The organism is Novosphingobium sp. 1529 (assembly GCF_040544855.1).
Classification (GTDB): Bacteria; Pseudomonadota; Alphaproteobacteria; order Sphingomonadales; family Sphingomonadaceae; genus Novosphingobium; species Novosphingobium capsulatum.
This window is the reverse complement of record NZ_JBEPKW010000007.1, coordinates 113948-170985: the sequence shown is the minus strand read 5'-3', so window position 1 is coordinate 170985 and position 57038 is coordinate 113948. Positions and strand designations below refer to the sequence as shown.

Sequence of the window (57038 nt, the reverse complement as noted above, 5' to 3'; positions counted from 1 at the left end):
TTCCGACCGGGCCGAGAGGTCTGACGAGGCGGCGGCGATCTCGTCGATGCCCAGCTTGATCGTGCGACAGCCGGCCACGATGCGGCCCAGCACCTGGCTCATTTCACCCAGCGCGGCGTTGTAATCCAGGTGCAGCTTGCCCATCGCGCCATGGCCGTTTTCCGCCACGCGGTGGGTCAAATCGCCCTGCGCCAGGGCAGCAAGGCCGCCGCCGATCGCGCCAATGGTGACGTTGGCTTCTTCGGCGCGGGCCTGTTCCTCGCGCGCGCGCTGCACGTCGCGGGCGAACAGCGCCTTGAACCCGTCGAGCGCGCGGGCCAACTGGCCGAGTTCGTCTGCGCGGGCCAGCCCCGGCACGTCGATCGTGATATCGCCGGCTGCCAGGCGATCCACCGCCGCGCTCATCCTTTTGACCGGCCGCGCCACTGTGGCCATCAGCACCACCAGCATGAACACCGCCACCACCAGCGCGGCGACGGCTGCCCCCACCATGAAGCGCTGGGCCGAGGTGTAGATCGTTGCGCTCTGTTCCGAAATCGCCCCGGCGCCCTTGGCGTTGAGATCGATCAGCTGCAGCACCAGGTCTTCCAGCGCGTAATAGTGGTCGAGCGATTCGGCATTGAGCGCGGCATGGGCGGCGGCAGGATCGCTTAGCGCCACGGTGATCAGGCGATCGGTATCGGCGGTAAAATCGCGCCAGCCTTTCTCGAACTGGTCGAGCAGCGCCTTTTGCTGCGGCGTGGCGATCTCGCTACGGTAATCGGCAATGGTCTTGTCGATCACCACTTGCGCGTTGCGCGCCAGCTTGGCCGAACGCGGCCCGGGGGTATAGACCACTTCGGCCTGCTTGATGCGGTATTGCGAGAGATAGCTGTGCAGATCACCCAGCGATTGCGAGGCCGGCAGCCAGCGCTCGCGCATTTCGGTGGCGATCGCGTTCACCTCGCCAATGCGGTTGACGCCCACGACGCTGATCGCGGCCATCACCGCCAGCAGCACGGCAAAGGCTGACATCAGCTTGGCAGAGATATTGAAACGAAGCATGGCGGCTGGCTCCGGCGGTTTGCGGCAATCGCCGGAAAACTAGAGCGCGGGCCTTCACGGATCGGTAACCATACCCCTGTGGATCGTTGCTATCGCGGCGTTAACCATGCCGTGCATCGGGCCATTTACCGGCCCGGCCCTGATCGGGCAGGATGCCGGGATGAAGATTCGATTCGCCGTGATGGCGCTTGCCGCCGCAAATTTCGCCTGTGCCTCTGCTGCCCTCGCCGCCCCCGCACGCAAGGCCGCCCCGGCCAGGGTTGCCCCCGCGCCGGCGCCCGTGCCCGATGTCGCGACTGTGGCCCTGGTGACCGATCAAGGCACCATCGTGGTGGAACTCGATGGCAAGCATGCCCCGATCAGCGTGGGCAACTTCCTGCATTACGTCGATGCCAAGCGCTATGACGGGATGACGTTCTATCGCGCCATGCACCTTGCCTGGGGGCAGCAGCCCAATGGCCTGCTGCAGGGCGGCATCCGCGATGCGGCCAAGCTGTTCAAGCCGGTGGCCCATGAACCGACCAGCCAGACCGGCATCCTGCACAAGGTCGGCACGCTGTCGCTGGCGCGGCTGGCGCCGGGCACGGCCACGTCGGATTTTTCCATCCTGTTGTCAGACATGCCCGGCCTGGATGCCGATCCGGCCAATGCCGATCCCGATCGGCAACTGGGCTATGCCGCGTTCGGCCATGTGGTTTCGGGCATGGATGTGGTGCGCAAGATCTGGGACATGCCGATTTCGCCGACGATGGGCGAAGGCGCCATGCGCGGGCAGATGCTGGCCCAGCCGGTGAAAGTGATCACCGCGCGGCGCGTGGCGAACCAGACGCCCGCGCCTGTACCCGCGCCAGCGCCAGCAACGACACCCTGATCAGTTGGGACAGGCCACCGCCGCGCTCTGCCCCCGGCGGAACAGCACCACGCGATAGAAGAACGCGTCGCTGCCAAAAGCCTGGTTCGGCCCGGCAACGATGTCGAGCCGATCCCCCTTCGCCAGGTCCACTGGCAGCGGGCCGGGTTGCAGACCAGTGGTCAGCACGCCCTGCCACAGCGCCTTGCCATTGCGCAGCACGGCGAGGTCCACCCCGTCGCCGCCCGGCGCCTTGGCAAAGCAGCCGCGCAGGTCCAGCGCCTGGGCTGCCGGCGCGGTATAGCGCCACACTGCACGCAATGGCGCAGCGGCATCGCCGGCCGGCGCGGCGCTGGTGGCGTTGATGCGCAGCGGCTTGCTGAACTTGTTGCCGAAATAGCCGGTCCAGGTATCGTCCAGCCAATCGAGCGCGGTATCGCTGCCCGCCCGGTTGCGCACGAAATAGCGCCAGGCCGGCGTGCCCCATCCCAGCAGGGTATCGGCCACCACGGCCGAGGCGCCCAGGGTATAGCCCGTGCCGACCAGCACGATGGGCTGATCGCCGATCATCGGCGTGGCCAGCGCCTGGCCGGTGGGGCCATAGGCGCGCATGCCACTGCCCAGCACCAGCCCGCGCGGGGCGCCCCAGATCACCGTGGTATCGCTGCCCAGGCGATAGGCAAACAGCAGCGGATCGCCCAGATCCAGCCGCACCGGGCGCCCCTTGGGCAGCACGCTGGCCTGGATGAAGCGGAACGCGCGGCCCTGGTCCTTGATCGCGGTGCTGGCAAACAGCCCCATGGTGGGAAACCCGCCCTGGTCGATCAGGGCATACCAGCTTGCCTGACCCACGCCACCGGCGGCCAGCATCGTGGCCTGCTTGACCAGTTCGCCTGCCGCCGTGGCCTGGTCGCTGGTGGCGAGGCCAAATTCGGTGGCCCAGACCGGCACGCGCTGCCCGGCGCCGTCCATGGCGGTGGTCAGCTGCGCGAGTTCCACGTCCAGCCCTTCGGCGCGGTTGCGATAGGGATGCACAGCAAGGCCATCCACCTGGGTCAGCAGCCCGGCGGCGAACAGCGGGCGTAGGAAACCCGTGCCGATCATGTTGGTCGATCCACCCAGCAGCGCCGGATTGCCGCCCAGCCGCGTATGGGCTGCTGCGGCAATCCGCACATAGGCAGCCACGCTGTCGATCCCAGCGGCAAAGACCATGGCGCGGCTGCCGTTGATCTCGTTGCCCAGCTCGATCGCGGCCAGGCAGTTGCCGAACTTGTCTTTCAGCGCGCCCAGATAGGCGGCAAACGCCGTGCGGCCCTGCTCGGAAGAAACCCACAGGCCGTTGTCATACAGCGGGTTGGCGGGAATTTCCGTTAGGATCAGGTGTCGCCCGGCCTGGCACGCCGCCATCAGGTTCTGCGCCGCCGCGCCGCCCAGGGCGTAGTGCCCCTTGGCCGTCTCCCCCGCCGCCCAGGGCAGCGAATCGCGCAAGAGCGGCGCCTGTGCCTGTGCGGCCAGATCGCTCACCCCGGCCGGCCAACCCTGGCTGAAATGGGTTTGCGCACCCAGCAGCAGCGGCGCGCTCACGGCAGGCGCTGCCGCCTTGGCCGCGCTTGTCGTGGCGGTCGCCGGGGCCACGCCGCCGGCGCTGCTTGCCAGCGTTACCGGCGCAGCGCCTGGCGTGGCGCTGGCCGAAGAGGTGGCCTTGCCCGTGGTGATGATCACCGTCGCCGCCAGGGCGGGGGCCGCCACAATACCGGCCGTGACCAGCAGCGACTGGCGAAACCGGGTGTTCTTAATAAGCGCCATCAGCGGCCGTCCTGCACGTTGCCAGCAACAGGCGGCAGGGATTCGCCGCCCGAGAGGCACAGTCTTGCCGCAATCGTTTAACATAGCCGCTCCAGACGCGGTTGACGCCGGCGCAGTCTTCTTTGCCAGGAACATATTGGCTATTAAGGGGAAATGCGTAGCGGAGCCGTGCTCCGAAACCCCCGTGCCGCGGTTGGCAGCGCCAGCCGCCCATGCCACAACCGGGCAGGTCTCTGCTGTCGAGGGAAGCGCTACCGATGAAAGCTCTCGTCCCGCTGGCTCTGCTCATCGCCGCGCCGGCCATGGCGCAATCGTCCGGGCCACCGCCCCAGGTCGACGCGGCCATGTCCCTGCTCGACCAGGGGCATTACCTTACGGCGCGCGACAAACTGGCCAAGCTGGCGTTCGATCCGCAGGGGCGGGTGAAAGACGAATATGCCTATCAGATGTGGCAGCAAGAAAGCGTCATGGTGACTGGCGAACTCGACTTGGCAACGCTGGATCGGGCGCATTCAGCCCCATTGATCCAGCGCGACTGGATCGCGCGCGTTCAGCAGGCGGTTGCCCACGATGCGATTGCCGAAATCGTCAAGCGGGCGAAAGATACTCGCATCGTCATCCTGAACGAAGCGCACAGCAGCCCGCGCGATCGCATGTTCGCCTTGCAGGTGGCCCGCGCCCTGCGTCCTTTGGGCTACGGCGTCCTGGCGGCGGAGGCGTTCTACAACGACCCGGCTGGAAAGATCATGGCGCGGCTCAGGCACGATGGCTTTGTCCGCCGTGGAACCGGCTTTTACACCCTTGACCCAGTCTATGCGCGGTTCGTCCGCACCGCGCTCGCCATGGGTTATACTCCCGCCGCCTATGAGCAGACCGAGGAACAATCTGCCGCCGCCCATCCTGCGGATCGGCAGGCCAACATCGTGGCGCGTGAACAGGCTCAGGCCGAAAATCTGGCGGCATTGATGGCACGCTTTCCGAGCCAGAAGGTGTTGATCTATGTCGGGCATAGCCATGTCGCCGAAGCCGCCATCGACGAGACCGGCGAAGGCAATCCCAAGATTGACTGGATGGCGGCGCGGCTCAAACGCATGACCGGTATCGATCCCTTGACGATCGATCAGGCTACGGTGACCGACCTTGATGCCGGCGCGCGCCCGGCGCAGGTGGCGGCAGCGCGCCTGTTGGGTGGGCGGCCTGGCATCTTGTTCGAACAGGGCAAGCCACTGGTGCTGGGCCAATATGCCGGCGCGGTGGACCTTCAGGTGATCCATCCTGCCCGGCGCTACCGCTTTGGCCGCCCGGCATGGCTTGCGGCCTCGGGCGCGAGACCGGTTCCGGTTCCTGCCGCGTTCAGGCCCCGGCATGGCCGCTGCCTTGTCCAGGCTTTCCCCGCTGGCGCGTCCGCTGATGCGGTGCCGCTGGATCAGGTGATGATCACGGCGGGGGAACGGGCACCGGCTTTGCTGTTGCCGGCAAGGCCGATGCGGTTTTTTAGGCAGTGCGTGCAGTTGGGAGGAAAGTAAAATCTGCCATCGCGAATAAATTACCACTGAATATTATCTGTAATAGGTATTTATAATTCTGAAATGGCGAGGGAGTGAATGATATTATGCAAATTGACTTTGAATTATATCATTGCTGAATTTTGAAATTTTCACTTGATTTTTTTGTAGAAATTCTGCATAGGCTGCGCATCGCCCCCCGTCATGATGCAAAATCTTGGATGCAATCGGCGCCTGAGAGACCATCGTGCTCCCGCATCTGGCAGGAGAACGGCCGTGGACCTCAATCATCTTCTTTTTCAGCATCAGGTTGCGGTGATGGATGCCCAGACGCGGCAGGACCATCGCGCCGGCAGCCGCTATGATCTCGTGCGGCATTATGAAACCCGCATTGCGCGGCTGCGCCAGAAGCTGGGCGTGGCAGCCTATCCGGAATGGTGCACGCTGCCTGCGGCCGGGTCAGCCGCTGCCGCCTGAGGCAGGCTGACGGGACAGCACGTCACCCATTTTTCGGCCCCGCTTCCTTCCGCCTGTGCACCACGCACGGGCGAGTGATCAACCGGCGCCCCCCGCCTCCCCCCTGCACGAGGTTTTCCCATGACAACCATCACCACCACGCGCGCGCTCAACCTGTCGATCGACGAGGGCGATGCCGCCAAGCGGTGCAAGGCCAATGCCCTGCGCATCAGTTCGATCGAGCCGCTCAAGTCTGGCGGCACGCATCTGGTGTTCGTGACGATCGAGGATGCCGACAAGGCCCGCATCCTGTTCAAGTCATCGCTGGCCACCGGCCGCGTCGTGCGTTTCCCGTTCATGGGTGCATCGACGCGCCACCTCTATTGATTTCAACGCCTGGCTAGATGGGGCGCTCGGGGCGCGGCAGGGCGGCCAGCCCTTCCTCCACCACATCGCCCACGCGCGCCAGGTCTGCCGCGCTGATGCAATAGGGCGGCAGGACATAGACGGTATTGCCCAGAGGGCGCAGCAGCACGCCGTGATCGCGGGCAAAGGCCATCAGGTGTGGCGCCAGGGCGGAAAGATAGCCGCCATCGGGCGTGGCGAAATCCACGGCGATGATCGTGCCGCAGCGGCGGGGATGTTGCGCGCCGGGCAGCGCGGCCAGGCGATCGAGCAGGGCCTGCTGGTTCTGCCCCAGGGCATCGATGCGCGCCTGCACCGGCTCTTCACGCCACATCGCCAGGTTTTCCACCGCCGCTGCGCAGGCGATCGGGTTCGCGGTGTAGCTGGACGAGTGGTAGAACAGCTTGGCCCGGTCGGTTGACCAGTGCGCGGCAAAGATCGGCTCTTGCGCCACGGTGACCGCCAGCGGCATCGATCCGCCGGTCAGGCCCTTGGCCAGGCACAGGATATCGGGCACCACGCCGGCCTGGTTGCACGCCAGCATCGTGCCAGTGCGGCCAAACCCGGTCATCACCTCGTCGGCAATGAACAGCACGCCATGGCGGCGGCACACCTCGGCCATCGCGGCCAGCACGGCGGGCGGATAGAACAGCATGCCGCCCGCGCCGAGCACCAGCGGCTCCACGATCAGCGCAGCCGGGTTTTCGCGGCAGGCGGCCTCCAGGGCTTCGATCGTGTTGGCGCCATCGCCGATTGGAAAGGGGATCGTGCCCACATCGAACAGCAGCGGCGCATAGGCCGCGTTATAGACCCCGCGTTCCCCCACCGACATCGTGCCGATGGTATCGCCGTGATAGGAATGCTCCATCACGAGGATGCGGTGGCGCGCCTCGCCACGGTTGGCCCAAAAGCCCAGCGCCATTTTCAGCGCCACTTCCACGCAAGTGCTGCCGCTGTCGGAAAAGAACACGCGGGTCAGCGCTTCGGGCAGCATGGCCACCAGGCAGCGCGCCACGTCTTCGGCGGGCTGGTGCGTCCAACCGGCAAAGATCACCTGGTCCAGCCGCTCGGTCTGGGCGCGGATTGCGGCCATGATGCGCGGGTTGTTGTGGCCATGCGTGGTCACCCACCACGACGAGATCGCATCGATCACGCGGCTGCCGTCTTCCAGGATCAGCGCCGCCCCTTCGCCGCGCGCCACCTTGGGAATGGGCAGGCCCAGCCCGTGCTGCCAGAACGGATGCCAGACGGGCGAGCCGGTCATGCGAAATCCTCCAGCGCAAAGCCGCGGGCAAAGGCGGCGGCCAGGGTTTCCGGGGTCAGCGGATCGAGCGGGTCGAGCCGGCCCAGGCGGCGCACCTTGCCCATCGCGGCGATGGTCTGTTCGTTGTCTGCGTTCTCGGCGCCGACGAAGGCGATACCGTGGATCGGCACGCCGCGCGCGCGCAGGGCTTCGAGCGTCAGCAGGCTGTGGTTGATCGTGCCCAGCGCCGTGCGCGCCACCACGATCACCGGCAGGTTCCACCAGGCAAACAGATCGGCATAGAGCGTGCCGCGCGTGATCGGCACCAGCGCGCCGCCGGCGCCCTCTACCACCAGGCGTTCATGATCGGGCGGGGAAAGCCGCGCCGGATCGATCTGCAGTCCGTCCAGCTCTGCCGCGCGGTGGGGCGAAAGCGGCTGCGTCAGCCGATAGGCTTCGGGCAGGATCAGTTCGGGCGGCAACTGTGCCAGCGCGGCCACGGCATCGCGGTCTGCCCCGTCATCCAGGCCGGATTGCACCGGCTTCCAGTAATGCGCGCGCAGCGCACCGGCGAGGGCGGCACTGAACACGGTCTTGCCGATGCCGGTATCGGTTCCGGTCACGACATAGCGGGTCATCACAGGATCTCCTCAAGGGTGGCGGCCAGCGCATCGACATCGGCGGGGGCGGCGTTGAGCGTCAGGGATATGCGCAGGCGGCTGGTGCCGGCCGGCACGGTGGGTGGGCGAATGCCGCGCACATCGAACCCGGCGACCTGCAGCCGTGCGGCCACGGCCATGGTGCGCGCGTCATCGCCCAGGATGAGTGGCATGACCTGGCTGCCGCTGACGCTGGCGCCCAGCGGGCCCAGCCGGCGTGCGGCATGGTCGATCAGCGCGGACAGTGCGGCGCGGCGCTCTGGCTCGTCGGCGCAGATGCACAAGGCCTCGCGCACGGCGCTGGCCATCAGCGGGCTGGGCGCGGTGGAAAAGATGAACGGGCGGCCGCGGTTGACCAGGAAATCGCGCACCACGCGCGGGCCGCAGACCAGCGCCCCTTCGCAGCCCAGCGCCTTGCCGCAGGTGCGCAGCACGATCACGTCTTCGCGCCCATCGAGATGCGTGGCAAGGCCGCGCCCATCGGGGCCGAACACGCCGGTGGCGTGCGCCTCGTCGATCACCAGGATCGCGCCATGGCGCTGCGCCACAGCGGCAAGATCATCCAGCGGGGCGCGGTCACCATCCATCGAATAGAGGCTTTCCACGCAAAGCCACAGGCGCCCGGTATGGCCCTGCGCGCGCCATTGCGCCGCCAGCGTGGCAAAGGCATCGGCATCGTTGTGCGCGGCCATGGCGGTGCGCGCGCGGGTCAGCCGCAGGCCTTCGTGGACCGAGGCGTGGATCAGTTCGTCATAGATCACCAGGTCTTCGCGCTGGGGCAGGGTGGCAATCAACGCCACGTTGCCGGCATAGCCGGCGCTGAACCACAGCGTGCTTTCGCAGCCGAAGAAGGCGGCGGCTTCCGCCTCCAGCGCCTCGTGCTCGGGATCGTTGCCGCGCAGCAGGCGCGATCCGCCCGACCCCACCGCCACGCCGCGCGCCAGGGCATCGGCCACGGCAGCGCGCAAGCGCGGGGCTTGGGCCAGGCCGAGATAATCGTTGCTGGCAAAATCCACCCCGGCGCGCGGGGCCAGCGCGCGCAGGCGGGCGCGCGCCTGCAACCCCGCCAGATCGGCGGACTGGGCCTGCCACAAATCCGTGGCGTTCACGCTGTCCATGCGATCAGGCCGCGCAGCCGCCCGAGCAGCCGCCAACGGCTTTCATCGCGCGCAGCGGCTCTTCGCCTTCCATGGGCCTCAGGCCCAGGCGCACAAACATCGCCGCGTCGCTGTCGTCGCCGGCATTGGGCGCGGTCAGCAGCTTGTCGCCGGTGAAGATCGAGTTGGCTCCCGCGAGGAAGCACAGCGCCTGGGTGGCCTCGCTCATGCTTTCGCGGCCGGCCGACAGGCGCACCATCGACAGCGGCATGGTGATGCGGGCCACTGCCACGGTGCGCACGAACTCGATATCGTCGATCTTGGCCATGGGCGTATCGGCCAGCATGTCGCCCAGCACGGTGCCCTTGACCGGCACCAGCGCGTTGACCGGCACGCTTTCGGGGTGCTGTTCCAGCGTGGCCAGCGCGTGGACAAAGCCGACGCGATCGGCGCGGGTTTCACCCATGCCGACAATGCCGCCCGAGCAGACGTTGATCCCGGCCTCGCGCACCACGCTCAAGGTATCGAGGCGGTCCTGGAACGTGCGGGTGGTGATCACCTCGTTATAGCGTTCGGGCGAAGTGTCGATATTGTGGTTGTAATAGTCGAGGCCCGCCTCGGCCAGCTTGCCGGCCTGATCGGGGGTCAGCATGCCCAGCGTCATGCAGGTTTCGAGCCCCATCTCGCGCACGCCCTTCACCATCTGCACGATGGCGTCCATGTCGCGATCCTTGGGGTTGCGCCAGGCTGCGCCCATGCAGAACCGCTTGGAACCGGCATCGCGCGCCTGGGCCGCCGACTGCAACACGGCCTGCACATCCATCAGCTTGCTCGCGGCGACGCCGCTGTCGGCCTTGACGCTTTGCGAGCAATAGCCGCAATCTTCCGGGCAGCCGCCGGTCTTGATCGACAGCAGCGTGCACAGCTGCACTTCACCCGCGCGGTGATGGTCGCGGTGCACGGCCGCCGCACGGAACACCAGCTCGGTAAACGGCAGGTCGAACAATGCGGCGATTTCCTCGCGGCTCCAGTCGGTGCGCACCGTCGGATTGGTGACGGGGGCTTCGAGCGTGGCAAGGTCGGACATCGGGCGACTCCGTTGTGGCGGGACGGGATGAAAGCGGTTTAATCGTGCCCTTAGTCAAAGAGCGCGGACAGGGGAAGGCCCACCGTTGCACGGGGTGAACGCGCGCTTTGCTGTCCTTTGGGCAGGGCAGGGGCCATTTGCGGATTGGTAACGCCATGGGATTATGGCCAAAGGCAATTGGCATCAGCAGGAATGGAACAGGCGTGCAGGGCAACGGGGTGTTTTCGCAAACGGGCGGTCCCAGGATCGGTGTGGTCGGGCTGGGTTATGTGGGCCTGCCCCTGGCGATTGCCTTTGCCCGCAAGTTTGCCGTGGTGGGCTTTGACGTCAGCGCCCATCGTATCACCACCTTGCGCGCCCAGCATGACTATACCGGCGAGGTTTCGGCCGAGGATCTGGCTGCATCCACCCTTGTGGTGACCGACGATGCCACTGCCCTGGCGGATTGCCCGGTGATCATCGTGACCGTGCCCACGCCGGTGGACGAAAGCCGCCGCCCCGATTTCACCCCGGTGCGCATGGCCTGCGAAACGCTGGGCAAGGTGATCCGTCCGGGCACCGTGATCGTGTTCGAATCGACCGTCTATCCCGGCGCCACCGAGGAAGTCTGCGCCCCCACGATCGAGCGGGTTTCGGGCCTGAAGGCCGGCGTCGATTTCAAGCTGGGGTACAGCCCCGAGCGGATCAATCCGGGTGACAAGGAGCATCCGTTCGAAAAGATCGTCAAGGTCGTGGCCGGCGAAGACGCCGAAACGCTGGACCTGCTCGCCGATCTCTATGGCGCGGTGGTGGAAGCGGGCATTCACAAGGCCAGCTCGATCAAGGTGGCCGAAGCCGCCAAGGTAATCGAGAACACCCAGCGCGATATCAACATCGCCCTGATGAACGAGATTTCCAAGATTTGCGATCTGGTCGGCATCCGCACCAGCGAGGTGTTGGCCGCCGCTGGCACCAAGTGGAATTTCCTCCGCTTCTATCCCGGCCTGGTCGGCGGCCACTGCATCGGCGTCGATCCCTATTACCTCACGGCCAAGGCCGAACAGCTGGGCTATCACCCGCAGGTGATCCTGGCGGGGCGGCGCATCAACGATGGCATGGGCGCCTATATCGCGCAGCGCACGGTCAAGATGCTGGCCGGGGCGGGATGCGCGCTCAAGTCGGCGCGGGTTGGCATCCTCGGGCTGACGTTCAAGGAGAACGTGCCCGATATCCGCAATTCCAAGGTCGAGGATATCTGGCGCGAGCTGGCCGATTTCGGCATCGCCCCGCTGGTGCACGATCCCCTGGCAGAGCCGGCCGCAGCGGCGCACGAATTTGGCATCACGCTCAGTTCGCTCCATGATTTTGCCGATCTCGATGCCGTTATCTACGCCGTGTCGCACCGTGAATATGCGGCGCTGGGCGGCGCGGCGATTGCCGCGATGCTGCGCCCCGGCGGGGTGTTGATCGACGTGAAATCCGCGCTTACGCCACAAGCGCTGCCGGCTGAGGTGCAGTACTGGAGTCTGTAAGCGGCACGGGCGCCCAAGCCGCCGGGCTGCCTGGCATATGCGGGGGAATCGGTGGGGGCGCCATGGCGAGGCCAGTGGCGCTGCCGCGCACCACGCGGCGGTAAAAGCTGCCGTTGAGCAGCGCCCTCGCCATGATCGTGCGTTCCAGCGCCAGCCACAAGGCGCGGCTCGGCGTCGCCTGCGGTGCTTCGTGCCAGAACCGGTGCAGCGGCCCCTGATAGGTCAGCCCCGGCATGTCGTAAAACGCACGGCCCACGGTCTTGGTGGCGCGGCCGGCGCCCAGCGCGCTCAAGCCAACGGTGCTGTTGATGGTGATCACCCCCCGGCAATGCTGTAACAGCAGCAGGGTAGGCTGATCGTGCAGGCACAGCACCCGCTCGGCGCAACCGTGTCGCCCGGCCTCGCTCGCCACCAGGGCGCGATGGTCGCGATACCCGCGATCCATCGGGTGATGCTTGATCACCAGCAGGCAATCGGGCGGCGCATGGCGTGCAAACGAGGCGATGGTGGATGCGATGAACCCGGCCACGCCGCCGGTATCGGCATGGTGCAGCACCTGCGAATCGTTGTGCACCTGCAAGGGCACCAGGAACCACCGTCCGCTCTCCGCCCCGGTCAGCCGTGGCAGTAGTGCCCGCTGCGCCCGCGCGCGCAGCGGCTTGCGCCAGGCAGAGCGCAGCCAGGGCAGGGCCTGCGCCAGTTCGAGCGGGCGATGATGGACATAATGGGGAAAGCGCCAGGCAAACAGCGCCCCGGCCGCGAAATAGAGCATTGCCCACAGCGCCATGCGCCAGAACGTGGGCGGGACCGGCACGGCCGGCGCAGCGTCTTCCGGCCGTGGCCAGGACGGCCCGTCTGGCGCCGCGCCAACCAGCGCCTGAGCATCACGGGGCAGGGTGCTGTTGGCGTTGACCCCACCCCATTCGAACGTGACATGGTTGGGCCGCAGATAACCTTCCTCGAACACGCCCACGGGCACGCCGTGGCGCTGGCACACCGCGCGCGCGGCTTGGTGCACCGGGCGGCAATCGCCGAACAGCATCACGCAATCGATCTGCCAGGCGGCCAGGTGCCGCTCCAGCCAGGCTGGCCATTCCGCCGTCGGTCCGCGCCAGGTATGGCCGCGCGGAAAGAACACCTGGTCCCCGGCATGGAAGTTCACTTTCCGCACATGGGCGCCGGCGCGGCGCAGATCGCGCGCGAGACGGGAAAAGAACGGCCCCACCGGCCCTTGCAACAGCAAGATGCGCTTGCCGGCAAAGCTGGCCCATCCCCCGTCTGCCGCATGGCCATGCCCGCCAGCGCTTGTGGCAATCCGGGCATCGCGGCTTTCGCTGCCTTCGTGCACCGTGCGTCTCCGCTCCATCATGGTCGTGCCAATCCAATGATGGGTGATCGCGATCGCGCCTTGTCACCAGCGCGGAAACAACCGTTTCGCAGGCAGTAAACGCGCAATGTCCGACGGTGCGAGGCGTGTGGTGGTAGGGGTGGATCGCACCGGGCGGCAAGGCGCCGGTGCCCGCCGTCCAGCGTTGAAGCTAGGCGGCGCAAAGCCTGTTCGATATGGAGCCATCCACCGCCAGTGGCGTGCCGGCCGTGGGGATCAGACCCCGGCCACCGCCGCCACTTCGGCCAGGCGGCGGTCCCAGGTGTGGTGCGCGGCGACATGCGCCGCGCCGGCGCGGGCGCGTTCCAGGTCATCCCGCTGCGGGCCGTGGCACAACCGGGCAAACAGGTCTTGCGCCTGCGCGCCATCGCGCACCACGTGGCAGTACCGGGCAAACAGCGTATCCACCGATCGCGCGGCAGAGGTGACGGCAATGCCGCCACAGGCCAGGATCTCCACCAGCCGGCGGGAAAACATCGTGGCCGAATCCGTCACCGTGTTGACGTTGAGCGAGACCAGGTTTTCCTTGTAGATGCGCGCGGTTTCGGCATGGGCCACGGCCGGATGGACGGTCAACCCGGCGCTGGCGGGATAGCGATAGATCGGCGATGGCCGCGCCGAATTGCGGTCATAGACCGTCAGCCCCAGGCCACTGTTTACCGCGGCGGCAAAGACCATGTCCTGCCAGGCGCGCCGCGCCGGGTGCACATGGGTGGAATAGCTGCCGACGAAATTGGCCTGGCGGCGCGCAAAGGCAAACCCGGTAAAGCGGTGATAGGCCGGCTGCACCGGAAACGGCAGCACATGGACCGAAGCATCCGCGCCCATCACCGAACGATAGCGCGCCAGGCAATTGGCATCGACGGTAAAGACATGATCGAACAGCCGCGCACTGGCGATGAAACGGTCGAAATGAACCCCGTCTTCCTTGTTCCAGAACACCGTGGGAATGCCCATGTCGCGGGCGATTCGCACCAGCACGCGCAGCCGCCGGTTGGAACGCAGCCAATGGTCGGGATAGCTTGCCACGCGATATTGCCAGGTCTGCGCCCATCCGGCCCAGGTGCTTTCCACCAGCAGCATGTCGGGCCGCGCGGCGGCCAGCAGGCGGTGAAAGCCATAGGCCGTGGCCAGTGCCGGCACATCGATCACCTGGCATTCCGGCGCCAGGCAGGCGCGTGTCAACTCATCGGCCACCAGCGCGATCTTGAGCCGGGCAAAGGGCGCGAGGATCACGGCAGCGTCTGCCCGCCATCGAGCAGAAAGCGCGGCGCCGTGGCGCTGCCCGGCGGACACCACGATAGCGCCACGCGCGATCCGCGCACGATCACGCGGCGGTCTTCCGGCAGATTGTCGAAATCGTTGCCGGTTACGCGGATGCCGGTGGAGGGACATTCCCCGCCCGCCTTGGTGCAGGCATCGGTGCGCGCCATGTCGCAGAACCACTCCTCGATGGCCGGTGCGCCATCGGCATCGCGGAAATGGTTGGCGCGGATCGTGGCCCCGCCCGAGGCATCGCGCAGCTTGATCGCGCTGCCGCAGAAATCCTGAAAGGTGTTGCCCTCTATCTGTGCGCCGGTGGAATGGCTGGCCAGATAGATCGCGTGGAGGCCGCCGCATTTATCGCGCGGGGCATTGCGGATGGTGTGGAAGAACACCCCGCGCACCACGGTATCGCGCGCATTGACCAGGCGGATCGCGGCGGTCGACAGGGCCAGGCCTGGCGCGGAGCCCGTGTCCGTGCCGATCTGCGCCAGCACCAGGTTTTCCAGCACGGTGCCCCGGTTGAACGCGGCCGGATCGTTGCGATTGCCGTTGAGGCTGATCGCCGTGGCATAGTGCGCGATACGCAAGGCGCGCACCGTCAACCCGCTGTCGCGCCCCTCCGCGCCGCGAAAGTGCAGCCACGTGCTGCTGCCATCGCCCACAAACGCCGGATAGGCAGCCGGATCGGCGTTGCTCCCGGCCAGGGTCAACGGGCCATGCAGGCGGCGCCCGTCGATATCCGCAATTTGCCCGCGATAGACGCCGGGCAGCACGATCACGCGGGTTTCCTCGCCCGCCGGTGCCTGCTGCGCACGGGTGATGGCCGCGCCCAGCGTGGCCAGCGGCGTCTTGGCGCTGCGGCCATCGGACGCATCGTTGCCATCAGGCGCCAGATAGAGCGTGGCCCCGTGTGCGGCGATCGGGGCCAGCAAGGCCAAGGCGACAAGCCCGGGGCGGATCATGCCGCCACCGCCTCTGCCACCGGCAGGCGCAGCGCCAGCGCGGTGCCGAACCGCGCATTGTAGGCGGCAATCGCCTGGTCCAACCTTGGCGCATGGCGCCCCATCGCCGCGTGGTCGGCCATGTCCAGCGCCGTCGCCCGCGCGCTGCCGGTGGCGCGCGCCGTGGCGTTGCGGTTGTCTGTCGTGGTGGCAATGCGAGTGAGGTCTTCGGGTGAAGGCGCCAGGCCCAGCGGCGCAAACAGCTGGCGCCCCAGCCAGGCAGGCTTGTCTGCCGCCGCGATGAAGGCATCGAGATCGAGCGGGCTGATCCGGGTGTCGAGACCCTCGGCGGCCGGCGCATCGGCAATCGCACGCGCCTGGTCCAGGCTGTCGCAATACCGCTCCACGAACTGGTCCATATCGTCGGAAAACCACGGCATGGCTTTGAGCGAGAGCCAGCAATCGGCCGGGTTGCGGATGCAGTGCAACCACACCAGCCGCGCAAACGCCGGCTGCACGATGGCATGGATCGCGGCGCTCTGCCGTTCCATCTGCGGGCATTTGAAGCCGTGCAGATCGGCCCCCGGCTTGCTGATCCGCCGCGCCTTGGACAGCAGCGTAAACAGGTCGATCACGCCCTGCGCGCGCTTTTGCCGGTAATAGTTGGCGGCATACCCCGTGGCATAGGCGCGATCACCTGCGGCCAGCGTGGCGCGAATGGTCTGGATCAGGCCGCTGCGGATCTCACCCTGCAGGCACAGGCGCGGATGGGCATTGAGGAAATCGGCAAACTGGCGCGTGCCGCAGCGGGGCATGCCGCACAGCACGATGAAGGTTTCAAGCGGCAGGCGCTGGGATGGGGGCACGGGCGTCATGGTCCTTGGCCAAGAGGGAAGCGTCACAGCGTCTCGGTAATGCGGCCTTCCTCGCAGATGGCCTCCGGCTCGGTTGCGGGAGCGTGGCCCTGTGGGGCAAAGGCGCTGGCCAGCGGGCCGGTGAAGAAATGCCGCATCACCAGATCAACTCCCATTGCGTTCACCGTGCGCAGATCGGGGTTGAAGAACATGCCCCGGCTGGGGTGCCCGGTGATGATCTCATAGCTGGGGAAATAGGCGATATCGTCATGATCGGCGGCGAGATCACCCGCCACGGCGCGCAGCACCGATTTGGAATAGACCGTGGCCGGCAGCACATGCTCCGCGCTGGCCGTGGCCATCAGCGGCACGGGCGAAACCGTCAGCAGCATGCGCGCGGCAGGGTTCACCTCCTTTACCAGGGCCCAGAACGCGGCCATGTCGGCCAAGACCTCGGCATGGCGCAGATTGCGAAAGGCATGGGCCGCAGGATCGAAACTGCCCGCCAGAGTGCCGGGCGCCGTGGGATAGACCGTGCCATCGGCCAGGCTTTCCCAGCATTCGGTCAGGCCCAGGGTGAACACCATGACATCCATGGTTTCCAGCATGGTGCGCACCGCCCCCAGATGCAGGCGCCGCGCCAGCGGCACGGTATCGGCGGTGGCGTGCCCGGCGGGATCGACGGCAGGGCGCAGCGCGTCATAAAAGCGGCCCTCGCGCTCCCACACCACCTCGGCCGGGCGCCGGCGGCCCAGCGCCTCTTGCGCCAGTTGCAGCATCTGCCGCGCGGTATAGACGTTGCCATAGCGGCACGAAAACACGCCATAGCCAAAGCGGCGCGCTTCATCCGCATCGGCAAAGACCGGCGGCGGCGGCTCGCAATCGAGGAAGTGCGCGCCGCGCGCGGCCAGGGCATGGCCGATATGCTGGGCAAAGCAGCTGCCGGCCGTGGCGATGCGGTCTTCAGGCGAGAGCGCGATCGGGTCCCACAGTTCGGCAATGTCTGCCAAGTGGCGCTCGGCCACGGCGCTCGTCCAAAAGGCACGCGGCGGCAGGCCGCGATAGGGGTTGCGCATCAGGCAGGTTCCTTGGCTGGTGCAGGCAATGACGTAGTAGGCGTGGCGGCATCGGCGCTGGTGAACTGGTGCCGCAGCCAGGCTTCCAGCCGCGTGCCGGCGGCTTGCGCGGCGGCATCGACCTGGCCGGGCTTGGCCTTGGCCGGTTTGCCGCCGCCCGGCACTGTGGGCGGGGCCGGGCGCTGGCGCAGCGCATGCCAGGTGTCGAGCAGATCGGCCGGCGTGGCGGTGGGGCTGATCACGGCGGCGCGCAACCAGTCGGCATAGGCATCGCGCGGCAGGCTGTGGCCGTGAACGCCATGGAAATCGCTGTGGAACAGCACGCGATCGGCCTCGGTCAGCCCGGCAATCGCCGCCGCAAATGGCAGCATGTGCGCGCGGCGATGGTGCCGATCGCCCAGCGACTGGATATAGACCACCAGGTTGCGAAAGCCCGCGCCATAGAGCGCGGTGCAATCGGCCATGATCACCCCATCGAGCGCAGCATTGCTGGCCAGCGCAGGCCAGCACGCCGCGCGATAGGCACTCACAAGCGGAGCGTGATAGCGGGCGATGCGGGTCTGTGGGTTGCCCACCACGGCAATCGATCCGGGCATGGCGTGCGATTGCGCCAGGGCGGCAAATCCGCCGCCCGACGTGCCGAAAAAGATCGTGCGTTCGATGCCCCAGGCCTTGGCCATTTCGGCAAAGGCGCGGGCAAGCAGCGCGGGCGTGTCGAAACCCTGGTGCCCGGCATACCAGGCGATGGCAAAATCGCCCGGCACCTGCAGCGAGGGATCGCTCACCGACACCTGAATGCAATCGGCCAGATCGGGATTGAAGCCGTTGAACACCCCGCGGTGGCGTCGCGCCGGATCGGCCGCGCCGTGCAGGCTCACTACCATGCGCGTCGCCTGCGGAACAAGGCGCACACGGAATGCGATCGGCACCGTATCCCGGCCGCGTGGGGCCAGAAGTGTGTGGGTGCGCACGTTGAAGCGGTTGTCACCGGGGCGCAGCGTGGCGAGCTTGCGGCGCAGGCTGCGGACAAAGGCGCTCATGTTGGTCATTGCGCCGCCTCCAGCATCAGCGGTGTATGATCCAGTGCCAGCAGCGGGTGCAACAGGCGCGCCGCGCTCTCGCCCACCCCGCGCCAGGTGCGCTCCGCCGCAACCCATGCGCGGCCCCGGCGGCCCAGCCAGGCACGCAAGGCTGGATCAGCGATCAGCCGCGCCAGCGTCTCAGTCAAGGCAGGCACATCGCCCTTGGCAAAGGCCAGCCCGGTGTGCCCATCGGCAATCATCTCGGCCAGCGCGCGCACGTCGGAAACTACCACGGCCTTTTCCATCGCCAGCGCTTCCAAAGGCTTCATCGGCGACACCATTTCGCAGACCGGCCAGGGCTTGCGCGGGAACGGGCAGATATCGATCAGCGAATACCAGCTTTCCACCGCTTCATGCGGCACGCGGCCGGGCATGATCAGCCAGTCGGCAAAGCCGCTGTTCTCGGCCATGGCGGCAATCGCTGCGCCAATCGGGCCGTCCATGGTGCTGCTGGTATTCTCGCTGCCCACCAGCAGCAGGCGGAACGCGCAGCCCTGCGCCTTGAGCAGCGCGCACGCAGCGGCAAGATCGTCCAGCCCTTCGTAATCCACGAAAGTGCCGATGTAGCCGATCACCGGCACGTCCGCAGGAATGCCCAACTGGCGGGCCAGCGCAGCATCGCGTGGGCGTGGGGCAAAGCGCGCCGGATCGCAGGAATTGGGCAGCAGCGCGATGCGGCCCGGTGCCACGCCGCGTGCCGCCAGTTCCTCGGCCATCGGCTCGGTCAGCGTGAACACCTGGTCTGCCGCCTGGGCAATCGCGGCCTCCAGCCGTTCCTGCACCTGATACGCCGGCGTCGCGCGATAGCTTTCCTCGCGTGACATTTTGGTCACTTCCCAAAAACCCCGCACTTCATAGGCAAAGGGAATGCCCAGCCGTCGCGCCGCGATCAGCGCGGGCAACGCCACGAGATGGTTCGATGCCGCCATCACCAGTGCCGGGCGCAGCGCGCGATAGCGTTCTTCCAGCGCGCGGGCAGCGGCGGGAATATAGTGCACATAGCGCAGATCGGTGCGGGCCGGCGTGGGCGTGCGCAGATAGGGCACGCCGTCGATCACGTCAGCCTCGGGCACGGCGCTGTCGGCAAGGTCTGGCAGCGCATCATGGGGAAAGCCCGGCCGCGTCATTGCCACCACATCGCAACCCGCCGCGATCAGTCCGCCCGCCAGGCCATGGGTGCGCGTGGCATAGCCGCCGGTGGCATAGGGCAGGCTGTTGTGCAGCATGTAGCAGATCCGCCCCGGCACCGGCGCGAGCAGCCGTGGCCCGCGCGGGGCGATCAACGCGAGCAGGTCCAACTGCCCGGCCAGCCCCTGGCCCAAGCGCTCGATCCGCGCCTGGGCGGCAGGATTGGCGCGCACATCAGGATGGTGGCGCATTTCCAGCATCCAGCGCGCGCAATGGTCAAATGCCCCCGCGCGCTGTGCGGCGGCATAGGCGCCGGTAAGGGTGCCCAGTCCCCGGTCAAGTGCCACGGCTTCCTGCGCCGCGCGGCATTCGGCGGCAAGCTGGCCCGCTTCGCCTGCCGCCTTGCCCAGGCGCAGCCATTCGCGCGCGGCTTGCGCCGCATCGGCAAACGCGGTGGCAGCCATGGCGGCGCTCACGCTGGCCAAGTCATCGTTGCCCAGCGCGGCAATCAGCTTGGGCGCATCGGCCACGATCCAGCCGCTGTCGCTCGCTTCGGCGAGGTCTGCCGCCTCGTCCTGCGCGTCGATATCGCGGCTTGGCAGCGTCTGCGTGATGGCTTGTGCGATGGTGTTCCAGTCGCGATGCGCGGTGACATGGTCGCGGGCGGCCTGGCCGATACGGCGGCCTAGGGCGGGATCATTTGCCAAGGCGGCAATGGCGCGCGCCAGATCTGCGGCATCGCCGGGGTTGAAGAACAGCGCGGTTTCGCCTTCCTGCGCCTCGGCACGGAACACCGGCAGATCGGGCACCACGGCGGGTAGGCCCAGGGCCATGGCCTCGACCAGCTTGATCGGCGGGATCAGTTCGGTCACCGCGCTGCGGCGGCGCGGCAGGCAGGCGATGTGGCAGGCGGCCATGCGTGCCCGCGCGGCATCGGGTTCGAGCCGGCCGGTAAAGCTGACTGCCTGCGCCAGGCCCAGGCGCGCGGCCTGCTCTTCCAGGCTTTCGCGCAAGGGGCCATCGCCCATGATCACCAGGTCGATGCGCAAGCCCTGCGCATGCAGCATGGCCAGGGCATCGAGCAGCAGGTCCAGCCCTTCATAGGCGACCAGCGCCCCGGCATAGCCGATGGTAGTGGTGGCAAGCGGCGCGGCGGCAATCGTGGCAAAGGCGGGCGCGTCGATGCCATTGGGCAGCAAGGCCAGGCGGGCGGGATCAAGGCCCCATTGCCCGATGACATGATCGGCCAGCGGCGCCGAGATGGTAAAGACCCGATCGGCTTGGCGCGCCACCAGGGCTTCCAGGTCCAGCCCCAGGGCATGGCGCTCGGTGCCGGCAAAGCCGGGCACATTGGCCGCGCGGCTCATTTCCCACAGGCCGCGCAGTTCATAGTGGAAGGGAATGCCCAGGCGCCGCGCCGCGATCAGCGCGGGCAGGGCGTTGACGTGGTTGGACGCGGCGTGAATCGCGGCGACGCGGCGTGCCTTGGCCAGGCGGGCAATGCCGATGCTGGCCCGCTCGATATAGATGTCGAGCGGCAGGGACTGGCTGGGCTGGCGCAAGTGCTGCCACTCCAGGCCCTCGTGGCTGCTAGCCAGGGCCTCTGGCGTGCCCGCGCTGTCGGCGCGGTCCCAGGGATAGCCGGCGCGGGTCAGGGCGACCAGATCGACGCCTTGCGCCAGCAGGGCGCGCAGCAGGGCCTGGGTGCGGGTGGTATAGCCGCTGGTGTGCCAGGGCAGGGCGCTGGCAGCGCAATAGAGCAGGCTTTGCGGGCGCGGATCATAGGCCGGCGCGGCCACGGGCGGCAGGTCTGGCAGGGCCTGCGCCATGGCGGCCAGGGCCTGGATCTGCTGCGCGCGGCTGCTTTCCGATCCACTCAACGCGGTATCGGCAGGCAGGCCGGCCAGCAGCGCGGCGGGCCGGGTCAGTTCGCCAGCGTCATAGAGCCGGAATGCCAGCCACTTCGCCCGCCACGGTTGCGGATCGGCGGCATAAGCCCGCTCGCCCAGCCGGGCGGCCGCCAGCGGATCGCTGTCCTGAATCTGGCGCGCCTCTTCGGTCAGGGTGCGGGCCAGGGCCTGGGCCTGCGCCCGTTCCCGCGCCGCTTGCGCGGCGGCCAGTTCCGCCGGATCGGGAGCAGGTTCGGGCGCGGGGGGATGCAGGATCTGCTGGATGCGCCGCGCTTCCGATCGGCTCAGCGGCAGGTCAGCGGGCAGGGCCTGGAGCAAGCCTATCGCCCGCGCGGTTTCGCCGGCTTCGTGCAGGCGCAGGCCCAGCCATTTGGCGCGCCAGGGCTGCGGATCGATCGCATAGGCCTGCTCGCCCAGCCGGGCCGCCGCCAGTGGATCGCGGCCTTGAAGCTGCATCGCCTGTTCGGTCAGGGTGCGGGCCAGGGCCTGGGCATGGGCCCGTTCCCGCGCGGCCTGCGCGGCGGCCAGTTCCGCCGGGTCGGGGGCCGGTTCGGGCGCGGGGGGATGCAGGATCTGCTGGATGCGCCGCGCTTCCGATCGGCTGAGTGGCAGGTCTGTGGGCAGCGACTGCAACAGGTCTATCGCCCGTGCTGTCTCACCGGCCTCGTCCAGACGCAGGCCCAGCCACTTGGCGCGCCAAGGTTGTGGATCGATGGCCTGCGCCTGTTCCGCTAGGGCGATCGCGGCTGGCAGGTTTGTTGCGGCCAGGGCGCGCGCCTCGCGTGTCCATGTTGCAGCCTGGGCCAGCGCTTGTTCGGCAGCATGGCGCGCAGCATCGCCGTCAGTTGTGGCCGGCAGGGCAGGCTCGGGCAGGGGGGCGGGCGCAGGTTCCGGCTCGCGCAGCGTCTGGGCAATGACTTGTGCGATGCTGGCCCAGTCGCGATGGGCGGTGGCATGGTCGCGGGCGGCCTGGCCTATGCGGTGGGCCATGGCGGGGGCGCGGGCCAGGGCGGCAATGGCGCGCGCCAGGTCTGCGGCATCGCCAGGGGTGAAGAACAGCGCGGTTTCGCCCTCCTGCGCCTCGGCACGGAACACCGGCAGATCGGGCACCACGGCGGGCAGGCCCAGGGCCATGGCCTCGACCAGCTTGATCGGCGGCACCAGTTCGGTCACCGCGCTGCGGCGGCGCGGCAGGCAGGCGATGTGGCAGGCGGCCATGCGTGCCCGCGCGGCATCGGGTTCGAGGCGCCCGGTGAAAGTGACGGCCTGCGCCAGGCCCAGGCGCGCGGCCTGCGCTTCCAGGCTGTCGCGCAAGGGGCCATCGCCCATGATCACCAAGTCGATGGCCAGGCCCTGCGCATGCAGCATGGCCAGGGCATCGAGCAACAGGTCCAGCCCTTCATAGGCGACGAGCGCGCCGGCATAGCCGATCGTGGTGGTGGCGTGGCGCGCGGCGGCAATCCCGGCAAAGGCGGGTGCATCAATGCCGTTGGGCAGCAAGGCCAGGCGCGCAGGATCGAGGCCCCATTGCCCGATGACATGATCGGCAAGCGCCGCCGAGATGGCAAAGAGCCGATCGGCATGGCGCGCCACGAAGGCTTCCAGCTCAAGGCCCAGGGCATGGCGCTGGCTGCCGGCAAAGCCGGGTACATTGGCCGCGCGGCTCATTTCCCACAGGCCGCGCAGTTCATAGTGGAAGGGAATGCCCAGACGCCGCGCCGCGATCAGCGCGGGCAGGGCGTTGACGTGGTTGGACGCGGCGTGAATCGCGGCGACGCGGCGTGCCTTGGCCAGGCGGGCAATGCCCACACTGGCGCGCTCGATATAGATGTCGAGCGGCAGGGACTGGCTGGGCTGGCGCAAGTGCTGCCAATCGAGGCCCTCGTGGCTGCTGGCCATGGCTTCTGGCGTGCCGCTGCTGTCGGCGCGGTCCCAGGGATAGCCGGCGCGGGTCAGGGCCACCAGATCGACGCCTTGCGCCAGCAGGGCACGCAACAGGGCCTGGGTGCGGGTAGTATAGCCGCTGGTGTGCCAGGGCAGGGCGCTGGCAGCGCAATAGAGCAGGCTTTGCGGGCGCGGGTCATAGGCCGGGGCAGCCACGGGCGGCAGGTCTGGCAGCGCTTGCGCCATGGCAGCCAGGGCCTGGATCTGCTGCGCGCGGCTGCTTTCCGATCCGCTCAGCGCGGTATCGGCCGGCAGGCCGGCCAGCAGCGCGGCGGGCCGGGTCAGTTCGCCAGCATCATAGAGCCGGAATGCCAGCCATTTCGCCCGCCACGGTTGCGGATCGGCGGCATGGGCCTCTTGCGCGGCCTGCGCGGCCGCCACGGGATCAGACTGGCGCAGCGCTCGTGCCCGTGCCGCATGGGCGTCGGCCCGCGCGATCCGGGCGCGGCGTTCGTGTTGCTGGGCCTTGCGCGCGGCCTGGGCCTCTGCCCGTGACAGGGCCGTGGGTGACAGGCGCGGCAGAGGCGGGAGAGCGGCGGGCGGCGAAACCTGTGGCAAGGCATCGTCCTGCGCCGGGGTGGCTTCGGGCAAGGCGGGGATGGCGGGGGAGGGACGCGTTGCCGGACGGCGCAGCGCAAGCAGCGCGGCAGGCATGCCGAGCCAGCGCTGCGGTTTGCGCCAGCGCTGCAACAGCGCGTCTCCCAGGCGATAGGCCGGCGAATCTTCCAGCGCCGCCACGCGTGTTTCGTAGCTGGCCAAGGCGCGTTCGTGCCGCTCGGCCTGCTGCGCCGCGGCCAGGCGCGCGTGCTGGGCGGCGGCGCGCCACGCTGCCGCCTCTGCGGCATGGGCGGCGAGATCGGCTGCGAGCAGTGCCGCGCTGTCGCCACGGTTGACGCACGGAGCGGCGGCGGCATCTGCGGCAGCGTCGCTGTGGTCGTCATCGCCGGGGGAGATACGGGCGCCGTCATTGCCGCCTTGCATGACCCCGCTTTCCTGGCCCAGCGCTGGTGACAGGGCCAGTGCCGATGCAGTTGCCAGCGCGGGCGCAGGGAATGATGGCGCGGGCAGCGCATGGGCAAGGGTTTGCGTGTCGGTCATCGGCTCCCCACGGCGCCCCGGCCAGGCGGGGCGAGCATAGCTGTGGCGAACACCCGATCCGAAACGCATCGCCGGTGGCAATGCGCCACCTCGGCCGCGTCATCCGCCGGCCCGGCTGCGTATAAGACAGCAGGCCTGGCGGATCGGGTGCTCAGTCTGTCCAGATCCCGCGCGCGTCGACGATCTCCACCCCGTCGCGCCGCTTGGGCGAAACGGTCTTGAACGGGCGATGGTCAACCAGCAGGGTCCAGACATCGGCCTGATCGAGGGCGGCGAAGCCATCGATCAGTTCCACGCCGCAGGCCGCCAGCGCGGGCGGCAGCACGGCAATGTTCGGTTCCACGACCAGCAAGGGCCGGGTGAAATGGGTGGACAGGTCTTTCACGATATCAACCGCCGGGCTTTCGCGCAGATCGTCGATATCGGGCTTGAAGGCGAGGCCGAAGGTGGCGACGCGCACCTGATCGGCCGTGCAGCCCTTGCGCGCGGCGACGGCGCGGGCGGCGGCCAGCACCTTTTCAACCACCCAGTGTGGCTTGCTGTCGTTAACCTGGCGCGCTGTGTGGATCAGCCGCGCCTCTTCCGGGCTGCGGTTGACGATGAACCACGGGTCCACCGCGATGCAGTGTCCGCCCACGCCCGGGCCGGGCTGCAGGATGTTGACGCGCGGATGGCGGTTGGCCAGCCGGATCAGCTCCCACACGCTGATGTCCAGCTTGTCGCAGATGATCGATAGTTCGTTGGCAAAAGCGATGTTCACATCGCGAAAGGCGTTTTCGGTCAGCTTGCACATTTCCGCCGTGCGCGCTGTGGTCACCACGCATTCGCCCTTCACGAACGTGCTGTAGAGCGAGACCGCCTCGGCCGAGCAGCGCGGGGTGAGGCCGCCGATCACGCGGTCATTCTCCACCAGTTCGCGCAGGACATGCCCGGGCAGCACGCGTTCGGGGCAATAGGCCACGGCGATGTCTGCGGCCTCGCCCGCATCTTGCGGGAAAGTCAGGTCGGGCCGTGCCTGCGCCAGCCACGCGGCGATCTGCTCGGTCGTGCCGACCGGCGAGGTGGATTCGAGCACCACCAGGTTGCCCTTGGCCAAAACCGGGGCGATCGCGTTGGCAGCCGCCTCGATATAGGAAAGGTCCGGCTCGTGCCCATCGCGGAACGGCGTGGGCACGGCGATGAGGAAAGCGTCGGCCGGCTCTGGCCGCAAGGTTGCGCGCAGGCGACCTTCGCGGGCAGCGGCGTGGACGACCATGTCAAGATCGGGCTCCACGATGTGGATGCGCCCCTTGTTGATCGTCTGCACGGCGATTTCGTTGACGTCCACACCGATCACTTCGATCCCGCGCGAGGCGAAGACGGCGGCCGTCGGCAGGCCGATATAGCCAAGGCCGATCACGGAAACCCGCTTGAAGCGGTGGGCTGGGGTCATCATCTCTTCGGTTTCATCCCTCAAAGGCGCCGCAGTGGCCATGGCGCATGCCCCCTTTCCTACGTGATATCCCGTGGCAAAAGCCTTAAGATTGCAGAGCCCCGGGCTTTGGACGGAATGCCTGTTGCGGCACGCCCGGCCAAAGCCGCGAAACCGGTGCGCAGTGGGCCGCCATGGCGGGCGGTGGTTCGGCCAGTGGATGGCAGACCGGAGCCACCGCCGCGCGGGCGACCGTATTGCGAGTGATCGGCGGCGTGTTGCTGCCGGTGAAAGGATCATTCCCCAGTTCCGCCCGCCTCGCGAGCCCAGAAACCTCCGGAAGCAATCAATCGCGGACGCGGCTAAAGCGCCATCCGCACAAATACTGAGTATTTAACTTCGTTTCGGATGCGACCCGCCGCGCGCATAACGCTGGCGCACGATTTCACCCGCGCCACAGGGCGGGAATCGCTGCAGATTCGGATTTCCGGCGGGCGCCTGGAGCCCGTCAGTCGGGCTGCATCACGCCAGGCGGCGGCAATGGTCGAGATAGCCGGCCTCGTGCCGGGCGGCGAGATCGACCACGCTGCGCCACAGCCACGATGGTGCCTGGTCGTCGGCAGGGGCCGGTTGTAATGCGTCTTGCCAGGCACGACGCACATCGTCGCTCATCTGCCGGGCATGGGCCATGCCGACGATGTAGGCGAGATAGGAGGCCGCCGACACGGCCTGGCGGCGCGAGAACTGCTCCACCTCGATCTTGAGGTCCTGCGGCGCCAGTTCGCGCAGCACCACGGGCTTGCCCAAGAGATGGGCCGGGATCATCCGTTCCCCCAGATTGGGCGCCAGCGCACAGGCCCCCGCAACCACGCGCGCGGCCGGGTTGCTGGGCATCGCCACCCCATCGGCAGCTGGCGCCACGGAATGCACCGCTTCCTTGATATCCACCAGCGCCAGGTATTCCGGGCCTTTGTCCTGCGCGCCAACGCCAAGCACCACGGCATAGCGCAGCCGGCCCAGCGAACTGCATCCCTTGCGCCAATAGGCCGCATCCAGCACGCGCACCCGCCCTTCGCCGGCATGCCCGGCCAGGGCCAGCGCCTTTGTCCGCACGGTTGGATCGTCGAAAAGAGCAGTAATGGCGTCGCGTTCGGCCGCCGCCAAGGGCCAGAAACGCTTGCCCAGCGGCAGGCTGGGCGTGGGGCCGTCGATCCGCTCGTTGGCAAGATGACGCCATTTGCGCCCGGCCGCACGGCGACGCACCGCGCGCACCACCTTTGGCTCGGTGGGATCGTCTTCGGGCTCGGGGGAAAGCGCGCGGGAATAGCCGTCGATCATCGCGGCCAGCATCTGCGCGGTGACAATGCCCGGTAGGTCTGAACTGCGCGCCGCCGTTTCCAGCGAAAGGCCCAGGCGAATAAGATCTAGCGCCGGATTGCCGATCACCGTCTGGTCAAGATCGCGGATCTGGACAGCAAAATCGTGGTGCCGATCGGCCAGCGGCCCGAGATTGCCAAGATGGCAATCGCCACAGATCCACACCTTCGGCCCCACCGGCACTTGGGCCATAGCCGGCGAGGCTTCCAGCCATTCATAAAATTGTGCCGTATTGCCGCGCACATAGGCGTGCACCGAGCGCGCCATTTTCAGCGCCCGGCGCGCCTCCAGCGCGGCATGCCGGCGTTCCGGGGTGATCTTCAACCCGGATGGCCTGCGTGCGCAGCGGCCTTGGCTTCACGGGCCTTCTTGGCATAGTGGTGATGGGCAACGATGCAACCTGCCGCAGCACCGGCCAGCGCATGGCCCTTGCCAACGAAGTGACCGGCAACGCCGCCCGCCATGGCGCCGCGGATGCATCCCTTGGCCATGGCCGGCTGGACCGAAACGGTCGCAGTGGCAGCCATCGCAGCGATCAGAACCAGAGCCTTGCGCATCGAGAAATCTCCTTTGCGGCGATAAAGCGCGGGGTGGAGGATGTGTTCCATGACAATTTGGTCATGGCCGCTATACCGGCCCGCCCCTCCGGCCAGCCACGCCTGGTGCCACCTTGCCATGCGCCAGCGCCCAGTTCATACAGGTATGATAATTCTAATTTGGAGAGGCCAATGCAAACCCGCCGCGCAACCATCAAGCTCGCGCTCGCCAGTGCCGTGGCAGGCTCGGGCGTCGGGGCGGGCGCGGCGTCGGGGCAGGCGCTGGCAACCGACGACCGGCGTGCCTGCGGCCAGTCGTTCCGGCCTGCCTGGCCGCGCGGCATTGAGGGTCAGCGCAAGGCCGACATGGGTGATGGGCGCTACCTCAACCCCATCCTGGCGGGCGACTATCCCGATCCTTCGGTGCTGAAGGACGGCGATGATTATTACATGACGCATTCGTCGTTCGATGCAGCGCCCGGGCTGCTGATCTGGCATTCGCGCGATCTGGTGAACTGGCGCCCGCTCGGCCCGGCCCTGACCAAGCCGCTGGGCACCGTGTTCGCGGTCGATATTGCCAAGCATGGCGATCGCTATTTCATCTACATCCCGTTCATGAAGGCGCCGTGGTCACCGCCGCTCGCGAGTTTTGCCAATATCTACGTCATCCACGCGCCGTCGATGGAGGGGCCGTGGAGCGATCCCATCGATCTTGGGATCGGCGAACTGATCGATCCTGGCCATGTCGTGGGCGAGGATGGCCACCGCTACCTGTTCTTCAATGGTGGCAAGCGGGTGCGCCTGACTGCCGATGGTTTGGCTACCGCTGGCCCGGTCGAAACCGCCTACCAGGCATGGCATTATCCCGATGACTGGATCACCGAGGCGTGGTCTCCCGAAGGCCCCAAGCTGTTTCGCCGCGGGCCGTGGTTCTACCTCGTCAATGCGGTGGGTGGCACCAGTGGCCCGGCGACAGGGCACATGGTTGCGGTCGCACGGTCGCGATCGATCAATGGACCCTGGGAGAATTGCCCGCATAACCCGATCGTGCACGCCGCATCGGATGCCGACCCGTGGTGGTCGCGCGGCCATGCCACCGTTGTGGAAGGGCCGGGCGGGCGCTGGTTCATGGTCTATCACGGGTATGAAAACGGCTATCTCACGTTGGGCCGGCAAACCTTGCTCGAGCCCATCGAATGGACCGCCGATGGTTGGTTCCGCGCCACCGGGGGTGACCTTTCACAGCCGCTGGCCAAGCCTGGCGGCCAGGCGTTGCCTCATGGCCTTGCGCATTCCGACGACTTTGCCGCCGATGGACTCGGTCGCCTGTGGTCGCTCTATGCCAGCGCGCCTTCGGATAGCGCGCGCGTCCAGGTGTCGGGCAACAGCCTGGCGCTGGCTGCCAAGGGCAGCAGCCCGCAGGATGCCACGGTGCTGACCCAGCAAGTGGGGGACCGCGCCTATGCGATCGAGGTGGACGTCGAACTGCAAGGCGAAACGCAGGGTGGCCTGCTGCTGTTCTTCGATGACCGGCTGTTCCTGGGCATGGGCATCGATGGACGGCGCATGATCAGCTATCGCGGTGGCAAGCCGACCTATTGGCAGGAACCGGCGCCGCCCACGCGCCGCCTGCACATGCGCATTACCAACGAACGGCAGGTGGTGACCTTCTACTACAGCCTCGATGGCCAGGCTTGGACGCGCCATGGCGTGCGCAGCTATGTCGAGGGGTATAACGCCAACACGCTCGACAATCTGCTCAGCCTGCGTCCCGCGCTGTTTGCCGCCGGCAAGGGGCAGGTGGTGTTCCGCGCGTTCCGCTATCGCGCCCTGCCTGACCTGGCCTGACGCCGGCACGGTTCAGCCCAATGTCTTGAGCAGCTTGAGCTGAAATTCCGTGGTGCGCTGGCGCCAGTGTGATCCCTGGATCAACGGCGCGGAGAGTTCCTGGCGCGTGCGGCCCGGCACGCGCAGCGTGGCCGACAGCGACAGCGTGCGATCAAAGCTGTGCGTCATGATCATGCTCGCTTCGCCCCAGGCAGCGTCGCGCACCTGCCAGGCGCGCGACGGGCTGTTGTAGGACCATTGCACCTGCGCCACGTCAGCCGGCACGTCGCCCCGGGCGGTGCCGCTCCATTCCAGCGTGCCGTTGGTGCTGGCGCGCATGGTGTGCAGCAACTGCTGCCCGCCCGGCACATCGATCGGGTTGCGCTGGTCGAACAAGTTGGCGCTGGCGCTGAGCTTGACATGGCGCAGCAGCGGCGCGCTCAGATCGAACTGCGCGCCGGCGCTGCGGCTGCGGCCGGCATTGACATAGCCATAGATGCTCGCCCCTGCCGCAGTGGCGGCATAGGTCGTGCTCCACACGTTGCTGGTGGTGCGCCAATAGGCAGTGAGATTGGTTTCGATCGCACCGCGCCGGTATTGCAGGCTGCCTTCCCACGATGCGGTGGTCTGGTCCCGCAACGCAGGGCTGCCCTGGAACAGGGTGAGCGGGTCTTCGACCACGGTATAGGGGCGCAGATAGTCGAGCGGTGCCCGCTCGATCCGCTGGCTGTAGCTGGCCGCCAGGGTCAGCATCTTGCTGCTCGCGAACTGGATATGCAGGCTGGGAAAAACGGCGGTGCGGCCAAGCACCAGGCGGTCTTCACCCGGGCTGTCAATCCGCCGCACGTTGCGTTCGGCGCGCAGGCCCGGGGCGATGGTCAGCTTGCCCAGCGTCTGCTGCACGCTGGCATAGGCCGTCAGCGTGATACTGCGCCCGGCAAAGCGATCGTTGGCAAGGGGTGCCGGTGCGCCGTCGCTTGCCTCGCTGCTCAGGGAATAGGCCTGCGATGTGCTGTCGCGGTGCCAACTGGTGCCCAGCGAAAGCAACTGGTGCGCGCCGATCGGGTGCTTCCAGTCCACCTGCCCGTCGATCGTGGTGGTGGGAGTGCGCAAGACCGTGGCAAAGCCACCGCCGTTGCTGAACCGGGCCACGGTTTCGTCCCGCACCATGGGGTTGGTATAGAGCTGCGCCGTGGCGGTCAGCGTTTCCCCCTCGCGCGTGCCGCGATGATCGACATCGAGTTCGCCGGTCAGGAAACTGGCCACGCTGCTCAACCGCCGGGTTTCGGCAAAGCTGTTGAAATCGGGGGTGAGGCCCTGATAGCTGGCGCGGGTGTGGGTGATATCGTGGCCGCCTCCACCGCCCAGGCCCAGCGACACGGTGGTCTTGGCGTCGATCTCATAGGTCGCCTTGCCGCTTAGCCGGCCGTCCGTGCCACCGCTATCGCTCTGTCCCGATCGCGTATAGGCCGTGGCCGCACCGCCACCATCGGACTCGACGTGGCGGCTGGCGGCATCGTGTGCGCGCACCATCGTGCCAATATTGCCGCCTGCTTTCAGTTCATAGCTCCACCGCCCGCGTCGGTAATGCAGCGTGGTATCGATCAGGCCATGGCCATAGCTGGAGGTTTCCACGCTGGCATTGCCCGACCAGCCCGCGTGCCGTGCCTGGCGCAGTACAAGATTGATCACGCCGCCCGTGCCTTCGGCGGAAAACTGCGCCGAAGGGTTGGTGATCACCTCGATCCGCGCGATATCGCTGCCGTGCAGCGTGCGCAGATATTGCCGCGCATCGCCGGCGTAGGGATGCCCATCGACATAGATCCTGGCGTTCCCGGCGCCCAGCAACAGGATCTGGTCATCAGGGGTTACCGTCACGGCGGGCAGCCCGCGCAGCAATTGCAGCGTATCCTTCTGCGCCGATTGCGGGGTTTGCTGCACCTGGTAGGTGCGCCGGTCGATATGCAGGGTGGCGGGCGTGCGCGCGGCGGTCACCTCGATCACGTCGGCCGCGGGCGGCACCGGCGTCGTGGCCGATGCTGCTGGAACGGCCGGTTCGATCGTCGGTGGCAATGCGGCGATCATGCGGTCTCCGGCGGGCTGAGGCACCCAGCATAGGGGCCGCGCGCCAGTCATGAACAGCAAAAAACGCGCAGCGGATCAAAGCCCTAGCACCACTTTGGCGCTAACCGCGATCTGATAGAGAATCTGCGTCATGTCTTTGAGGATCTGGCGCGATTTGGTGTCGATGCGCGGCAGCACGAGCAGATCATCGCCACTGCGCACCGCGCGGCTTTGCGCGGCCACTTCCTCGAAACTGCCATCGGCATGGGCCACCACGATCCGGCGGGCGGCGCTTTTCTGGGTAAAGCCGCCGGCCCGCTCGACATAGCTGGTGGCGTCGAGCCCGGCCTGCCAGGCCACGGCATTGGGGAACAGCACTTCCCCGCTCACCAGCACCAGCCCATCGCGCGTCGGCACGCGCAGCAGATCGCCGTTTTCCAGCAGCAGGTCATCGCGCGCGGGGCCTTGCCCGATCACCACCTGGCCCAGGGGCTGCACCTTCCGCGCGCGGTCGATCCATTGCAGGATCAGGTCAGCCTCGTTGTGGCGCAACTGGCTTTCATCATTGGTGCCCGATCGCGCGGTCAGCGCGGCCTGCTCCAGGCTGTGCAGGCTGGCGTCGAGCATGGTTTTCTGGCGGTCCTTCACGCTTTGCCGGAACAGTTGGATGCTGGTGGCATCCGATCGCTCGGAAAAGCGGATCTGGCGCAACAAGTCGCCCAGGCGCGCGCCATAGGGCAGCACATATTCCTGCCGGCTTTCATGCTCTCCCTCGATCCGCACGGTGATCGTGCCGTTTTTCTGGTCCGAGGTGAACTCGATGGTATCGCCATTGCCCACCGGCAAAGCGCCGGCCTCGCCCAGTGGGCGATAGTCGACATTGCGGATCGGCCCGGTGGCGCGGGTAATGCGCATGTGGGTGGCAACCGGCTGCGGCCCGGCGAGCAGGGCGACATCGGCCGTGGTGGGATGGGCATTACGCGGAAATTCAAAGACATTGGCATTGTTGGCGAGGCCCAGCACCGTCACCGTCTGTTGGCGCGGGCCGACAAAGATCACGTCGCCATCGGCCAGCGGCAAGGGCGGCATCACCCCGCGAAACAGGAACTGGTAGAGGTTCACGTGCGCGCGCACCTGCTCCCCGCGCTTGACCTCCACATCGATGAACGTGCCGCGATCGGGATCGATGCCGCCGGCGGCATCGAGATAGTGCAGCAGCCCGTCCATGCTCGTCCCGTCATAGAGCCCCGGTCGCCGCACGAAGCCGCCGACGAACACCCGCACCGGCTGCGCCTCTGCCAGCGAAGCATAGACATAGACATTGCTGCGAAACGTGCCCGCCGCCGCCCCGGTGATCACGCGTTGCAGATCCTGGTTGCGCACCCCGGCCAGATGGATCGGGCCGATGTTGGGCAGGAACACGTTGCCCTGCGGGTCCACCGTCTGGACCTGGGCATATTGGAATGCGCCCCACAGCCGCAGCACGACCTGATCGCCCGCGGTGATCACGTAATCCGGGTTGAAATGCGCTGCGCCCGCGCGGGCAAACGCGCCGGTGAACAGCTGCGCACCGAACACCGGGCTGATCGCGTTGGCAACATACTGCCCGGAGGCGGCCGCATTGCCTGGCGCCACCGCCGGGGCCGCGCCGTCCACTGGCACCGGCTGCGCAGGATTGGGGCTGGCGGTCGGCACGGCAAGCGGAATGGCGGGCAGGCTGGCGCCGTTGCCGCCGGTATTGCCCATGGCATTGGCAATGGCAGCCAGCGTTGCCGGATCGGCGCTTTGCAGCATCTGGCCCATCACGCCAGGCGGCAATCCCTGCGCCGGTGCTGGCAAAGGCGCGGCCAGCGCGGCGAAGGCGAGCGAAAGGCCCAGCGCCAGCCGACCAGGGCTGGGCAGGGGGCGGCAGGTGCGGCGCATGGGTAGGCGCTCCTTTTTGGCAAACCGAAGGGTGGGAAAGATCAGTCGACGTGGTCGCGCACCACCGACACCAGCAGCAGTGCGATGGCCGCAGCAAGAAACGCGGCGAGCGTGAAGACCAGGGCGTTGTAGAGCCGGCGCGGGCGCGCGGGATATTCGGGCAGGGTTGGCGCCTGGACCACCGAGATTTGCTTCATCGCCTGCATCGCGGTGATCCGCCCCTTTTCCAGCGCGGCCAGCGTCGTCTGGTAGAGCGACTGGCTGAACTGCGCTTCCTGCTGCAATTGGCGGAACGCATCAGCCCGGCGGTTGAGCGCGCCCGGCTCGGGCGCGGCGGCGCGGGCGCGTTCGCGTGCCAGTTCGGCATCGATCGCGCCGATCTGCTGGCGCACGGCCACCACGTCGGGATGGGCCGAAACCAGGTAGGCTTCCAGCGTGCCCAACTGCGTCTGCAAGGCGCTTTTGCGCGCTTCGAGCTGGGCAATCGTGCCGGCCACGGCATCGAGCGTGCCATCGGGCGACACCATGCCTTCCCGGCTCTGGAAATCGAGCACGGCCTGGCGCGCCTGCTGGTTGCGCTTGCCCATCTGCGCTGCCTCGCTGGCCAGGAAATCCACCTGGGTCTGGGCCAGGCGGTGATCGTTGGCGTTCATGAAGGCGGCGCCCTCGTGCAGCATGGCCGCCACGATCGCCTGCGCCGTGGCGGGGTCATAGGCGCTGGCCTCCACATGAAGCACGCTGGCATTGTCGTCATAATCGACGCGGACGCGCGCTTTCATGTAATCGCGAAAGCGGGCCATCGGCGCGTTGGCGGCACCCAGGCGCGACAGCCAGTCGTGGCGATGATCGGCATAGTGCGCGCGCAAATGCAGCCGGGCGTCGAGCCGGGCGAGCATGTCTTGCGAAAGCAAGTGGTTGCGCAGCAGCATCTGGTCATTGCGGTTGCCACCGCCCGCGCCAGCCAGGCCCGACAGCAGGCCACCCAGCCCGCCCGGATCGATCGCGCCCATGTCGGCCCGCTGCACGACCACGTCGGTTTCGGAAACATAGAGGTCAGAGGCGATCAGGCACCAATAGGCGCTGGCGACAAGGCTGGCAGCGCCGGCCAGGCCCAGCACCAGATGGCGAATCCGCGCCGCGCGCCAGCGTGGGCGCCGGGCGGGCGGCAGCGTGGTGGCGCCAGGGGCTTCGCGCGGGCCCGACAGCGGCAGGGCTGGCGCTTCTCCCGGCCCGGCGTCCTGCTCGGGCAGATCGGCCGGGGGGCGCCGCCGGCGCGCGATCGGCGCGGCAGGGGCCGGGGGGGCAGGCGGATAGGCAAGGTCGGTGCTCATGCGGGCAGGGTGTCCTTGTAGGCCGCGATGGCGTCTCCCAGCCGGTCGAACCAGGTCAGCCTGCCCTGGTGGAGCAGCATGCCGGCAGTACAGAACCGCTTGAGCGTGCCGGGATCGTGGCTGACCATGATCACGCTGGCCTGGTTGGCGCGGCGGCGGAACTCCTCGGCCGCGCGGGCGCGAAAGCTGGCATCGCCGGCAGAGGTCGCCTCATCGGAAATGTAGACGTCGAAATCGAACGCGAGCGAAATGGCAAAGCGCAGGCGCGCCGCCATGCCGGTGGAATAAGTGCGGATCGGCTGGTCGAAGCGGTCGCCCAGTGCGGCAAATTCGGCAATGCGCGCCAGGCGTTCGGGAATGTCATCCTCGTGCCCGTGGATGCGGCAGACAAAGCGCGCGTTCTGGCGCCCGGTCAGCGTGCCTTGCAACCCGCCGCCAAAGCCGAGCGGCCACGATACGCGGCAATGCCGCTCCACCGCGCCGCGCGTCGGCTTGTCCACCCCCGCCAGAATGCGCAGCAGGGTGGACTTACCCGCGCCATTGGCCCCCAGAATCCCCACACTGACCCGTGGCGGGATCACGAAATTGGCGTTGTCGAGCACCCAGGGCCCCGCGCCATGCGCGGTCATGTAACGCTTGGACAGGCCGCGCCCGACGATCATCGCGCACCCACCTTGTGCGCCAGGCGCAGTTGCAGCGCGAGGCCGAGCAGCAGCAGCCCGAGAACCCAGGCAAAGAGATAGCCGGCATCGGTTTCGGGCACGGCCTGATAGCTGTCTGACAAGGCCATGCGCACCAGTTCCACGCCATGGGCCAGGGGATTGAGCATCAGCAGCGCGCGCCAGTCGGCCGGCAGCGAGCCAAGTGGAAACATTACCCCCGAAATCATGTAGAGCGGCCGCAGCACGATGTGCAGCACCTGGCGCGTTTCGCGCATCAGCGTAGTGCAGGCCGAAACCACCATGCCGAACGCCACGCCCAGCAGCCACATCGCCGCGCAGGCCCCCATCATCGCCAATGGGAACTGCGGGGCAAAAGGGTGGCCCCATAGCGCCAGGAGCGCGATCAGCAGCAGGGTGATCACCAGCCAGCTTGCTCCTTCCAGAAGGCCACGCGCCACCAGCGTGTCCACCGGCTTGACCTGGCGATAGGCAAACAGGGCGGAATTGTCGGCCGGGGCGCCGGCCACGTGATCGGCCGTCTTGCGGAACAGGAAGAAGGTCTGGATGCCGACCATGATCCACACCGGCGTGTCGAGGTTGCCCACGCTGTGCACCCGCACGGCGGAATAGAGCGCCAGCAGATAGGCAACGTGGAACACCGGCTCGAACAGCACCCAGGCCCACGAAATACGCGTGGCGAACAGTCGGGTGAGTGCCTCGCGCAGCATCAGGGCGCGCCAGACCGACCAGGTGACCGCCAGCGACGAACGCGCCGGGGCGGCCGGGCCGGCAAGATCAGGAGAAGGCGGCAAGACGGGTAAGGGCATCGCCGTTACGCCGATGCCGCCTGGGCCGGACGATCCCAGGCAAACAGCGCCTGAGGGTTCCGAGGGCGCGCAGGCACCGCTGCCGCGCAGTCGGGCGCCGGGCCAGCGGCGAGCGTGGCGCAGTCTGCCATGCGCACCACGCCGACGGGCAGCGGGGCGCCTGCGCCTTCCACCACGAACAGGGCGGTGACGTTGGCCTGCCTCATCACGGCCAGCGCGTCTGCGGCGCGGGCATCGGCGCGCACCGTGCGCGGGGCGTGGGTCATCACGTCTTCGGCGCAGGAAGTCAGCAGGCCATGGACATGGCGGCGCAGATCGCCATCGCTGATCGCCCCCACCAGGCAGCCGGCACGATCGACCACGCCGGCAATGCCCAGGCTCTTTTCGGTCATTTCCAGCAGCACGTCGCGCATCGGCATGGCCATGGGCACCAGGGGCACGGCATCGCCGCGATGCATGATGTCGGCCACCGTGGCCAGGCTGGCGCCGATGGCGCCGCCAGGATGAAGCTGGCGCAACTGCGCATGCGTCGTGCCGCGTGCGGCCATGGTGGCAATCGCCAGCGCATCACCCAGCGCCAGCATCAGCGTGGAGGAGGTCGTGGGCGCCATGTTGGCCGGGCACGCCTCTCGCGCCGGGGGCAGGATCAGGGCAATATCCGCGCTGCGCATCAGGATCGAATCCGCCACAGCGCTAATGCCGATCAGCGGGCAACCCAGCCGCGCGGCATGGGCCAGGATCGGGCGCAGATCGGGGGTGTTGCCCGAATTGGACAGCACCAAAAGCAGATCGTCAGGCGTGAGCATGCCCAGGTCGCCATGCGCCGCCTCTGCCGGGTGGACGAAGAAGGCCGGCGTGCCGGTGGCGGCGAGCGTCGCCGCCAGCTTGCGCCCGACATGCCCCGATTTGCCCATGCCACTCACCACCACGCGTGACTTGGTGGCCAGGAGTAGGTTCACCGCATCGGCAAACCGGGCATCGAGCGTGCGCGCCAGGCGATCGAGCGCGTCGGCTTCCGTCTGGATCACCCGACGCCCGCGCGCCAGCAGGTCCACCGCCGGCATCGCGCCCGGCGCGGGTTGTGCAACGATCTGGCCCTCTGGCTTCATGAAATCACCGTCCCCCTTGCGCCGGTCCCGAATGCCTGCCCCATGTGCGGGCGTCAGCGCGATCCGTGCCGCCGCCCATCGGGATGGCCCTTAGTAATCCCTACTGGATCGCCATGCGGCGCCTGTTCCCACGGAAATGAAGCGATAACCGCGTCGCCGCTGGCTCTGGCGGCGGCTTTGGGCCATGCCTGCCCGTGCGTTTCGTGATAGAAACAGCCTCTCAATTTTCGAGGGAGTTTGCCCCACTCATGCAGCTGCGCCACTTGCGCTATTTCGTGGCCCTGGCGCGTCAGCGCCACTTCGCCCGCGCTGCGGCGGAATGCGGCGTGTCGCAGCCCACGCTGTCGGCCGGGCTGGTGGCGCTGGAACAGGATCTGGGCAAGCGCCTGGTAGAGCGTGACCGGCGCTTTATCGACCTGACGGCGCAGGGCCAGGCCATGCTGCCCTGGGCCGAACAGATCCTGGGCGCGATGGGCAGCATGGCCCAGGCCGTGGCGGCCACCGCCGCACCACTGGCGGGGCGGTTCCGCCTTGCCGCCATTCCCGCCGCGCTGCCGCTCGTCGGCCGCTTTGGCGATGCGCTGCTGGGCCGCTATCCCGGACTGCACCTCGCCGTCCACCAGGCCACCAGCCGGGTGATCGAACAGGATCTCCAGGCGTTGTCGTGCGATGCCGGGTTGACCTATCTCGATCACGAACCACCCGCCAACGTCATCGCCGTGCCGTTGGCGCAGGAACGCTATCTCTTTGTAACCCATGGCGATGCCGCGCGCGAAAGCGGCGCGGCGATGGATTGGGCAGAGGCGGCTGCCATGCCGCTGTGCCTGCTGCACCAGGGCATGCAGTATCGCCGCATCCTCGACGCGCAGTTCGCCGCCCGTGGCCTGGCCCTGGCGCCGCGTGCCGTGGCAGACAGTTATGTCGCGCTGCTGTCGCTGGTGCAGTCGGGCCGCTTTGCCACGATCATCCCCGATAGCTATGCCGCGCTGTTGACCGGGCTGGACTGGGCGGCGATCCAGCCGATGGAGGGCGTCGAAACCGCGCGACGGCTGGGGCTGGTCGTGCTCGATCGCCAGCCGATGGGGCCATTGGCGCTGGCTGCGCTCGACGTGGCGCGCGCTCTGGCGGCGTGATAGAGAAATTCTATCAAACTTTGCGCAATTCGATTTGACCGCGCGCGTCGACGGGGCGACATTTCGCGCCATGACCGAACCTGCCGAACTGGACCGGATCCTTGCCGCGCACGCCGGGCGCGAGGGATCCCTGCTGCCGATCCTGCATGATGTGCAGGCCGTCTTTGGCCATGTGAGCGAGGCGGCCGAACGAGCGATCGCCCACGCGCTCAATCTCAGCCGCGCCGAAGTGCATGGTGTGGTCAGCTTCTATCACGATTTCCGCACCGCGCCCGAATCGCGCCCGGTGGTCAAGCTGTGCCGCGCGGAAAGCTGCCAGGCACGCGGCGTGGAGGCACTGGCCGCGCGCCTTCGCGCCGATGGGCCGGTGAAGGTGGAAACGGTCTATTGCCTGGGGCTGTGCAGCGTGGGGCCGAACGCGATGGTGGGCGACACGCTCCACGCCCGGCTTACGCCTGAAAAGCTCGATGTTCTGGTGGGAGGCCTGGCATGAAGGACGTGGGCATGAGCACGACCGTGCGCATTTCCGACGACGCACTGGCCCTCGCCTGTGGCGCCGATGCCGTGGCTGTCGCCTTCGCAGCGGCGGGCTGCACGGTGGAGCGGGTATCGAGCTGGGGCATGCACTGGCTTGAGCCCATGGCCGAAATCGACGGGCAAGGATTCGGCCCGCTGGAGCCGGCTGACGTACCTGCCGTGCTGGCCGGCACCAGCGACAAGGGCATCGGCCCGATCGCCGATCACCCGTTCATCGCCGGCCAGCAGCGCTTTACCTTCGCGCGCGCCGGCAAGACCCGGCCGTTGAGCCTGGAGGATTACGCGGCGCATGGCGGCTGGGCGGGCCTTGCCCGTTCGCGCGAAATGGGGCCGGAAGCGACGATTGCGGAAGTCATGGCCTCGGGCCTGCGCGGCCGGGGCGGGGCGGGCTTTCCCGCCGCGATCAAGTGGACCACTGTGGCCAAGGCGCCGGCCACGCCCAAATACATCGTCTGCAACGCCGACGAGGGTGACAGCGGCACCTTTGCCGATCGCATGGTGATGGAAGGCGATCCCTTCATGCTGATCGAAGGCATGGCGATTGCCGCCCATGCCGTCGGCGCGGCGAAGGGCTATGTCTATATCCGCAGCGAATATCCCCATGCCATCGCCAAGATGCAGGCAGCGGCCCAGGCGGCACGTCCGCATATCGCCCCTTTCGAGGTGGAAGTGCGCGTGGGCGCGGGCGCCTATGTCTGTGGCGAGGAAACCTCGCTGCTCAACAGCCTGGAGGGCAAGCGTGGCGAAGTGCGGGCCAAGCCGCCACTGCCCGCATTGGAAGGGCTGTTTGGCCAGCCCACCGTGGTCAACAACGTGCTGACTCTCGCGGCGGTGCCGTGGATTCTGGCGAACGGCGGCGCGGCTTATGCCGATGTCGGCTTTGGCCGGTCCAAGGGTACGATGCCGATCCAGATCGCCGGCAACGTGAAATATGGCGGGCTGTACGAGGTCGGTTTTGGCATCACGCTGGGCGAACTGGTCGAGGTGGTCGGTGGCGGCACTGCCTCGGGCCGGCCAGTGCGCGCGGTGCAAGTGGGCGGGCCATTGGGCGCCTATCACCCGCCGGCCGATTTCCACCTGCCGTTCGATTATGAAAGCTTTGCCGCTGCCGATGGCCTGATCGGCCACGCCGGGCTGACCGTGTTTGACGATAGCGTGGACATGAGCGCGCAGGCGCGCTTTGCCATGCAGTTCTGCGCCGCTGAATCCTGCGGCAAGTGCACGCCCTGCCGCCTGGGCTCCACGCGCGGCGTCGAAGTGATCGACCGCATCCGCGCCCGCCAGGGCCGCAGTGCCGATGCGGTGGAGAGCCTGCCGCAAATCCACAACGCCAAGAAGCGCGCGCGCAGCCTGGCCGACGAGATCGCCCTGCTTGAAGACCTGTGCGAAACGATGAAGTTCGGCTCGCTTTGCGCGCTGGGCGGCTTCACGCCCTATCCCGTGCTTTCGGCCCTGCGCCGGTTCCCCGAGGATTTCGGTGCGGTGTCTGCTGACGCGGAGGCAGCGGAGTGATGGCGCCTTGCTGCCAAGGGGCTTCGTCAAGCTCAGCCCGAACGGGTTTCAAGGGTGTGAAAGCCCAAATCCCGTTCGCCCTGAGCCTGTCGAAGGGCGCTGACGACAGCGCAGGGGTGCGCCCATGATCCTGGGCGCCGTCCTTGCCGGGGGCCAATCCACCCGCTTTGGCAGTGACAAGGCTGTGGCCGAACTGGCAGGGCAAAGCCTCCTCGCTCATGCCGTGAATACCCTGCAGCAGCAGTGCGACACGGTCGTGGTTGTGGGGCGGGATGATGCGCCGGCGCCCTGTCTGCCCGATCGCCCGCGTGCCGGCATGGGGCCGCTGGGTGGCATCGCCGCCGCGCTCCACCATGCCGCTGGCCACGGGTTTGATACCGTGCTCACGGTCCCGGTCGACAGTTTTGGCCTTGCCGCCGATACGGCTGCCCAGCTTTCCCCCGCGCCTGCCTTTTGCGAAAGCCAGCCGGTGATCGGGCTGTGGCCGGCCAGCGCCGCGCCTGCGCTTGATGCGTTGCTGGCCAGCCCGGCCAAGCACAGCTTGCGCGCGTTTGCCCAAGCGATAGGCGCGCGCCCGGTTGCGCTCACCACTATTCCCCACAATATCAACACCCCGGCGGATCTCGCCGCCGTGCAGGAGCTTCCCCATGGGCTATGAACGCCAGGCCGATTTCGGCACCCCCGAGGTTCGTTCCGACAGCCAGGTGACGCTGGAAATCGATGGCCGCGCCGTGACCGTGCCGGCCGGCACCACCGTCATGCGCGCGGCGGCCGTATCGGGTGGGTCGATCCCCAAGCTGTGCGCCACCGACAACCTCAAGCAATTCGGCTCGTGCCGCCTGTGCCTGGTTGAAATCGACGGCATGCGCGGCACGCCGGCGTCGTGCACCACGCCGGTGGCCGATGGCATGAAGGTTCATACCCAAAGCGAAAAGCTGGCCAGGCTGCGGCGCGGGGTGATGGAGCTTTATATCTCCGACCACCCGCTCGACTGCCTTACCTGCAGCGCCAACAACGATTGCGAGTTGCAGGACCAGGCCGCTGCCGTGGGCCTGCGCGATGTGCGCTATGGCTATGAGGGGGCCAATCACCTGGAGGCGGAGACCGACGCCAGCAATCCCTATTTCGATTTTGACGCCACCAAGTGCATCGTCTGCTCGCGCTGCGTGCGCGCCTGCGATGAAGTGCAGGGCACCCTGGCGCTGACGGTGGAAAGCCGCGGCTTCGGCTCGCAGATTTCGGCGGGCGTGAAGTCTGACGATTTCCTCTCGTCGGAATGCGTATCGTGCGGCGCCTGCGTCCAGGCCTGCCCCACCTCGGCGCTGATGGAAAAGGCGGTGACCGAAATCGGCAAGCCCGAGCGTGCCGTCGTCACTACCTGCGCCTATTGCGGCGTGGGCTGCACGTTCCGCGCCGAAATGCGCGGCGAACAGCTGGTGCGCATGGTGCCGTGGAAAGACGGCAAGGCCAACCGTGGCCATTCCTGCGTCAAGGGCCGCTTTGCCTGGGGTTATGCCCAGCACCAGGACCGCATCCTGAAACCCATGGTGCGTGACAGCATCGATCAGCCGTGGCGCGAGGTGAGCTGGGACGAGGCGCTGGGCTTTGCCGCCAGCCGCTTCAAGGCGATCGCCGCCAGCCATGGCAACAATGCCCTGGGCGGCATCGTATCGAGCCGCTGCACCAACGAGGAAGGCTTCCTGGTGCAGAAGCTGGTGCGCGCCGGCTTTGGCACCAACAACGTCGATACCTGCGCGCGGGTGTGCCATTCGCCCACCGGCTATGGCCTCAAGACCACGTTCGGCACGTCTGCCGGCACGCAGGATTTTGATTCGGTCGAAGACAGCGACGTGATCCTGGTGATCGGCGCCAATCCCACCGATGGCCATCCGGTGTTCGGCAGCCGGATGAAGCGCCGCCTGCGCCAGGGCGCCAGGCTGATCGTGATCGATCCGCGCCGCACCGATCTGGTGCGCAGCCCGCATGTGGAGGCAGACTATCACCTGCCGCTGCGCCCCGGCACCAATGTCGCGGTGCTGTCCGCGCTGGCGCACGTGATCGTGACCGAGGGCCTGGTCAACGAAGCCTTCGTGCGCGAACGCTGCGATTGGGACGAGTTCCAGCACTGGGCTGAATTCGTGGCGCAAGAGCGCAACAGCCCCGAATTCCTCGAACCCGTCACTGGCGTTCCCGCCGACCTCGTGCGCGGGGCGGCGCGGCTCTATGCCACGGGCGGCAACGGCGCGATCTATTATGGCCTGGGCGTGACCGAACACAGCCAGGGCTCTTCCACCGTGATGGCGATTGCCAACCTCGCCATGGCGACGGGCAATATCGGTCGGCGCGGGGTGGGGGTTAACCCCTTGCGCGGGCAGAACAACGTGCAGGGCGCCTGCGACATGGGCAGCTTCCCGCACGAGCTTTCGGGCTATCGCCATGTGTCTGATGCCGCCACGCGCGCGCTGTTCGAGGCCGAATGGGGCGTCAGGATCGATCCCGAACCGGGGCTGCGCATTCCCAACATGCTCGATGCCGCCACTGATGGCCTGTTCAAGGGCCTCTATATCCAGGGCGAAGACATCCTGCAGTCAGACCCGGATACCAAGCATGTTGCGGCGGGCCTGGCGGCGATGGACTGCGTCATCGTGCATGACCTGTTCCTCAACGAAACCGCCAACTATGCGCATGTCTTCCTGCCGGGCTCCTCGTTCCTGGAAAAGGACGGCACTTTCACCAATGCCGAACGCCGCATCCAGCCGGTGCGCAAGGTGATGGAGCCGCTCAATGGCTATCAGGACTGGGAAGTGACGCAGGAACTGGCGCGCGCCATGGGCCTCGATTGGAACTACACCCATCCCAGCGAGATCATGGACGAGATCGCGCGGCTCACCCCCAGCTTTGCCGGGGTAAACTATGCCCGCCTCGATGCCGAAGGCTCGCTGCAGTGGCCGGTCAACGACACCGCGCCCGATGGTTCCCCGATCATGCATGTCGATGGTTTCGTGCGCGGCAAGGGCAAGTTCGTGGTGACCGACTATGTGCCCACTGACGAGCGCACCGGGCCGCGTTTCCCGCTGCTGCTGACGACGGGGCGCATCCTCTCGCAATACAATGTCGGCGCGCAGACCCGGCGCACCGAAAACAGCGTGTGGCATGCCGAAGACGTGCTGGAAATTCACCCCACCGACGCGGAAAATCGCGGGATCAACAGCGGGGATTGGGTGCGCCTGGCCAGCCGGTCGGGCGAAACCACGCTGCGCGCCACGGTGACCGATCGCGTGGCGCCCGGCGTGGTCTATACCACGTTCCACCACCCCGCCACGCAAGCCAACGTGGTGACCACTGATTATTCCGATTGGGCCACCAATTGCCCGGAATACAAGGTGACGGCAGTTCAGATCACCCCGTCCAACGGGCCGAGCGAATGGCAGGAAGACTATGCCGCGCAAAGCCGCCAGGCGCGGCGCATCGCCGGCAGCGCGATGGAGCCGGCCGAATGAGCGGGCAAACCGAAGCCAAGCTGGTCTACATGGCCAACCAGATCGCCCGCAACCTGGTGCACGAGCCGCACCCGGCGGCGGCTCTGGCCGATCACTTGCACGCGTTCTGGACGCCGGCGATGCTGCGCCAGATCTTTGCCCACCTTGCCGCCCATGGCGAGGATGGGCTCGATCCTATCGCGCGCACGGCCTTGGCCGAACTGGCCGCCGGCCACGCCCCGCCACCGCAAACCAAGGCGACCGACCCCGCGCACCATGGCGCCGATGCCGGCTGACCTGCCGCCCGGCGCGGTCGACCACGCCTTTGTCGAACATTTCGCCGATGGCCGCCCGCCCGTGCCGCGCGCCCGCGCGCTGGCGCAGGAAGCGCCCGTGGCGATCGAGATCAATGGCCTGGGCTATGCCGTGATGATGGCCACACCCACCGATCTTGAAGACTATGCGCTGGGCTTTTGCCTGTCGGAACAGTTGATCGCCGATCCTTCCGGGTTCGTGGCAGCGCAGGCTGCCGAGATCGAGGGGCGCGGCTGGATTCTGCGCATCACGCTGGCCATGGCCGATGCTGCCCCGCTGATGGAGCGCGCGCGGCTGCGCCTGTCCGAAGGATCGTGCGGCCTGTGCGGGATCGAAAGCCTTGAGCAGGTCTTGCGCCCCTTGCCGCAGGTAGGCGCGGCACTGGCTGTTAGTGATGCGGCGATCTTTCGTGCCACAGCGGCGCTGGGCGATCACCAGACGCTGGGCCGGGCCACCCGCGCGGCCCATGCCGCCGCGTTCTGCACGCGTGATGGGGTGATCGTGGCGCTGCGCGAGGACGTTGGTCGCCACAATGCCTTCGACAAGCTGGTCGGCGCCATGGCGCGTGCCGGGATCGATCCGGCCAGCGGCTTTGTCGTGCTGACGGCGCGGTGCAGCTATGAACTGGTGCAGAAGGCGGTGATCGCCGGGGTGCCGCTGCTGGTTACCGTATCGGCCGCCTCAACCCTCGCCGCTGCGCGCGCGCAGACGCACGGGCTGCGGCTGGTCAGCCTGGCGCGAGATGACAGTTTTCTGGATAGTTGAGCGGGCTGGCGCTTGCGCTCAGCGCGCGTCAGCCAGCGTGGACAGCGCCTCGCGCAGCGCTTCGAGGCTGACCGGCTTGGGCAGCATCGGCGCTTCGGGCGCGCCGGCATCGGGATCGAACGAGGCATGCCCCGACAGATAAAAGAACGGCGTGCCTTCCTCGCGCAGGCGCAGCGCTACTGGCACCGAGGTCGTGTCGCTGCCCAGTGAAAAATCGAGCAGGGCGGCATCGACCGGGCCTTCGTCCAGCGCCGATAGCGCCTGGTCCACCGTGGCCACTGCCGTTACCTTGTCATGGCCGAGGTCTGCCAGGTTTTCCTCCAGCAGCATTGCGAGCAGGGGCTCGTCCTCGACAACCAGAATTCTCATCATTGCAATCCTTGGTGGCGTTTGTTGGTGCCGGGCGCGAAGGCGCGGCACAACGCCAATTCCACAAAACCCTACCCCATCTGCGGCATACGCGAAACTGCCGATGATACGAATAAGGTTGCATCCAGGGGGTCTATCCCCTGATTGCAACGCTTTGGCCCGTTTTTCGCCCGGATCATGCCCTTGGGAACCAGCGCGATGCGCCAGGGATTATGGCTTGGCCATGGCCCCGCGCGCGATTCGTTTTCCTTACGAGACCCCCGGTCTGGATGTCCGCTGGCAGCGCCAGCTGTTGATCGGCGGCGTGGTTGCGCTGCTCCATGTCGGCCTGATTCTGGCGCTGGTGCACGGCCTGGCTGGGGGCATTGTTGCGCTGCGCCTGCCCGATCCGGCATTCGTGCTCTACGCTCCGCCCGAACCCACACCCACGCCCACCCCGCCGCCCAGCCGCAGCATGCGGCCAAGCCATGCCGCTTCGGGGGCTGCCGGGGCGATGGGGCGCAAGGCGCGGCCCAAAGAAATCATGGCCCCACCGCCGCGCATCATTATCCCGGCCTTGCCCGCCGCCCCGGTGGCGGGGACTGGCGACGCGGCACGGTCGGGCGCCGGCCCCACTGGCACGGGCAGCGGCGGCGCCGTCGCGGGCTCGGGAACGGGTAGCGGCGCTGCCGGCAATGGTGATGGTGGTGGCGCGGCGCAGCGCGTGACCAAGATCGCCGGAGACATCACCGCCGCCCGCGATTATCCCGCCGCCGGCCGCGCCGATCGTGCCGGCCGCCAGGTGGTGATCGTGCTGCGGGTGGATGCGCAGGGCAATCCGGTGGCGTGCCGCGTGCAACAGGCCAGCGGCAACGATGAAGCCGATGCCATCACCTGCCGCCTGGCTATGCAGCGCTTCCGCTTTCGTCCGGCGCGCGATGCGCAAGGCCAGGCGATAGAAGCCGAATATGGCTGGCGCCAACGCTGGTGGGCGCCCTAACATGTGTTGGCGTGGCGCGGAAACCTTGGTGTTTTTGCAGCGCCGCACCTGTGAGTCGCCTTTTTTCAGCGACAAAATCAGCACGTAACGTGACGATGACGTTGCGGCGCAATGCAACTTTATCCCGGTTCCATCGTTGGTTCATCGAACAGACATATTCGGGGCGAGCCAGCCAGATGACACGTGACCTTTCCACTTCCTTGCGGCGCGCCACCCCTGTTGCAGGGGCCGTGCTTGATTTCTTCGGTACCGATGCAGCTTCCCGTGCACCCGCCCGCCGCGTGGCGCTGATTGGGGGCTTCGCGCCGCGCAAGTGCGGCATTGCCACGTTTACCACTGACGTGTTCGAGCAGCTGGGGCTGCATCACCCCGAGCTGTCGGTCGACCTGCATGTCATCGACAGCCCGACCGAGCCGCTGCCCTATCCCGATGCGCGCAGCGTGATCCGGGCCGATCAGCCCGAAGACTATCGCATTGCCGCGCGACGCATCAACGAAGATGCCGTCGATGCGGTGTGGCTCCAGCACGAATACGGCATCTTTGGCGGCGAAGCTGGCGCCATGGTGCTCGAACTGCTCGATCGCGTCGCTGCCCCCCTGATCGTTACGCTGCACACCGTGCTGGCCAGCCCTTCTGCCGAGCAGCGCGCGGTGCTCGATCATATCCTCGATCGCGCCAGCGGCGTCATGGTCATGAGCGAACATGGCCGCGATGTCCTGGCCGCGGTCTATGGCGTCGATCCCAAGCGGGTTACCGTGATTGCCCACGGCGCACCCGATCGCCCGTTCGGGCGCCATGCCCAGTTCAAGGCCCGCGCCGGTCTTGAAGGCAAGAACGTGATCATGACCTTTGGCCTGCTGGGCCAGGGCAAGGGCCTGGAAACCGCGATCGAGGCCTTGCCGGCGATCGTCGCGGCACACCCCAACACGGTGTATCGCATTGTCGGCGCGACGCATCCCAACCTGGTTGCCGCAGAAGGCGAAGCCTATCGCGACAGCCTGATGGACCTGGCGCGCAAGTTGGGCGTGGCCGATCATGTGTTGTGGGAAAACCGCTTCCTCGAAACTGGCGAACTGCTCGATCAGCTGGAAGCATGCGACATCTACCTCACGCCCTATCCCAACCTGCAGCAGTCCACCTCGGGTACGCTCAGCTATGCCGTGGCGTTGGGCAAGGCGGTGGTTTCCACCCCTTATCTTCACGCGCGTGAACTTCTCGCCGATGGCGTCGGCGCGCTGGTGCCGCCGCGCTCGGCGCAGGCGCTGGCGGATGCCGTCAACGCGTTGCTCGGTGATCCTGCCGCGCTCGATGCCATGCAGCGCCGCGCCTATGCGCGTGGCCGCGAAACGATCTGGCCGCGCTTTGCCGAAAGCTGCGCCCAGTTGGTCAACACCGTGGCCGCCACCGCGCCGCAGCTGCCGCCGTTGACCGCCACGCCGGGCACCAGCGGGGTCTGGGCGATGTGTGACAGCACCGGCATGTTGCAACATGCAATCGGCGTGGTGCCCGATCGCCGCCATGGCTATTGCCTGGATGACAATGTCCGCGCGCTGATGCTGATGGGTGTGGCCGATAGCATTCCCCTGGCCGAGCGCCAGCGCTGGGCCACGGTTTTCGCCTCGTTCGTCCAGCACGCCTGGAATCCCGAGGCCGGCCGCTTCCGCAACTTCATGGCGTTCGATCGCTCGTGGTGCGAAGACGTCGGCTCGGAAGACAGCAATGGCCGCGCCCTGTGGGCCTTGGGCCATGCCGTGGCCCACGCGCCGGACGCCGGCCTGCGCGCATGGGCGCGGCAGTGGTATGACATCGTGCTCGACCCGCTGGGCAGTGTGGAATATCCGCGCAGCATCGCCTTTGCTGTGCTCGGCGCAGCGCAGGTCTTGGCGGTGGAGCCCGATCACCGTCCCAGCCGTGCGATGGTCGAACGCGGCGGCGCGGTGCTTCATGCCTTGCTGGCCGAAGGGCGGCGCCCCGATTGGGCGTGGTTCGAAGCCATGCTGGGCTATGACAACCCGCGCCTGCCCGAAGCGCTGATCCGTGCAGGCCATCTCATGAACCGGGCAGACTGGCTGGAAAGCGGGCTGGAAGCCTTGCGGTTCATCGTGGCGCAACAGACCACTGCCACAGGTCAGTTTCGTGCGATTGGTTCGGAAACCTTCACCCCGCCTCATGCCGTATCTTATGAAGCCAAGCCATTCGACCAGCAGCCGCTGGAAGCCTGGGCCGCGGTGGAAGCATGCGCGGCAGCCTGGCAGGCCGAAGCCAGCCGGGACGGGCACGGCGCGCGCGGCGCGTCGCAAGCACTGTGGCGCAGCCACGCCCAGGCCGCCTATCGCTGGTTCCTGGGCGCAAACGACCGTGCCCAGCCGCTCGGTGATCTGGCTAGCGGGCGGTGTCGCGATGGCATTACCCCGCGCGGCATCAATGCCAATTGCGGTGCCGAATCAATCCTGGCATTCCAGCTGGCACATTATGCGCTTGCCGAGTTGGAACGGGCCAGCGGCCCGCGCGTTGGCAGCGAAACCGCAGCCCTTGGCCAATCGTTTGGCCCATCCAGCAAGGTAAGGAGTGTCCTTGGCGACCGAGCCTACAAATCCCAGTCTCACGCCAGCTGACACGGTGGCGGCCAACCCTGTGGGAACGCGCCCCGACGGGGTGGGCAATGGCCTGCGCATTCTTGAGCAACGGCTTCATGCCGATCCGTCACGCGTCGTGCTGCGGCCCTTTCATCTGGGCTGGCAGGGCGGCGCGGGCGGCGGCTCGCGTGCGGCGCGCCTGGTAGAGGATGTCCTGTCGCTGGGCGAGGCCGAGGCGGCCGAGGAATATGCCCGCGTCCTCCACGATTTCGAGGAACGCCACTGGCAGACGGAGCAGCTGTTCGAGGAACGCTATGCCGAAGTGCGCCAGGCGCTCGACCTTGACGATGATGCCATTCCGCCCGTGCGCCGGCGCCTGATCGGCGCCTATTTCTGCCACGAATATACTTATGCTGCGGCAGCCTTGATGAACCCGTCGATCGTGCCCCATCCCGATCAATCGGGGATGCTCGATGGCGCGGTGCGCTTTGTCATGAGCCTGCGCGCGGTGGGCGAGGGGCACATCAGCTCGATCGTGTTCCGCGAGGGCGTGGCCAATGCGGATGGCAGCTTCCAGCTGTGGCCGCAAAGCGCGTTTGCCACCGCGCTGCTGCCCGATGCCAGCACTCCGCCCACCGATGACGGAATAGTGGCCCTGCATCGCCATTCCGAAAGCACGCTGTCGAACAGCGTGATCTTCCCCGTGACCGAGCAGCAGCGCGGCGGCTTGGAAGACCTGCGGCTGGTGCGGTTCGATCATGGCGGCGGCGACTACGAATGGATCGGCACCTACACCGCCTATTCGGGCAGCTCGATCCGCTCGGAGCTGCTGCGCACGCGCGATTTCCGCCGCTTCGGGCTTGAGCCGATCCAGGGCCGCGCCGGGCGTAACAAGGGCATGGCCCTGTTTCCCCAGGCGATCGACGGGCGCTATGCCATGGTCGGCCGCCAGGATGGCAAGAACCTGTTCTTGCTCCGCTCAGACCGGCTGGATTGCTGGGACGATGATGGCGTCTTGCTGATGGAGCCGAAATTCCCGTGGGAATTCGTGCAGATCGGCAATTGTGGTAGCCCGATCCTCACCGATCAGGGCTGGCTTCTGCTCACCCACGGGGTGGGCGCGATGCGCAAGTATGCGCTGGGCTGCGCGTTGCTCGATCGCGATGATCCGTCCCGCGTCATTGCCCGCAGCAAGGTGCCGTTGCTTACCGCCATCGATGCCGATCGCTACGGCTACGTGCCCAACGTGGTCTATACCTGCGGTGCGCTGATGGTGGAGGACAACCTGTTGGTGCCCTACGGTATTTCCGATAGCGCGGTGGGTTTTGCCACGATCGGCGTGGATGATATCCTCGATCTGATGGAATGACCGTGCTTGCCAGTGCCGCGTTCTTGGCCGCAAGAGGGACGGCATGATCGCGCAAACCATCCAGCTGTCGCTCGCCCCAGTCTTCGTGCTGGTGGCGATCGGCAATATCATGAACATCCTGACCACCCGGCTGGGACGCATCGTCGATCGGTCACGCCACTTGCAGCAGCTGCATGCCGAGACGACCGGCGTGGCGCACGATGCCGTGGTGGTGGAAATGCGCTATGTTGATCGGCGCATCCAGCTCATCGGCCGCGCGCTCCTGCTGTTGGTGCTCTCGGGCCTGGGCATCGGGGTGACAGTGGGTTCGCTGTTCTTCAACCAGATCACCGGCATCGCGCATCTGGGCGATGTCACGGCCACCACGTTCTTCATCGCCATTGCGCTGTTGATGGTGGCGCTGATCTATCTGCTGCTGGAAACGCGGCTGGTCGCCAGCACCCTGCGCCTGCCGCCCGAGTTTCTCGAACTGGAACGCAAGGACCTGTGAACAATCGCTGCCGAACGCGCGAGGTTCGGCAGCGATCTGGCCCCGTATCAGGCCAGCAGCTTTTCGCCCTTTTCGCGGATCATCCCCTCGATCATGCCACGGGCAAAGCCAAGCCCGGCGGGAATGTCCACGTCGAACAGCACCTGGGTATCTTCCAGCGTCACCTGGCTGGGGATGGTAAAGCCCATGGCCGATACCGTCATGGTCAGGTGATCGGCATCGTTCCACTGCGTTTCGACCTGGGCCATGCCGCCGATCAATTCGCTGGCCTTGCCCGAGGCATCGCCCAGGCGGGCCTGCATGCGCGCGCGGACCTCGTCCTTGCCAAGGGAATGGGGCAGGGCAATTTGCATCATGTCTTCTCCACTGGCGGAACAAGGCGCACGGGGAGCGCGCCGTTGTCGGCCAAAGCATCGCCTTCCAGCGCATCGCCATAGCGATAGTCAAGATAGCGGCCGCGAACGGCCAGGGCATCGATGTCTCCGGCGGCAAGCTGGCGGGTAATCTGGTCGATCTCGCCACTGATGCGGGCCAGGCCATCGGCCAGTTGCTGATCGGCATTGCGGCCGCCGCGCTCTTCCTGGCGCAGATGGGTCGGGATGCGCCGCCAGCTTTCGACCATGCCGGGCAAGTGTTCGCCCACCAGGCTGCGCACTTCGGCCACGGCCGGCTGGCTGGCATCGATCCCTTCCAGCTGCGCGCCCAGCCCATCGAGCTGCGCGCCGATCTGATCCACCAGCCGCACCGCCGGGGCGGGCAGGGCCGGTGCCTGCGCTTCCAGCCAGAGCTGGGTGCGGCCCACCATGGTGCGCACGTCACCCCGGTTGATCGTGGCAAGGTCCGGCACCTTGAGCCGGGGATAGGTGGCAAAGAACCCCACCACGCCGATCACCGCCAGCACCGTCAGCAACAGCCCTACCAGGCCGATCCCGTCGATCACCAGGCCCAGCGCCATGGCAGCCACCAGCACCACGCCTACCGCCATCGCGATGCGCGCGGCTTTCCTGGCGACATGCTGCCGCTTGAGTTCGGCCGAGCGCAAGCCGATCGACCGCCGCCGTCCGCCGGCGCGCTGGTGCGCCAGGCTGGCGCGCGCGGCGCGCAGGATTTGGTCGGATTGCGATGCAGTCATGGTTTGGCCTGTGTTGAGGACGTATGGGTTCTGGGTTTCCACCACCCCCCGACCCCCTCCTCTGAAGAGGAGGGGGAGAAGAACGGTAAAAGCCCTTCCTCTGACGAAGACGGGGAGAAAGGACGCAAAAGCCCCCTCCTCTTCAGAGGAGGGGGGTGGGGGTGGTGGATGCCACCGGCAAGGTACGAAATGATCACCCCTCCAGGCTCAGCAGCGAGGGTGCACTGGCCTGGGTGGTGTTCTTGGCCGCGCCTTCGGCCCGGGCGATATAGCCCTTGGACTTTTCCACCTCGCCCGACAGCGTGTCGACCGTCTGCTTCATGGCGTCGAGCGCCTTGAGCTTGAAGGTATCGATCGTGTCCATCGTGTCATAGATGTTCTGGAACGCGCGCTGCAGCGTTTCCAGCGGGATCGTGCTCGACGCCGCCATTTCGTGGATGCGCCCGGTCTGCTCGCGCAGCAGCTTGCCGGTGGAATCGATGATGTTGGCCGTGGTGGTGTTAAGCGCGGTGATCTGTTCAAGCACCAGGCGCTGGTTGGTCATCGCCTGCGCCACGGTCACGGCGGTGCGTAGCGCGGCCACCGTGGTGGTGCTGGCGCGGTCCACGCCCTTGACCAGTTCGACATTGTTCTTCTTGACCAGGTCCAGCGCCAGATAGCCCTGCACGGTCACCGCCATCTGCGTCAGCAGATCCTGCAAACGCTGGCGGGTATAGAACAGCGCGCTCTCGCGGATCGCCTTGGCCTTGGCCGGGTCGGTATGATCGAGATCGGCGGCGGCATCTTCCAGCTTGGTATCGAGCAGGCGGGCGATGGTGATCATCTGCTCCAGCTGGCCCATCCCCTCCCACAGCTTCTGCCGCTCCACATCGATCGCGGCATTGTCCATCAGCAGCTCGTCCTTGCCGGCTGCCAGGCGTTCCAGGATCGCCTTGATGTGCCCCTGGGCCGAGACATAGCCATCGAAATACTTCTTCATGCTGTTGCCAAAGGGGATGATGCCCAGGATCTTGCGCCCGGAAGACAGGTTGCCCTTGCGCGCCGGGTCAAGCTCTTCGATCGTGCGGCGCAGCTGCGCCAGATCGGCACCGACCCCCGAATCCTTGTCCATCGCGCGGATCGGGCGATCGAGGAAGCGGTTGGACATGCCCGCCGCCTGGGCGATTTCCTTACGGCCCATCGCCGTCAACTGGTCCACCCGCTTGCCGAATTCGGGGCTGGCCGCGTCCTGGGCCAACAGTTCGGTGACAAAGGCGTCGGCCTTGGCTTCCAGCTTGCCACGCGTTTCCTCGGCCACGGGAACCAGCCCGGCGGCCTGCTGCGGGGCAACCACCGGCACGGGATCGGGCGGGGTCAGCGTAATACCGGGCGCCTGCTCTGCGGTGGTGGTCGAAGGGGTCGATGCCATGACGCGGTCCTGTCTTTTCCTCTGCGGATCGGGTGTTTGCCCTCCGCGCGTGGAAGATGGCCCCGGCCCGCGCGCTGCGCAAGGCGCTATTCCGATGAACGGCCCATGCGTTTCGCCCGGCGGCGCAGGCGTGCCCTTTCTGCCCGCTCGACAGCCAGAGCCATGCCGCGCAGGCTTTGCCCATGACAGTACACGATGAGCAAGCGCGGGGCCGCCATGTGGCAGTGTTCGGCGCATCGGGCGGCATCGGCGCCGCACTGGTGGCGGCGCTGGCGCGGAAAGACGATGTTGCCGTGGTCCATGCCGGCGCCCGCCGCCCCGTTGCCGCCACTCCCAAGGTACGCCCCTTCACCTTTGATTATGAAGAAGAAACCAGCGTGGCCCAGGCGTGCACCGCGCTGGCGCGGCACGGCCCGCTGGACCTGGTGCTCGTCGCCAGCGGGCAGTTGACGCTGCCTGATGGTACCGCGCCGGAAAAGAGCGTGCGGTCCCTGGCCAAGGCATCGCTGGCCCAACAGTTTGCGATCAATACGATCGGCCCGGCGCTGATCATGGCCCATGTCCCGGCCCTGCTGTCCCGCGATCGGCGCGGGGTCTTTGCCGTGCTCTCGGCGCGGGTTGGTTCGATCTCCGACAATCGCCTGGGCGGCTGGCACGGCTATCGCGCGGCCAAGGCGGCGCTCAACATGCTGCTGCGCGGGCTGGCGATCGAACTGGCCCGCAGCCATCCGCAGGCCGTGGCCGCCGCGCTTCATCCCGGCACGGTGGATACAGCGTTGTCTGCCCCGTTCCAGCGCGGGGTGAAGCCCGAAAAGCTGTTTAGCCCAGATTATTCGGCCGGTGCCCTGCTGCATGTGCTGGAGCGGCTCGGCCCGGCCGACAGCGGCAAGCTGTGGGCGTGGGATGGGGCGGAAATTCCGTTTTGAGCTGAGCTACAAGCCCTCCCCCCGACCCCCTCCCGCAAGCGGGAGGGGGAGAAGGTCTAGCTCCCCTCCCGCCTGCGGGAAGGAGGCAACCATAAGCTCCCCTCCCGCTTGCGGGAGGGGTTGGGGGAGGGCATGTTCCCCCCAAAAAACCGATCAAGCCGCCAGGCTATAGGGCTCGATCTCGCCCGACAGGTACAGCTTCTTGGCCTTGGCGCGGCTCAGCTTGCCCGAGCTGGTGCGCGGCAGGGTGCGCGGTGGCACCAGTTCGACCACGCAGTTCATGCCGGTGATCGAGCGTACCTTGTCGCGGATCTGGTCGCGCAGCTTCACCCGTTCTTCCGGGTCCGACACGCGACAGTGCACCAGCACGGCCGGGGTTTCCTCACCATTTTCGGTTTCCACCGAGAACGCGGCAATGTCACCCTGGTGGAAGCCGGGCAGCTGTTCCACTGCCCATTCGATATCCTGCGGCCAGTGGTTCTTGCCATTGATGATGATCATGTCCTTGGCGCGGCCAACGATGAACAGGTAGCCCTGCGCGTTGACGTAACCCATGTCGCCGGTGTCGAGCCAGCCGTCGACCATGCAGGCCGCGGTCGATTCGGGATCGCGGAAATAGGAGTGCATCACCGAGGAGCCGCGGCACCACACCTTGCCGATGTGGTGGTGGGCCAGTTCTTCGCCATTCTCGCCGCGAATCGCCACTTCCATGCCCAGCACCGGCACGCCGCAGTTGACGATGGCGCGATAGCGGGCCGGGCGCGACAGGTCGCGCGGGCTGCCCGACAGGCGCTCTTCCTCCACCAGTTCCACGCGGATGCCTTCGCCCGGCGGCATGACCGTGACGGCGAGCGTCGCTTCGGCCAGGCCATAGCTGGGCAGGAAGGCGCTGGCCTTGAACCCGGCATCAGCAAAGGCATTGACGAAGCCCTGCATCACGTCGGGGCGGATCATGTCGGCGCCGTTGCCGGCCACGCGCCAGCGCGACAGGTCGAACCGGTCGGCCACGCTGGTCTGGCTGGAAATGCGGCGGGCGCAGATGTCATAGCCAAAGGTCGGCGAATACGACAGCGTGGTGCCCTGGTTGCGGCTGATCAGGTCGAGCCAGGCGAGCGGGCGGCGGGCGAAATCCTCGGTCTTGAGGTAATCGACCGAAACCTGGTTGGCGATCGGCGAGAGGAAGCAGCCGACCAGGCCCATGTCGTGATACCACGGCAGCCAGCTGACGCAGCGATCGCCGTCGCCAATGTCCATGCCATGCGAATGGCCGGCCAGGTTGGCGAGCAGCGCGCGGTGGGTGACGGCCACGCCATGGGGAAAGCGGGTCGAGCCGCTGGAATACTGCAGATAGCAGATCGCGTCGGGATCGGCGGTGGGCAGTTCGCCATCGGCCAGCGCGCCTTCGTCGAACGCAGCCCAGCTCAGCCCCGGGCAACCCTGGCGCGCGGCGGCCTGTCCGCACATCTCGGCCAGTTCGCCGGGATAGACCAGCAGGCACGGATCCGAGCTGGCCAGCTGCACGGCGAGCTGGTCGATATAGTTTTCCTTGCCGCCAAAGCTGGTGGGCAGGGGCAGCGGCACTGGCCAGGCACCGGCATAGACCGCGCCGCAGAACAGCGCGGCAAATTCCGGGCCGGTTTCGGCGATCAGCGCCAGCCGGTCACCCGGCTTGACCCCGCGCGCCACCAGGCGACGGGCCGCAACCAGCGCATCGCTGCGCAGCTGGGAAAACGGATAGACCTGCGTGAGCGTGCCGCGCGGATCGTGGAAGTTGAACCCGCGCTCGCCCTGGGCGGCATAGTCCAGCGCATCACAGAACGTGGCAAAATCCGCATAACGGCGCGGCTGCGCATCGTCGTTTGGCGTTGGAACAAGAGCCATCTTCTCTGCGACGGCGGCCGTAACGGTCATGCGGTACCCCAGGTATGGAACAAGATATCGGTCTTAAAACAGTCGGTCTGTGCCGCCACTTCCGCCCAAGGCAGTGAATGGTGGCTGACTGGCTGCGGCTCCTTGCGTGGGCAGCGCCTTGGCGCAAGCCCCCATGGTCAAGAAACCGTAACCCGAGGTTCTCATTTAGTCCGGAGTGTGGCACGAATATGGCGTGAACCGCCCTGATGTACCAGATCGTCGCACACGGCGGCCTCCTCGTCCGCTCGATGCGGCGCTGCTCGATGAACTGGCACTGGGTTACGTCGCCCGCTTTGCCACCAGTACCGGCAAGCTGTCGGCCTATCTCAACCGCAAGCTGCGCGAACGCGGCTGGGATGAAGATGCGCCCAGCCCGCCCGATGTGGCCGCGATCATCGCGCGCATGGCCGAGGCGGGCTATGTCAGCGATGAAGGCTATGCGCGCATGCGCGGCGCCAGCTTGCGCCGGCGCGGGCTGGGGGCGCGGCGCATTGCCCAGGATCTGGGCCAGGCAGGCATCGCGCCCGATCTGCGCGAAGAGGCGATGGGTTCGGCCCAGCAGGCCCGCGCCGCCGCGCTCGCCTTGGCGCGCAAGCGGCGGCTGGGCCCGTTCGGCCCGCGCGATGACGATGGGCGGATCGACCCGGCCGTGCGGGAAAAGCAGGTGGCCGTGTTCCTCAGGGCAGGGCACCCCCTTGCCATGGCGCGCGCGCTGGTGAAT

The 57038-nt window shown here is 67.2% G+C and carries 46 protein-coding genes (2 of these 46 running past the window's edge); 19 read left to right on the top strand and 27 right to left on the bottom strand.

What is annotated here, in order from left to right; translation table 11 throughout:
* A protein-coding gene (locus ABIC78_RS14795; RefSeq protein WP_354490541.1) for a methyl-accepting chemotaxis protein crosses the window boundary here: on the bottom strand, window positions 1–1044 show its 5' portion. It extends 867 nt beyond the left edge of the window; only the first 1044 of its 1911 coding nucleotides appear in the window; it begins with the start codon at window positions 1042–1044; the stop codon falls past the left edge of the window.
* Window positions 1045–1204: 160 nt separating this feature from the next.
* On the opposite strand from ABIC78_RS14795, the gene ABIC78_RS14790 reads away from it, so the two are divergent.
* A complete protein-coding gene (locus ABIC78_RS14790) occupies window positions 1205–1915 on the top strand; it encodes a peptidylprolyl isomerase (protein ID WP_354490539.1) in 711 nt (236 codons plus the stop codon).
* On the opposite strand, the gene ABIC78_RS14785 is transcribed toward ABIC78_RS14790, so the two are convergent.
* Window positions 1916–3700, bottom strand: coding sequence for a hypothetical protein (locus ABIC78_RS14785; protein ID WP_354490537.1), 1785 nt, complete (start codon window positions 3698–3700; stop codon window positions 1916–1918).
* A gap of 257 nt (window positions 3701–3957) precedes the next feature.
* On the opposite strand from ABIC78_RS14785, the gene ABIC78_RS14780 reads away from it, so the two are divergent.
* From ABIC78_RS14780 to ABIC78_RS14770, 3 genes are all read left to right on the top strand, one after another.
* A complete protein-coding gene (locus ABIC78_RS14780; RefSeq protein ID WP_354490535.1) occupies window positions 3958–5226 on the top strand; it encodes a hypothetical protein in 1269 nt (422 codons plus the stop codon).
* 297 nt (window positions 5227–5523) lie between these two features.
* A complete protein-coding gene (locus tag ABIC78_RS14775; protein ID WP_210427005.1) occupies window positions 5524–5682 on the top strand; it encodes a hypothetical protein in 159 nt (52 codons plus the stop codon).
* A 120-nt stretch (window positions 5683–5802) separates the two neighbouring features.
* Window positions 5803–6048, top strand: a complete 246-nt coding sequence (locus ABIC78_RS14770) for a hypothetical protein (RefSeq protein ID WP_022677013.1) — start codon at window positions 5803–5805, stop codon at window positions 6046–6048.
* A gap of 13 nt (window positions 6049–6061) precedes the next feature.
* Here ABIC78_RS14770 and ABIC78_RS14765 read toward each other — a convergent pair whose 3' ends face one another.
* Genes ABIC78_RS14765 through bioB form a run of 4 tightly spaced genes read right to left on the bottom strand, consistent with a single transcriptional unit; the run spans window position 6062 to window position 10152 of the window.
* Entirely contained in the window at window positions 6062–7330 is a 1269-nt protein-coding gene (locus ABIC78_RS14765) for an adenosylmethionine--8-amino-7-oxononanoate transaminase (protein ID WP_354490531.1), read from the bottom strand.
* On the bottom strand, window positions 7327–7947 hold the full coding sequence (gene bioD, locus ABIC78_RS14760; protein WP_107718690.1) for a dethiobiotin synthase: 621 nt from the start codon (window positions 7945–7947) through the stop codon (window positions 7327–7329). Before bioD ends, ABIC78_RS14765 begins: the two co-directional genes overlap by 4 nt.
* The gene (locus ABIC78_RS14755; RefSeq protein WP_354490528.1) at window positions 7947–9086 is read right to left on the bottom strand and encodes an 8-amino-7-oxononanoate synthase; all 1140 of its coding nucleotides are present in this window, start codon (window positions 9084–9086) and stop codon (window positions 7947–7949) included. The genes bioD and ABIC78_RS14755 overlap by 1 nt, the downstream gene beginning before the upstream one ends.
* 4 nt (window positions 9087–9090) lie before the next feature.
* Window positions 9091–10152: a biotin synthase BioB gene (bioB, locus tag ABIC78_RS14750; RefSeq protein ID WP_354490526.1), complete on the bottom strand. Its 1062-nt coding sequence runs from the start codon at window positions 10150–10152 to the stop codon at window positions 9091–9093.
* A gap of 251 nt (window positions 10153–10403) precedes the next feature.
* Here bioB and ABIC78_RS14745 point away from each other — a divergent pair, with 251 nt between their 5' ends.
* Window positions 10404–11663, top strand: coding sequence for a nucleotide sugar dehydrogenase (locus ABIC78_RS14745; protein ID WP_354490525.1), 1260 nt, complete (start codon window positions 10404–10406; stop codon window positions 11661–11663).
* Here the strand turns inward: ABIC78_RS14745 and ABIC78_RS14740 are convergent.
* The 10 genes from ABIC78_RS14740 to ABIC78_RS14695 all read right to left on the bottom strand — a co-directional run bounded on the left by ABIC78_RS14740 (window position 11617) and on the right by ABIC78_RS14695 (window position 27694).
* On the bottom strand, window positions 11617–13032 hold the full coding sequence (locus ABIC78_RS14740) for a capsule polysaccharide biogenesis protein (RefSeq protein ID WP_354490523.1): 1416 nt from the start codon (window positions 13030–13032) through the stop codon (window positions 11617–11619). The two genes, ABIC78_RS14745 and ABIC78_RS14740, sit on opposite strands and share 47 nt — an antisense overlap.
* A 234-nt stretch (window positions 13033–13266) precedes the next feature.
* A complete protein-coding gene (locus tag ABIC78_RS14735) occupies window positions 13267–14286 on the bottom strand; it encodes a CgeB family protein (protein WP_354490521.1) in 1020 nt (339 codons plus the stop codon).
* Window positions 14283–15278, bottom strand: coding sequence for a right-handed parallel beta-helix repeat-containing protein (locus ABIC78_RS14730; RefSeq protein ID WP_354490519.1), 996 nt, complete (start codon window positions 15276–15278; stop codon window positions 14283–14285). The genes ABIC78_RS14735 and ABIC78_RS14730 overlap by 4 nt, the downstream gene beginning before the upstream one ends.
* A complete protein-coding gene (locus tag ABIC78_RS14725) occupies window positions 15275–16123 on the bottom strand; it encodes a hypothetical protein (protein ID WP_327195879.1) in 849 nt (282 codons plus the stop codon). Before ABIC78_RS14725 ends, ABIC78_RS14730 begins: the two co-directional genes overlap by 4 nt.
* A 32-nt stretch (window positions 16124–16155) precedes the next feature.
* The gene (locus ABIC78_RS14720) at window positions 16156–17187 is read right to left on the bottom strand and encodes a GSCFA domain-containing protein (protein WP_354490517.1); all 1032 of its coding nucleotides are present in this window, start codon (window positions 17185–17187) and stop codon (window positions 16156–16158) included.
* Window positions 17187–18236, bottom strand: a complete 1050-nt coding sequence (locus ABIC78_RS14715) for a hypothetical protein (protein ID WP_354490515.1) — start codon at window positions 18234–18236, stop codon at window positions 17187–17189. Before ABIC78_RS14715 ends, ABIC78_RS14720 begins: the two co-directional genes overlap by 1 nt.
* A complete protein-coding gene (locus tag ABIC78_RS14710) occupies window positions 18233–24349 on the bottom strand; it encodes a glycosyltransferase (RefSeq protein WP_354490513.1) in 6117 nt (2038 codons plus the stop codon). Before ABIC78_RS14710 ends, ABIC78_RS14715 begins: the two co-directional genes overlap by 4 nt.
* A gap of 151 nt (window positions 24350–24500) precedes the next feature.
* Window positions 24501–25784, bottom strand: a complete 1284-nt coding sequence (gene wecC, locus ABIC78_RS14705; protein WP_354490511.1) for a UDP-N-acetyl-D-mannosamine dehydrogenase — start codon at window positions 25782–25784, stop codon at window positions 24501–24503.
* A 498-nt stretch (window positions 25785–26282) separates the two neighbouring features.
* The gene (locus ABIC78_RS14700; protein WP_054132056.1) at window positions 26283–27461 is read right to left on the bottom strand and encodes a DUF2252 family protein; all 1179 of its coding nucleotides are present in this window, start codon (window positions 27459–27461) and stop codon (window positions 26283–26285) included.
* A complete protein-coding gene (locus tag ABIC78_RS14695; RefSeq protein ID WP_028657447.1) occupies window positions 27458–27694 on the bottom strand; it encodes a hypothetical protein in 237 nt (78 codons plus the stop codon). Before ABIC78_RS14695 ends, ABIC78_RS14700 begins: the two co-directional genes overlap by 4 nt.
* 171 nt (window positions 27695–27865) lie before the next feature.
* Here ABIC78_RS14695 and ABIC78_RS14690 point away from each other — a divergent pair, with 171 nt between their 5' ends.
* Window positions 27866–29521, top strand: a complete 1656-nt coding sequence (locus ABIC78_RS14690) for a family 43 glycosylhydrolase (protein ID WP_354490508.1) — start codon at window positions 27866–27868, stop codon at window positions 29519–29521.
* A 12-nt stretch (window positions 29522–29533) separates the two neighbouring features.
* Here the strand turns inward: ABIC78_RS14690 and ABIC78_RS14685 are convergent, their stop codons facing one another.
* The 6 genes from ABIC78_RS14685 to ABIC78_RS14660 form a co-directional block, all read right to left on the bottom strand.
* Window positions 29534–31585, bottom strand: a complete 2052-nt coding sequence (locus tag ABIC78_RS14685) for a TonB-dependent receptor (RefSeq protein WP_354490506.1) — start codon at window positions 31583–31585, stop codon at window positions 29534–29536.
* A gap of 75 nt (window positions 31586–31660) precedes the next feature.
* Entirely contained in the window at window positions 31661–33487 is a 1827-nt protein-coding gene (locus tag ABIC78_RS14680; protein WP_354490504.1) for a polysaccharide biosynthesis/export family protein, read from the bottom strand.
* Window positions 33488–33528: 41 nt separating this feature from the next.
* Entirely contained in the window at window positions 33529–34818 is a 1290-nt protein-coding gene (locus ABIC78_RS14675) for a KpsE/RkpR family capsule polysaccharide export protein (protein WP_354490502.1), read from the bottom strand.
* Window positions 34815–35480: an ABC transporter ATP-binding protein gene (locus tag ABIC78_RS14670; RefSeq protein ID WP_107718793.1), complete on the bottom strand. Its 666-nt coding sequence runs from the start codon at window positions 35478–35480 to the stop codon at window positions 34815–34817. Before ABIC78_RS14670 ends, ABIC78_RS14675 begins: the two co-directional genes overlap by 4 nt.
* Entirely contained in the window at window positions 35477–36307 is an 831-nt protein-coding gene (locus tag ABIC78_RS14665; protein ID WP_354490499.1) for an ABC transporter permease, read from the bottom strand. The genes ABIC78_RS14670 and ABIC78_RS14665 overlap by 4 nt, the downstream gene beginning before the upstream one ends.
* 5 nt (window positions 36308–36312) lie before the next feature.
* A complete protein-coding gene (locus tag ABIC78_RS14660; RefSeq protein WP_354490497.1) occupies window positions 36313–37416 on the bottom strand; it encodes a KpsF/GutQ family sugar-phosphate isomerase in 1104 nt (367 codons plus the stop codon).
* Window positions 37417–37664: 248 nt separating this feature from the next.
* Here ABIC78_RS14660 and ABIC78_RS14655 point away from each other — a divergent pair, with 248 nt between their 5' ends.
* The 7 genes from ABIC78_RS14655 to fdhD all read left to right on the top strand — a co-directional run bounded on the left by ABIC78_RS14655 (window position 37665) and on the right by fdhD (window position 45157).
* On the top strand, window positions 37665–38549 hold the full coding sequence (locus ABIC78_RS14655; protein WP_062787798.1) for a LysR family transcriptional regulator: 885 nt from the start codon (window positions 37665–37667) through the stop codon (window positions 38547–38549).
* A 70-nt stretch (window positions 38550–38619) separates the two neighbouring features.
* Window positions 38620–39042, top strand: a complete 423-nt coding sequence (locus ABIC78_RS14650; protein WP_022677489.1) for an NAD(P)H-dependent oxidoreductase subunit E — start codon at window positions 38620–38622, stop codon at window positions 39040–39042.
* A gap of 11 nt (window positions 39043–39053) precedes the next feature.
* Window positions 39054–40598, top strand: coding sequence for an NADH-ubiquinone oxidoreductase-F iron-sulfur binding region domain-containing protein (locus ABIC78_RS14645; protein WP_354490495.1), 1545 nt, complete (start codon window positions 39054–39056; stop codon window positions 40596–40598).
* Between the two features lie 124 nt (window positions 40599–40722).
* A complete protein-coding gene (gene mobA, locus ABIC78_RS14640; RefSeq protein ID WP_354490493.1) occupies window positions 40723–41256 on the top strand; it encodes a molybdenum cofactor guanylyltransferase in 534 nt (177 codons plus the stop codon).
* Entirely contained in the window at window positions 41246–44098 is a 2853-nt protein-coding gene (fdhF, locus tag ABIC78_RS14635; RefSeq protein ID WP_354490491.1) for a formate dehydrogenase subunit alpha, read from the top strand. Before mobA ends, fdhF begins: the two co-directional genes overlap by 11 nt.
* Window positions 44095–44373: a formate dehydrogenase subunit delta gene (locus ABIC78_RS14630; RefSeq protein ID WP_084391101.1), complete on the top strand. Its 279-nt coding sequence runs from the start codon at window positions 44095–44097 to the stop codon at window positions 44371–44373. Before fdhF ends, ABIC78_RS14630 begins: the two co-directional genes overlap by 4 nt.
* On the top strand, window positions 44354–45157 hold the full coding sequence (fdhD, locus tag ABIC78_RS14625) for a formate dehydrogenase accessory sulfurtransferase FdhD (RefSeq protein ID WP_354490489.1): 804 nt from the start codon (window positions 44354–44356) through the stop codon (window positions 45155–45157). The genes ABIC78_RS14630 and fdhD overlap by 20 nt, the downstream gene beginning before the upstream one ends.
* An 18-nt stretch (window positions 45158–45175) precedes the next feature.
* Here fdhD and ABIC78_RS14620 read toward each other — a convergent pair whose 3' ends face one another.
* Window positions 45176–45526, bottom strand: coding sequence for a response regulator (locus tag ABIC78_RS14620; protein WP_158271983.1), 351 nt, complete (start codon window positions 45524–45526; stop codon window positions 45176–45178).
* Between the two features lie 223 nt (window positions 45527–45749).
* On the opposite strand from ABIC78_RS14620, the gene ABIC78_RS14615 reads away from it, so the two are divergent.
* From ABIC78_RS14615 to ABIC78_RS14600, 4 genes are all read left to right on the top strand, one after another.
* The gene (locus tag ABIC78_RS14615; RefSeq protein ID WP_354490574.1) at window positions 45750–46505 is read left to right on the top strand and encodes a TonB family protein; all 756 of its coding nucleotides are present in this window, start codon (window positions 45750–45752) and stop codon (window positions 46503–46505) included.
* 176 nt (window positions 46506–46681) lie between these two features.
* Window positions 46682–49120, top strand: a complete 2439-nt coding sequence (locus ABIC78_RS14610) for a glycosyltransferase family 4 protein (protein WP_354490486.1) — start codon at window positions 46682–46684, stop codon at window positions 49118–49120.
* A gap of 52 nt (window positions 49121–49172) precedes the next feature.
* The gene (locus tag ABIC78_RS14605) at window positions 49173–50450 is read left to right on the top strand and encodes a glycoside hydrolase family 130 protein (protein ID WP_354490572.1); all 1278 of its coding nucleotides are present in this window, start codon (window positions 49173–49175) and stop codon (window positions 50448–50450) included.
* Between the two features lie 43 nt (window positions 50451–50493).
* Window positions 50494–50940: a DUF2721 domain-containing protein gene (locus ABIC78_RS14600; RefSeq protein ID WP_022677479.1), complete on the top strand. Its 447-nt coding sequence runs from the start codon at window positions 50494–50496 to the stop codon at window positions 50938–50940.
* Window positions 50941–50987: 47 nt separating this feature from the next.
* On the opposite strand, the gene ABIC78_RS14595 is transcribed toward ABIC78_RS14600, so the two are convergent.
* The 3 genes from ABIC78_RS14595 to ABIC78_RS14585 all read right to left on the bottom strand — a co-directional run bounded on the left by ABIC78_RS14595 (window position 50988) and on the right by ABIC78_RS14585 (window position 53480).
* The gene (locus ABIC78_RS14595) at window positions 50988–51296 is read right to left on the bottom strand and encodes a polyhydroxyalkanoic acid system family protein (protein ID WP_022677478.1); all 309 of its coding nucleotides are present in this window, start codon (window positions 51294–51296) and stop codon (window positions 50988–50990) included.
* Complete coding sequence (locus tag ABIC78_RS14590; RefSeq protein ID WP_354490484.1) at window positions 51293–52072, bottom strand: hypothetical protein; 780 nt, start codon at window positions 52070–52072, stop codon at window positions 51293–51295. The genes ABIC78_RS14595 and ABIC78_RS14590 overlap by 4 nt, the downstream gene beginning before the upstream one ends.
* Window positions 52073–52265: 193 nt before the next feature.
* Window positions 52266–53480 carry a toxic anion resistance protein gene (locus tag ABIC78_RS14585; protein ID WP_054132067.1) on the bottom strand — a complete coding sequence of 405 codons (1215 nt, stop codon included), beginning with the start codon at window positions 53478–53480 and terminating at the stop codon, window positions 52266–52268.
* 182 nt (window positions 53481–53662) lie between these two features.
* Between ABIC78_RS14585 and ABIC78_RS14580 the strand changes: the two genes are divergently transcribed.
* Window positions 53663–54406, top strand: coding sequence for an SDR family NAD(P)-dependent oxidoreductase (locus ABIC78_RS14580; RefSeq protein WP_354490481.1), 744 nt, complete (start codon window positions 53663–53665; stop codon window positions 54404–54406).
* A 153-nt stretch (window positions 54407–54559) separates the two neighbouring features.
* Here ABIC78_RS14580 and ABIC78_RS14575 read toward each other — a convergent pair whose 3' ends face one another.
* Entirely contained in the window at window positions 54560–56317 is a 1758-nt protein-coding gene (locus tag ABIC78_RS14575) for a fatty acyl-AMP ligase (protein ID WP_054132069.1), read from the bottom strand.
* A 193-nt stretch (window positions 56318–56510) separates the two neighbouring features.
* Between ABIC78_RS14575 and ABIC78_RS14570 the strand changes: the two genes are divergently transcribed.
* A protein-coding gene (locus ABIC78_RS14570) for a RecX family transcriptional regulator (RefSeq protein ID WP_354490480.1) crosses the window boundary here: on the top strand, window positions 56511–57038 show its 5' portion. It continues 51 nt past the right edge of the window; the window shows 528 of its 579 coding nt (coding positions 1–528); it begins with the start codon at window positions 56511–56513; the stop codon falls past the right edge of the window.

What these genes read in the sequence shown, in the direction of transcription:
- ABIC78_RS14790 (WP_354490539.1), top strand. Translation starts at nt 1,205, where the DNA reads ATGAAGATTCGATTCGCCGTGATGGCGCTTGCCGCCGCAAATTTCGCC.
- ABIC78_RS14785 (WP_354490537.1), bottom strand. Translation starts at nt 3,700, where the DNA reads ATGGCGCTTATTAAGAACACCCGGTTTCGCCAGTCGCTGCTGGTCACG.
- ABIC78_RS14780 (WP_354490535.1), top strand. Translation starts at nt 3,958, where the DNA reads ATGAAAGCTCTCGTCCCGCTGGCTCTGCTCATCGCCGCGCCGGCCATG.
- ABIC78_RS14775 (WP_210427005.1), top strand. Translation starts at nt 5,524, where the DNA reads ATGGATGCCCAGACGCGGCAGGACCATCGCGCCGGCAGCCGCTATGAT.
- ABIC78_RS14770 (WP_022677013.1), top strand. Translation starts at nt 5,803, where the DNA reads ATGACAACCATCACCACCACGCGCGCGCTCAACCTGTCGATCGACGAG.
- ABIC78_RS14765 (WP_354490531.1), bottom strand. Translation starts at nt 7,330, where the DNA reads ATGACCGGCTCGCCCGTCTGGCATCCGTTCTGGCAGCACGGGCTGGGC.
- bioD (WP_107718690.1), bottom strand. Translation starts at nt 7,947, where the DNA reads ATGACCCGCTATGTCGTGACCGGAACCGATACCGGCATCGGCAAGACC.
- ABIC78_RS14755 (WP_354490528.1), bottom strand. Translation starts at nt 9,086, where the DNA reads ATGGACAGCGTGAACGCCACGGATTTGTGGCAGGCCCAGTCCGCCGAT.
- bioB (WP_354490526.1), bottom strand. Translation starts at nt 10,152, where the DNA reads ATGTCCGACCTTGCCACGCTCGAAGCCCCCGTCACCAATCCGACGGTG.
- ABIC78_RS14740 (WP_354490523.1), bottom strand. Translation starts at nt 13,032, where the DNA reads ATGATGGAGCGGAGACGCACGGTGCACGAAGGCAGCGAAAGCCGCGAT.
- ABIC78_RS14730 (WP_354490519.1), bottom strand. Translation starts at nt 15,278, where the DNA reads ATGATCCGCCCCGGGCTTGTCGCCTTGGCCTTGCTGGCCCCGATCGCC.
- ABIC78_RS14720 (WP_354490517.1), bottom strand. Translation starts at nt 17,187, where the DNA reads ATGCGCAACCCCTATCGCGGCCTGCCGCCGCGTGCCTTTTGGACGAGC.
- ABIC78_RS14715 (WP_354490515.1), bottom strand. Translation starts at nt 18,236, where the DNA reads ATGACCAACATGAGCGCCTTTGTCCGCAGCCTGCGCCGCAAGCTCGCC.
- ABIC78_RS14710 (WP_354490513.1), bottom strand. Translation starts at nt 24,349, where the DNA reads ATGACCGACACGCAAACCCTTGCCCATGCGCTGCCCGCGCCATCATTC.
- wecC (WP_354490511.1), bottom strand. Translation starts at nt 25,784, where the DNA reads ATGATGACCCCAGCCCACCGCTTCAAGCGGGTTTCCGTGATCGGCCTT.
- ABIC78_RS14695 (WP_028657447.1), bottom strand. Translation starts at nt 27,694, where the DNA reads ATGCGCAAGGCTCTGGTTCTGATCGCTGCGATGGCTGCCACTGCGACC.
- ABIC78_RS14690 (WP_354490508.1), top strand. Translation starts at nt 27,866, where the DNA reads ATGCAAACCCGCCGCGCAACCATCAAGCTCGCGCTCGCCAGTGCCGTG.
- ABIC78_RS14685 (WP_354490506.1), bottom strand. Translation starts at nt 31,585, where the DNA reads ATGATCGCCGCATTGCCACCGACGATCGAACCGGCCGTTCCAGCAGCA.
- ABIC78_RS14680 (WP_354490504.1), bottom strand. Translation starts at nt 33,487, where the DNA reads ATGCGCCGCACCTGCCGCCCCCTGCCCAGCCCTGGTCGGCTGGCGCTG.
- ABIC78_RS14675 (WP_354490502.1), bottom strand. Translation starts at nt 34,818, where the DNA reads ATGAGCACCGACCTTGCCTATCCGCCTGCCCCCCCGGCCCCTGCCGCG.
- ABIC78_RS14670 (WP_107718793.1), bottom strand. Translation starts at nt 35,480, where the DNA reads ATGATCGTCGGGCGCGGCCTGTCCAAGCGTTACATGACCGCGCATGGC.
- ABIC78_RS14665 (WP_354490499.1), bottom strand. Translation starts at nt 36,307, where the DNA reads ATGCCCTTACCCGTCTTGCCGCCTTCTCCTGATCTTGCCGGCCCGGCC.
- ABIC78_RS14660 (WP_354490497.1), bottom strand. Translation starts at nt 37,416, where the DNA reads ATGAAGCCAGAGGGCCAGATCGTTGCACAACCCGCGCCGGGCGCGATG.
- ABIC78_RS14655 (WP_062787798.1), top strand. Translation starts at nt 37,665, where the DNA reads ATGCAGCTGCGCCACTTGCGCTATTTCGTGGCCCTGGCGCGTCAGCGC.
- ABIC78_RS14650 (WP_022677489.1), top strand. Translation starts at nt 38,620, where the DNA reads ATGACCGAACCTGCCGAACTGGACCGGATCCTTGCCGCGCACGCCGGG.
- ABIC78_RS14645 (WP_354490495.1), top strand. Translation starts at nt 39,054, where the DNA reads ATGAGCACGACCGTGCGCATTTCCGACGACGCACTGGCCCTCGCCTGT.
- mobA (WP_354490493.1), top strand. Translation starts at nt 40,723, where the DNA reads ATGATCCTGGGCGCCGTCCTTGCCGGGGGCCAATCCACCCGCTTTGGC.
- fdhF (WP_354490491.1), top strand. Translation starts at nt 41,246, where the DNA reads ATGGGCTATGAACGCCAGGCCGATTTCGGCACCCCCGAGGTTCGTTCC.
- ABIC78_RS14630 (WP_084391101.1), top strand. Translation starts at nt 44,095, where the DNA reads ATGAGCGGGCAAACCGAAGCCAAGCTGGTCTACATGGCCAACCAGATC.
- fdhD (WP_354490489.1), top strand. Translation starts at nt 44,354, where the DNA reads ATGGCGCCGATGCCGGCTGACCTGCCGCCCGGCGCGGTCGACCACGCC.
- ABIC78_RS14620 (WP_158271983.1), bottom strand. Translation starts at nt 45,526, where the DNA reads ATGAGAATTCTGGTTGTCGAGGACGAGCCCCTGCTCGCAATGCTGCTG.
- ABIC78_RS14615 (WP_354490574.1), top strand. Translation starts at nt 45,750, where the DNA reads ATGGCCCCGCGCGCGATTCGTTTTCCTTACGAGACCCCCGGTCTGGAT.
- ABIC78_RS14610 (WP_354490486.1), top strand. Translation starts at nt 46,682, where the DNA reads ATGACACGTGACCTTTCCACTTCCTTGCGGCGCGCCACCCCTGTTGCA.
- ABIC78_RS14600 (WP_022677479.1), top strand. Translation starts at nt 50,494, where the DNA reads ATGATCGCGCAAACCATCCAGCTGTCGCTCGCCCCAGTCTTCGTGCTG.
- ABIC78_RS14595 (WP_022677478.1), bottom strand. Translation starts at nt 51,296, where the DNA reads ATGATGCAAATTGCCCTGCCCCATTCCCTTGGCAAGGACGAGGTCCGC.
- ABIC78_RS14590 (WP_354490484.1), bottom strand. Translation starts at nt 52,072, where the DNA reads ATGACTGCATCGCAATCCGACCAAATCCTGCGCGCCGCGCGCGCCAGC.
- ABIC78_RS14585 (WP_054132067.1), bottom strand. Translation starts at nt 53,480, where the DNA reads ATGGCATCGACCCCTTCGACCACCACCGCAGAGCAGGCGCCCGGTATT.
- ABIC78_RS14580 (WP_354490481.1), top strand. Translation starts at nt 53,663, where the DNA reads ATGACAGTACACGATGAGCAAGCGCGGGGCCGCCATGTGGCAGTGTTC.
- ABIC78_RS14575 (WP_054132069.1), bottom strand. Translation starts at nt 56,317, where the DNA reads ATGACCGTTACGGCCGCCGTCGCAGAGAAGATGGCTCTTGTTCCAACG.